Source organism: Sphingobium sp. Leaf26, assembly GCF_001421665.1.
Lineage (GTDB): Bacteria > Pseudomonadota > Alphaproteobacteria > Sphingomonadales > Sphingomonadaceae > Sphingobium.
Genome location: NZ_LMKV01000010.1, coordinates 1 through 52,787, shown reverse-complemented (window position 1 = coordinate 52,787; position 52,787 = coordinate 1). Strand labels below are relative to the sequence as shown.

36 protein-coding genes and 2 pseudogenes are annotated in these 52,787 nt (G+C 61.3%); 11 read left to right on the top strand and 27 right to left on the bottom strand.

Annotated features, from left to right (window positions below; genetic code table 11):
- Window positions 1-687: 687 nt before the first annotated feature.
- The 6 genes from ASE85_RS08825 to ASE85_RS08800 form a co-directional block, all read right to left on the bottom strand.
- The gene (locus ASE85_RS08825) at window positions 688-1,644 is read right to left on the bottom strand and encodes a fumarylacetoacetate hydrolase family protein (protein ID WP_056686804.1); all 957 of its coding nucleotides are present in this window, start codon (window positions 1,642-1,644) and stop codon (window positions 688-690) included.
- Between the two features lie 4 nt (window positions 1,645-1,648).
- On the bottom strand, window positions 1,649-2,440 hold the full coding sequence (locus ASE85_RS08820) for a cyclase family protein (RefSeq protein WP_056686801.1): 792 nt from the start codon (window positions 2,438-2,440) through the stop codon (window positions 1,649-1,651).
- Window positions 2,437-3,594: an alpha/beta hydrolase family protein gene (locus ASE85_RS08815; protein ID WP_056686798.1), complete on the bottom strand. Its 1,158-nt coding sequence runs from the start codon at window positions 3,592-3,594 to the stop codon at window positions 2,437-2,439. Before ASE85_RS08815 ends, ASE85_RS08820 begins: the two co-directional genes overlap by 4 nt.
- A gap of 15 nt (window positions 3,595-3,609) precedes the next feature.
- Window positions 3,610-4,512 (bottom strand): VOC family protein, encoded by a 903-nt coding sequence (locus ASE85_RS08810; RefSeq protein WP_056686795.1) that lies wholly within the window; start codon window positions 4,510-4,512, stop codon window positions 3,610-3,612.
- Window positions 4,513-4,543: 31 nt separating this feature from the next.
- Complete coding sequence (locus tag ASE85_RS08805) at window positions 4,544-5,659, bottom strand: FAD-dependent oxidoreductase (RefSeq protein WP_056686793.1); 1,116 nt, start codon at window positions 5,657-5,659, stop codon at window positions 4,544-4,546.
- Window positions 5,660-5,740: 81 nt separating this feature from the next.
- Window positions 5,741-6,655 (bottom strand): LysR family transcriptional regulator, encoded by a 915-nt coding sequence (locus ASE85_RS08800; RefSeq protein WP_056686790.1) that lies wholly within the window; start codon window positions 6,653-6,655, stop codon window positions 5,741-5,743.
- Between the two features lie 123 nt (window positions 6,656-6,778).
- On the opposite strand from ASE85_RS08800, the gene ASE85_RS08795 reads away from it, so the two are divergent.
- Window positions 6,779-9,055 carry a TonB-dependent receptor gene (locus tag ASE85_RS08795; protein WP_056686787.1) on the top strand — a complete coding sequence of 759 codons (2,277 nt, stop codon included), beginning with the start codon at window positions 6,779-6,781 and terminating at the stop codon, window positions 9,053-9,055.
- 56 nt (window positions 9,056-9,111) lie between these two features.
- Here ASE85_RS08795 and ASE85_RS08790 read toward each other — a convergent pair whose 3' ends face one another.
- Entirely contained in the window at window positions 9,112-10,056 is a 945-nt protein-coding gene (locus ASE85_RS08790; RefSeq protein ID WP_056686784.1) for a LysR family transcriptional regulator, read from the bottom strand.
- 88 nt (window positions 10,057-10,144) lie between these two features.
- On the opposite strand from ASE85_RS08790, the gene ASE85_RS08785 reads away from it, so the two are divergent.
- Complete coding sequence (locus ASE85_RS08785; RefSeq protein ID WP_056686781.1) at window positions 10,145-11,212, top strand: aromatic ring-hydroxylating dioxygenase subunit alpha; 1,068 nt, start codon at window positions 10,145-10,147, stop codon at window positions 11,210-11,212.
- 15 nt (window positions 11,213-11,227) lie between these two features.
- On the opposite strand, the gene ASE85_RS08780 is transcribed toward ASE85_RS08785, so the two are convergent.
- Window positions 11,228-11,869 carry a TetR/AcrR family transcriptional regulator gene (locus ASE85_RS08780; RefSeq protein ID WP_056686778.1) on the bottom strand — a complete coding sequence of 214 codons (642 nt, stop codon included), beginning with the start codon at window positions 11,867-11,869 and terminating at the stop codon, window positions 11,228-11,230.
- A 188-nt stretch (window positions 11,870-12,057) separates the two neighbouring features.
- Here ASE85_RS08780 and ASE85_RS08775 point away from each other — a divergent pair, with 188 nt between their 5' ends.
- The 4 genes from ASE85_RS08775 to ASE85_RS08760 all read left to right on the top strand — a co-directional run bounded on the left by ASE85_RS08775 (window position 12,058) and on the right by ASE85_RS08760 (window position 19,894).
- Window positions 12,058-14,385: a TonB-dependent receptor gene (locus ASE85_RS08775; protein WP_056686776.1), complete on the top strand. Its 2,328-nt coding sequence runs from the start codon at window positions 12,058-12,060 to the stop codon at window positions 14,383-14,385.
- Window positions 14,386-14,396: 11 nt separating this feature from the next.
- Window positions 14,397-15,701, top strand: a complete 1,305-nt coding sequence (locus ASE85_RS08770; protein WP_056686810.1) for a glycoside hydrolase family 1 protein — start codon at window positions 14,397-14,399, stop codon at window positions 15,699-15,701.
- 43 nt (window positions 15,702-15,744) lie between these two features.
- On the top strand, window positions 15,745-18,825 hold the full coding sequence (locus ASE85_RS08765) for an alpha-L-rhamnosidase (protein ID WP_056686773.1): 3,081 nt from the start codon (window positions 15,745-15,747) through the stop codon (window positions 18,823-18,825).
- Between the two features lie 145 nt (window positions 18,826-18,970).
- Window positions 18,971-19,894 (top strand): alpha/beta hydrolase, encoded by a 924-nt coding sequence (locus ASE85_RS08760; RefSeq protein WP_056686771.1) that lies wholly within the window; start codon window positions 18,971-18,973, stop codon window positions 19,892-19,894.
- A gap of 231 nt (window positions 19,895-20,125) precedes the next feature.
- Here the strand turns inward: ASE85_RS08760 and ASE85_RS08755 are convergent, their stop codons facing one another.
- The 5 genes from ASE85_RS08755 to ASE85_RS08735 all read right to left on the bottom strand — a co-directional run bounded on the left by ASE85_RS08755 (window position 20,126) and on the right by ASE85_RS08735 (window position 32,198).
- Complete coding sequence (locus ASE85_RS08755) at window positions 20,126-27,091, bottom strand: autotransporter outer membrane beta-barrel domain-containing protein (protein WP_156358264.1); 6,966 nt, start codon at window positions 27,089-27,091, stop codon at window positions 20,126-20,128.
- A gap of 477 nt (window positions 27,092-27,568) precedes the next feature.
- The gene (gene asd, locus ASE85_RS08750; protein WP_056686766.1) at window positions 27,569-28,420 is read right to left on the bottom strand and encodes an archaetidylserine decarboxylase; all 852 of its coding nucleotides are present in this window, start codon (window positions 28,418-28,420) and stop codon (window positions 27,569-27,571) included.
- Between the two features lie 354 nt (window positions 28,421-28,774).
- Entirely contained in the window at window positions 28,775-30,025 is a 1,251-nt protein-coding gene (locus ASE85_RS08745; RefSeq protein ID WP_056686762.1) for an ABC transporter permease, read from the bottom strand.
- The gene (locus ASE85_RS08740; protein ID WP_056686759.1) at window positions 30,022-31,464 is read right to left on the bottom strand and encodes an ABC transporter permease; all 1,443 of its coding nucleotides are present in this window, start codon (window positions 31,462-31,464) and stop codon (window positions 30,022-30,024) included. Before ASE85_RS08740 ends, ASE85_RS08745 begins: the two co-directional genes overlap by 4 nt.
- Window positions 31,461-32,198 (bottom strand): ABC transporter ATP-binding protein, encoded by a 738-nt coding sequence (locus ASE85_RS08735; protein ID WP_056686757.1) that lies wholly within the window; start codon window positions 32,196-32,198, stop codon window positions 31,461-31,463. Before ASE85_RS08735 ends, ASE85_RS08740 begins: the two co-directional genes overlap by 4 nt.
- Window positions 32,199-32,350: 152 nt before the next feature.
- Between ASE85_RS08735 and ASE85_RS08730 the strand changes: the two genes are divergently transcribed.
- The 3 genes from ASE85_RS08730 (at window position 32,351) to ASE85_RS08720 (ending at window position 36,951) form a co-directional block, all read left to right on the top strand.
- The gene (locus ASE85_RS08730) at window positions 32,351-34,441 is read left to right on the top strand and encodes a TonB-dependent siderophore receptor (RefSeq protein ID WP_056686754.1); all 2,091 of its coding nucleotides are present in this window, start codon (window positions 32,351-32,353) and stop codon (window positions 34,439-34,441) included.
- A complete protein-coding gene (locus ASE85_RS08725; protein ID WP_156358263.1) occupies window positions 34,438-36,243 on the top strand; it encodes a TonB-dependent receptor in 1,806 nt (601 codons plus the stop codon). Before ASE85_RS08730 ends, ASE85_RS08725 begins: the two co-directional genes overlap by 4 nt.
- Window positions 36,244-36,615: 372 nt before the next feature.
- A complete protein-coding gene (locus ASE85_RS08720; RefSeq protein ID WP_056686748.1) occupies window positions 36,616-36,951 on the top strand; it encodes a TfoX/Sxy family protein in 336 nt (111 codons plus the stop codon).
- Window positions 36,952-37,213: 262 nt separating this feature from the next.
- On the opposite strand, the gene htpG is transcribed toward ASE85_RS08720, so the two are convergent.
- The 9 genes from htpG to ASE85_RS08675 form a co-directional block, all read right to left on the bottom strand.
- On the bottom strand, window positions 37,214-39,100 hold the full coding sequence (gene htpG, locus ASE85_RS08715) for a molecular chaperone HtpG (RefSeq protein ID WP_056686745.1): 1,887 nt from the start codon (window positions 39,098-39,100) through the stop codon (window positions 37,214-37,216).
- Between the two features lie 263 nt (window positions 39,101-39,363).
- A complete protein-coding gene (locus ASE85_RS08710) occupies window positions 39,364-39,549 on the bottom strand; it encodes a hypothetical protein (protein ID WP_056686742.1) in 186 nt (61 codons plus the stop codon).
- A gap of 122 nt (window positions 39,550-39,671) precedes the next feature.
- Window positions 39,672-40,307, bottom strand: coding sequence for a glutathione S-transferase (locus tag ASE85_RS08705; RefSeq protein WP_056686739.1), 636 nt, complete (start codon window positions 40,305-40,307; stop codon window positions 39,672-39,674).
- 164 nt (window positions 40,308-40,471) lie between these two features.
- On the bottom strand, window positions 40,472-40,960 hold the full coding sequence (locus ASE85_RS08700; protein ID WP_235523441.1) for a DUF3237 domain-containing protein: 489 nt from the start codon (window positions 40,958-40,960) through the stop codon (window positions 40,472-40,474).
- Window positions 40,950-41,846, bottom strand: a complete 897-nt coding sequence (locus ASE85_RS08695; RefSeq protein WP_156358262.1) for a kinase — start codon at window positions 41,844-41,846, stop codon at window positions 40,950-40,952. The genes ASE85_RS08700 and ASE85_RS08695 overlap by 11 nt, the downstream gene beginning before the upstream one ends.
- Window positions 41,846-42,817 (bottom strand): 2-hydroxyacid dehydrogenase, encoded by a 972-nt coding sequence (locus ASE85_RS08690; protein WP_056686733.1) that lies wholly within the window; start codon window positions 42,815-42,817, stop codon window positions 41,846-41,848. Before ASE85_RS08690 ends, ASE85_RS08695 begins: the two co-directional genes overlap by 1 nt.
- A gap of 9 nt (window positions 42,818-42,826) precedes the next feature.
- Window positions 42,827-43,741 (bottom strand): TauD/TfdA dioxygenase family protein, encoded by a 915-nt coding sequence (locus ASE85_RS08685; RefSeq protein ID WP_235523434.1) that lies wholly within the window; start codon window positions 43,739-43,741, stop codon window positions 42,827-42,829.
- Window positions 43,742-43,755: 14 nt separating this feature from the next.
- Window positions 43,756-45,174: an MFS transporter gene (locus ASE85_RS08680; protein WP_056686727.1), complete on the bottom strand. Its 1,419-nt coding sequence runs from the start codon at window positions 45,172-45,174 to the stop codon at window positions 43,756-43,758.
- Between the two features lie 24 nt (window positions 45,175-45,198).
- Complete coding sequence (locus ASE85_RS08675; RefSeq protein ID WP_056686725.1) at window positions 45,199-48,126, bottom strand: TonB-dependent receptor domain-containing protein; 2,928 nt, start codon at window positions 48,124-48,126, stop codon at window positions 45,199-45,201.
- A 185-nt stretch (window positions 48,127-48,311) separates the two neighbouring features.
- On the opposite strand from ASE85_RS08675, the gene ASE85_RS08670 reads away from it, so the two are divergent.
- The gene (locus ASE85_RS08670; protein WP_056686722.1) at window positions 48,312-48,845 is read left to right on the top strand and encodes a MarR family winged helix-turn-helix transcriptional regulator; all 534 of its coding nucleotides are present in this window, start codon (window positions 48,312-48,314) and stop codon (window positions 48,843-48,845) included.
- Window positions 48,846-49,512: 667 nt separating this feature from the next.
- Here ASE85_RS08670 and ASE85_RS08665 read toward each other — a convergent pair.
- From ASE85_RS08665 to ASE85_RS08650, 4 genes are all read right to left on the bottom strand, one after another.
- The gene (locus ASE85_RS08665; protein ID WP_056686719.1) at window positions 49,513-49,869 is read right to left on the bottom strand and encodes a hypothetical protein; all 357 of its coding nucleotides are present in this window, start codon (window positions 49,867-49,869) and stop codon (window positions 49,513-49,515) included.
- A 128-nt stretch (window positions 49,870-49,997) separates the two neighbouring features.
- Window positions 49,998-50,228, bottom strand: coding sequence for a hypothetical protein (locus ASE85_RS08660; RefSeq protein ID WP_056686716.1), 231 nt, complete (start codon window positions 50,226-50,228; stop codon window positions 49,998-50,000).
- Between the two features lie 7 nt (window positions 50,229-50,235).
- Window positions 50,236-50,544 (bottom strand): hypothetical protein, encoded by a 309-nt coding sequence (locus ASE85_RS23340; RefSeq protein ID WP_056686713.1) that lies wholly within the window; start codon window positions 50,542-50,544, stop codon window positions 50,236-50,238.
- 5 nt (window positions 50,545-50,549) lie between these two features.
- Window positions 50,550-50,765, bottom strand: coding sequence for a helix-turn-helix transcriptional regulator (locus ASE85_RS08650; protein ID WP_056686710.1), 216 nt, complete (start codon window positions 50,763-50,765; stop codon window positions 50,550-50,552).
- A gap of 1,127 nt (window positions 50,766-51,892) precedes the next feature.
- On the opposite strand from ASE85_RS08650, the pseudogene ASE85_RS24390 reads away from it, so the two are divergent.
- Window positions 51,893-52,147: pseudogene (locus tag ASE85_RS24390) on the top strand (aspartyl protease family protein); the annotation flags it as partial.
- 533 nt (window positions 52,148-52,680) lie between these two features.
- Here the strand turns inward: ASE85_RS24390 and ASE85_RS23840 are convergent.
- Window positions 52,681-52,787 (bottom strand): annotated as a pseudogene (locus ASE85_RS23840) (IS5-like element IS711 family transposase); the annotation flags it as partial.

The window sequence follows — 52,787 nt, the reverse complement described above, 5'->3', positions numbered from 1 at the left end:
TGGGCCTTCATCTTCGTTCCTTCGTCACTACGACCAAGCCCCAACCCTCCTTAAATCAAAACCTCAAATCTGTGCCATTGGTGCTGACGGCGAACAGCCGATCAACTGATCGCGAACAGTGATTACATCTGATTCGTACGATTTGACATGAGAACATAGAGAGAACAATAGGTCGGCACACGAAACTACGATCGGCGATAAGCAGTGTGGCAATTTCCACCATCAGCACGCCTGTTCCAATGTCCCTAAGCCAGCGCCTTATACCAATCGGTCGCTTTGACCGGCGCGATCGTCAGCTTCCGTTGGCACCAGACGCTCCTCGGCCATGGAGTGGACGCTTGGCTTTTGGTCAATAGCAGCCGGAAAAGCGGACCGTCAGCACTTGTAGATCAGATGCTCGCCGCTGAGCGTCTACAAAGGGTCGATGTGCGCAGGAGGAACTTGGCTTATGGATAATCTCACTGCCATTTTTGTAGCGGTGCGCGGGAGGCTCGGCATCGCATTCGAAGCTCAAGCAGTGGAAACTGGGTAGAGCCAACCGCGCGCGCGCTGGATCGATGGCGCGACACTAGCGCGTCATCAGGCAGAAAATTCGGGAAAATCTGGTCACTGATGCAAAACATGTCGATCCAAAGGAGGGCGGACAGCACTCTCCGTAATTCTGCCCAAGTCGTCCTGCCACCAAGGTCATCCAGCTAACACTACCCTTTGGTCAATGTGCCCGAAATGGTTGCCGGGGACCTCCATACGGACACGATCGCCGAACTTCAGGAACGGTATTTGTGATGCATGATCGCGGATCATCTCTATGGCGCGTCGTTCGGACAGGCAGCAGGAACCGACCTCGTCATAGGCAGCGTTCGACACCGTGCCCGATCCGATGATCGTCCCCGCGACCAGATCACGGGTGCGCGCGGCGTGGGCGACAAGATCGTGAAAGCCGAACGCCATTTCCCCGCCATGGGGATGCCCAAACCAGACGCCGTCGAGCGTGACGTGCAGCGGCAGATGGACCCGGCCGTCCGCCCAGGCCTCGCCCAGTTCGTCCGGTGTTACGGCAAAGGGTGCGACCGAGCAGGCGGGCTTTGCCTGAACCCAGCCGAATCCCGTCTTCATCTCGATGGGCGCGATCGCGCGCAGCGACCAGTCGTTGATGAGGAGGACGAGCTTGATGTGGCTCAGGGCATCCTGCGGCGTCGTTCCCATCGGCACGGCACCGGTGATGATGCCGAACTCCCCCTCGAAATCGATGCCGTCATCCTCGCTGGGCAGCGGCACGTCCTGCGTGCCCGACAGGAAGCGATCTGACAGCCCCTGATACATGAGCGGCCATTCCGTTTCGATCGGGGGCAGGTTGAACGCCTTTTGCATCAGTTCGCCATGCTGGGGAAAGGCCGACCCATCCAGCCATTGCCAGGCACGCGGCAGCGGCGCGAGCAGAAGCGCATGGTCGAGCAGCGCCCCCTCCCCGCGATCCAGCCGATCGGCGATCGCCCGCAGGTGCGGCTCGGCCACCGTCCATTGCTCGATCGCCTGCTGCAACGTATCGGCGACGGGCGCGCCGGGAAGGCAGCGCGTCGCATCCCGTGACACGATGACCAGCGCGCCGTCGGGGGCGCCATTGTCCAAAGTCGCGAGGCGCATGGCCTTAATCCTCGATGATGGCGACGGCGCGGGTCCACCCGGCCGAAGCGCCCTTGATCTTGTGCGGGAAGCAGCTGACGGTGAAACCGTGGGACGGCAGCGCTTCCAGATTGTGCAGCTTTTCCAAGTGGCAATAGCCGATGTCCCGGCCCGCCTTATGCCCTTCCCAGATCAGCGACGTGTCGCCGGTTTCCTTCACCTTTTGCGCTGTATAGCTGAACGGCGCGTCCCAACTCCAGGCATCGGTGCCGGTGACGCGCACGCCGCGGGTGGTGAGATACATGGTCGCCTCATAGCCCATGCCGCAACCGACATCGACGAAGTCGGGCCGCCCCAGCGCCTTGCCCGCCGCCGTGTTGACAAGGACGATATCAAGCGGCTGGAGGTCGTGGCCGACGCGGGCCAATTCAGCCTCGACGTCCGCGGCCGTGACCACATAGCCGTCGGGAAAATGGCGGAAGTCGAGCTTCACACCCGGACGAAAACACCAGTCGAGCGGCACTTCATCGATCGTGATCGCCCGCTCAGCTTTACCGTCTTTGGCATCCATGGTGGGATGATAATGATAGGGCGCGTCGAGATGCGTGCCGTTATGCGTCGTCAGCGTCACCCATTCCGCAGCCGCAAAACCCGCCCCGTCCGGCGTCTGGTCGGCCGTGACGCCGGGGAAGAAATGCTGGAGTTCGGCCACCGTCTCGCCATGCGTCTGATAGGTGATTTTGGGACGCAGGAACGGTGGATCGGACACCACATCATTGTCGAGCGTGATCGACAGATCGATGAAACAGCGGCTCATTCTGTCCGGCCGCCCAGCGTTTCGGCGAACCAGTCGGCGATGACATCGCGGCCATAGGCCATATTGTCCGCACCGACATGTTCCACCCCGCCTTCGCGGTCGGTGAAGATCACCTTCTCGCGGCGCGGGCTGTTGACGAGCTGGTCGTAGAGATCGTCGGCATAGGACAGGCTGATCTGCCGATCCTTCGCGCCGTGCGTCACCAGGAAAGGCACGGTGATCCGGTCCATATGGCCGTTAAGGTTCATGTCCGCGCTCTTCGCGTGGAAATCCTCCATGTCGCTCGCGCCGAACGCCCACATGACATGCGCCCAATAATGGGGCACCGGGTTCTCGCCTTCGCGGTTGAGCCGCTTCTGCTGCACCTCCGCCCAGTTATGGTTGGCGCCCCATACCGCACCGCTGGCGAAACGCGGTTCATAGGCCACGGCGCGCGGCGCGAAATGGCCGCCCAGCGAAATGCCGGTCATGCCGATGCGGGCGGGATCGACATCAACCTGCGTTTCCAGCCAGTCCGCCGCCTTGCTGGCCCAGCTTTCGCTGTGCGGATCGACGGGCAGTTCCTGCAAACGCAGCGCTTCCCCGCTGCCGGGCTGATCGACGCACAGCGTCGATATACCGCGCCGCGCAAGGGCTTGCGGCAGGCGCGACCAGTAGAGCAGTTCCTTGCAGCTATCGAGGCCGTTGCAATAGACGACGACAGGCTTGCGGCCTGCACCAGGCGCGCGGGTGTAGAGGGCGGGCATGGTGCCGGTCGCAAGTGGGATGTCCACCCGCTCGCGATCAAGGCCGCCCAGCTTAGTCGACTTTTCGAACGCAGCCAGCGCCTTGGCATAGGTGTCCTTGCGCCCCGGATGGCCATGGCCCTGCATCCGTTCGGCGGTGATAAGATAGAGGGCAGCCCGCTCCAGCTTGTTGGAAGCCGAAAAGGCCCGGTCGCGCGCTTCATCCTCCTGCGCCAGCCCGATCAACTTGTCGCCCATCGCCGCCCACTGCGCCATGAATTGCGGGGTGCCGGCATCTGCGCCGGTGGCCGCCGCGTCGCGGATCGGCTGGCACATATCAATGATTTCACCCATCTGCGCGCCGCTTTCCATCGCGATCGCAACCGACAGGTTCCAGATATAGTTTGGGAAATATTCAAACAGGGCCATGACTTCTACTCCCCTTCAAACTTCTACGGCCTGGAACAGGCCTGTATCGGCCTCTGGGTGCGGCATGGTCTGCGGACCGCCTACGCCAATGCCCCACTGGTCCATCGTCTTGGGGCCAGGGACATGCACCTTGGCCTCATGGCTTTCGAAATCCACGTTCTCCAACTCCGACGTATATTCGACCGCAAAGCCCGCGGGCGTGGTGAAATAGCTGAAGGTATTGTTGCCCGCCGTGTGCCGGCCCGGACCCCAACGAATGTCGGTGCCCTTGTGCTTGAGACGGTTGATGCCCACCATCATGTCATCGACGCTCAGCATGTCATAAGCGACATGATTGAGGCAGGGCGGTCCAGGCAGGATCGCCATGCGGTGATGCGCCGCATGGCAGCGCAGGAAGCACATGAAGTCGCCCAGCCAGTCGCTGATCTTGAACCCCAGCACGTCGCAGAACCACTGCGCCATCGCCTTGTGATCGGGCGAATGGAGTACGATATGGCTGATCTTCTGCGGGATACCCTCCCAGCGGCTTAGCGCGCGTGGCGCGCGCGCGGTGACGTCGCTGGAAATCTCGAAAGGCAGGCCATCGGGCGAGAAGAAGCGAAAGCCATAGCCGCCGCCCAGCGTATCAAGATCCTTCGGTGCGAAGATGATGCGCGCACCAGATGCCGCCACCTTGTCGTGCAGCGCATCCACATCCGCCCGGCTGTCGGCCGCCAGCGCGATCACGTCGATGCGCTTCTCGTCGGCGGCGCGCAGGCGCACGACATAGCCCTCTTCGCCGCCGTCCGCGGCGAAATAGACCATGCCGTCCTTCTCTCCGGCATCGACCAGCTTCCACTGGTCGGCATAGAACGCGCGTTCGGCCTCCAGGTCGGGAACGGCATAGCCGACATAACGAATTTCAGTGACACGGCTCATGATGGAAACTCCAGGAAAAATGGTGCGCGCCTCAGATCGGCTGCGCGACGATTGCGAACATGGCGTGGGTGGCCTTGGCGTTGTCGACCGGCGGACCCCGGCCGATCTGGCCATGGCAGATCGCCAGACTTTCACGCACGATGTAGGCGCAGCGATCGAAACGACGATTGCGATAGGCGGTGAGGGCGACTTCCAGATCGTCATGGCGCGACAATTCTTCCGCTAGCACCAGGCTGTCTTCGATCGCCATGCCGGCGCCCTGCCCCAGGTGCGGCGTGGTCGCGTGGACGGCGTCGCCCAGCAGAACAACCCGGCCCTTATGCCATGGCCCCTCGACCAGAAGCCCTTCAAGCGGTCGATAGACCACACCCTCATCATCTGTAATCTGCTCGGCAAGCGTGCGGATGGCCGGCGCCGTCTGCATCAACTTGTCGCGCATGGCGGCGGCCAGACCGTCCCTTGGATAGCGCGGATTTTCCGGCTCCGGCGTGGTTACGTACATGTACATGAGGGTGCTGGAGATCGGGACCAGCCCCACCCCGGTTGGCCCATTATAGACCTGCAAGGCATCCAGCCCAGCCGGTCGCGCGAAATTATAGCGCCATACCGCTTGCCCGGTGAACTGAGGCTCTGGTCCGTGCGGGAACAAGGCAGACCGGGTCTGCGAATAGACCCCGTCGGCGCCGATCACGAGGTCATAATATCCAGAGCTGCCGTCCGAAAAACCAACATGAACGCCAGCGCCATCATCTTCGATCGACGCGATTGTGACACCGAGTTGGACAGTTGCTCCGTTGGCCAGCGTGCGATCGCCCAGCACCTTGTGCAGCGCGCGGCGACCGATCCCGACATTGGCGGGCTTGCCCTCGACGAGCCGGGGTGACGGAACCCGCGCGATCATCGTGCCGTCCGGCAGGAATATTTCCACCGCGTCGAAGCCCACGCCTGCCGAGAGATAATCGTCCAGCAGCCCCAGTTCGCTCATCGCGCGAACCACGTTCGACTGCTGGATGATGCCGACACCATAGACCGACCAGTCCGGGTCACGTTCGATGACATGGACATCATGCCCTTTCGCGCGGAGCGCGATCGCGGCGGTCAGCCCGCCGATGCCACCACCGATGACGAGGATACGCTGCGCGTCCAAACTTCGCTCTCCACTCTTATCTTGAGGGGGTAAGTCTAGCGTGGAAAAAAAATATCAAAATTCGATTGTTTGGATGATTATCTATCCATCGGATTTATGGATTGCGGCGGTGCGCAATTGTGATCGTAGCCAGCGCAGGCCTTCGTCTGCGGCGCGGGTCTGATGAAACTGCACCAGTTCTTCCATGACGGGGAAGGGGAAAGGCAGGGGTTGATAGACGATCGGGAACATCTGGGCCGCAGCGCGCGCCAGCCGTTCGTGCATGATCGCGAGCCGCTGCGTCCCGACCAGCAGCCAAGGTACGGTCGTGAAGGACGAGGCAGATACCTCGATCCGCCGATGCTTGCCCATGAGGGCCAATTGTCGGTCCGCGAAAGCCGCGTTGGATAGCGTGCCGATTGCGATCGCGACATGGCCTGCCGCCAGAAAGCGCTTTTCGTTCAGGGGTGCAGACAGCAGATCGTTACCGCTCCACCCGGCCACCACATGCTGCTCTTCAAACAGCAATTCCGTCGGATGATCCTGGGACAGAAATTCACGCGGGCTGATCATCAGGTCAGCCTTGCCCGCCGTGATCAGCGGCGTGCTTTGTTCGCTTGGGGACATGAGTTGGACAGTGATCGCCGGTGCTTCGACGACAAGGCGCGTCAGCAAGGGTGCGATGACGGCGGCGACGACATAGTCGGACGCGATGACCCTGAACAGCCGCTGGGACGATTGCGGATCGAACGATGCCGATGTTGCGAGCAGCGATTCAATCCCTCCCAGACATTCGTGCACCAAGGGCGAGAGGCTTTCGGCAAAAGCGGTCGGATACATGCGCTTGCCATGACTGACGAGCAGAGGATCACCGAAATAATCCCGCAGCCGCGATAACGCAGCGCTCATGGCGGGCTGGCTCAGATGCATCTGACGCGCTGTTTCCGACACCGAGTGGGTTTGCATCAACCCTTCAAACACAGCGAGCAGGTTGAGGTCGAGGCCGCGAAAACGCATGATCCATCCATTCCATGATTGGATAACGATAAGATCAAATGATTTAACCTATGCGCCCTTCCTGTCTAGGCTTTCCTGACAGACGCGCCGGATCAGGCGCGCGCATTTGGAGAGGAGACGACCATGAAGGCAGCCCTGCTAGCGACCGCCGCCGTTTTTCTAGCACCGATCTCACCCGTTCACGCTCAGGCAGGAGCGGGCAATGATCAGGCGAATGGGGGCGGCATCGCGGACATCATCGTCACGGCGCAGCGCCGCAGCGAAAATCTCCAGAAAGCCGCCATCGCCGTCAGCGCCGTGACCGGCGACACGCTGGTGCAGCAGAGCATAACCCAGGCCAATGACCTCACGCGCGTCGTGCCCGCCCTACAGGTCGCGCCTGCGGCATCCTTCACCCAAATCTATCTGCGCGGCGTCGGCACCTTCGGCGCGAATGCCTTTGCCGAACAGGGCGTGGCCTTCAACCTCGACGGCGTGTACCTCTCCCGCCCGGCCGCGCCTGCGGGCCTTTTCTATGACCTTGAACGGGTCGAAGTGCTCAAGGGGCCGCAGGGTACGCTCTACGGCCGCAACGCCACCGGTGGCGCCGTGAACGTCATCACCGCCAAGCCCAAGCTGGGCGAGACCAGCGGCTATATCAATGCGGAATATGGCAATTACGACGCGATGAAGGGTTCGGCAGCGCTCAACCTACCTTTAGGCGATAAAGTCGCGTTCCGGATCGCTGGCCAATATGTGAAGCGCGACGGCTATTATAGCGATGGTTATGACGATGAAGACACGCAGGCGGTGCGCGCGCAATTGCGCGGGGAAACCGGCACGGGCCTGGATGCCACGCTGTCGGTCGATTATGCTCATGTCGGCGGCATGGGATCGGGCGGCACGATCATGCCGCTGCTGGACGGCAAGAAGCGATTGGGGCCGAGCGATCCGCGCGTCATCGCGGCCTATGTCGCCCGCTCTCCCACCCGCCCCGTGCCGCAGGCGATCGCGAGCGACGATGGCTATCAGGATAATGGCTTCTTTGGCACGGCGCTTACGGTCAATGCCGATCTGGGTTTCGCGACCCTGACTGTCGTTCCGGCCTATCGCAAGACGGACCTCGATTTCCGATCCTATGCGTCGAGCTTCCTGATCGACATTCAGGAGGAGTCCAGCCAGATGTCGCTGGAAACGCGCCTGGCAAGCCAATCAGGCCCGTTGCAGTGGGTGGTAGGCGGCTATTATTTTGCCGAAGACGTCAGCGCGCGGCAATTGTTCGACCAGGCGAGCAATGGCACGCGGATCAATTCGCAGCTTGATACCGAAAGCCTTGCCGCCTTCGGTCAGGCGACGCTGTCGCTGTCGGACAGCTTGCGCGTCACTGGCGGCCTGCGTTACACGACCGACCACAAGCGCCAGGCGACCGAGGCCCATACGTTGCCATTTGTAGGCTTCGTCAATCCCGCGCAGGGTAATTTCACGCCGATCATCCTAGATATCGTCAGCAACCCGCGCACCGATATCGACTTCAACAAGCTGACCTGGAAGGCGGGCGTGGAATTCGACGTCGGGCCACGATCGCTTCTTTACGCTTCGGCCGCGACGGGCTTCAAATCGGGCGCGCTGTTCGCGGCGACAGGTCGCAACTATTCCGCGCCCGAAAATATGATGGCCTATACGGTCGGGTCGAAGAACCGCTTCTTCGACAACAAGGTGCAGCTCAACGCCGAAGCCTTCTACTGGAAATATAAGGACCAGCAGATTTCGCATCTCGGCCCGGTGCAGGTCGCCAGCACACCAGGCGGCCCGATCTTCGGCCCGGTCTTCACCACCGAAAATGCGGGCAAATCGACCATCTACGGCCTTGAACTGGAAGCGCTGTTCCAGCCGTCCGCCAACGCCCAATTCTCCGCCAACATCCAGTATCTGCAAACCAAATATGACGAGCTGATCTATCAGGCCTATTCGACAACCGGCACGGCCCCGGTCATCGGCTGCGCGGTCACGCCAACGGCCCTGACCGGCGCATCGCCGGCCGCGCGCATATTCGACGTCAACTGTTCGGGGCGACCGCTGGTCAATGCGCCCAAATGGGTGTTCAACCTGGGCTATGAGCATGGCATCCAGCTGGGCGATCATGGCCGGATCACGGCCGCTATGGACACGCGGATCGAGACATCGCGCTATCTCTCGCTCGATTTCCTCGATCTGGGCCGGCAGGGCAGCTATATGATGTCGAACGCGCGTCTGACCTACGAGACGCCATCGGGCAATTTTTCGCTCACCGGCTTTGTCAACAATATCGAAAATGAACTGGTGTTCGCCAACTCGCTGCAAAGCCCGGCAAAGCCTGGTGTGATCTACAACCAGCTTCGCCCGCCCCGCACCTATGGCGTGCGCGCAGGCTTTCGTTTCTGATCGGACATATGGGGACCACGCATAGCATGGGCAGGTAGGCGGAAGGAAAATCCCGCCTACCGCTTTGTCGCGTTATCCGTCGACATGGACGGGTCGCGGCCCAGAAACAGTTGCGCGATCAGCGTGCGAAACCAGAGGATCGCCGGATCGCCGTCGACCCGTCGATGCCAGAATTGCTGAAGGCTGATCAGCGGCGTTTCGAACGGGGGCGGCAACAGCTTGAGCGGCGCCATGGTGGCCAGGATGGCCGCGACGGCGTGGGGCACTGTGGAGATGAGGTCGGACCCGGCGACCAACAGCGGCACGCTCATGAAATGGGGCGACTGCAACTGGATGCGGCGCGACAGGCCCAGTTGTTGCATCCGCGTTTCGACCAATTCCTGGCTGCGCCCCTTTTGCGACACCAGAATATGACCCAGGCCCAGAAACTGGTCGAGCGACAGGCTGTCGCCGATGGTCGGGTGATCACGCCGCACGATGCAGCTGAAGGGGTGATCGAACAGGGTCTGGCACAGGAAGCTGCTGCCCTGAAGGTCCGGGAAATAGCCAAGCGCCAGATCGACCACGCCGTCCGCCATCGCCCTTTCCAGTTCCTGGGGCGGCATGGAATGACAGCGCAGGGTGGCGCCCGGCGCGCGATCCTTCAGCACCTCCAGTAGGGTCGGCAGAAAAACCAGTTCGCCGATGTCCGACGTGCTGATCGCAAAGCAGCGTTCCGAACGGAGCGGATCGAAGACCGGCAGCCCCATCAATTCCGCGTCGACCGTCTCCAATATCCGCCGGACCGGTTCGCGCAGCCGATCGCCCATGGGCGTGGGCTGCATGGCGTTGCCGATGCGCACCAGCAATGCGTCATTGAAAAACTGGCGCAGCTTGCCGAGCGCGAAACTGACATTGGGCTGGCTCATGTTCAACCGCCGTGCGGTGGCATGCACCCCGCGCTCCTCCAGCAGGATGTCGAGCACCACCAGCAGGTTCAGGTCCAGTCTGCGGTAATCCATCCAGCTGATCTAGCATATCAGCATAACTAGTTACATCGATCAGTTCGAACCGCGCTAAGTCATTTGGGAGATAAGACAGGAGAGCGCATTGACCCAGCAGCCCGCATCCGCCGGCGAATCATCCTTCCTTACCGATATCTGGTATGTCGCGGGGTGGGGCCATGAACTGACGCCTGGCACGCGCACCGCCCGCACGATCATGGATCAACCGCTGGTGCTGTTCCGCACCGAAGCCGGGGCGGTCGCCGCGCTGGAGGATCGCTGCTGCCACCGCGCCATGCCGCTGAGCGAGGGGATGGTAGTCGGGGAGAATATCCGTTGCACCTATCATGGCCTGGAATTCGCGGCCGACGGCGCCTGCGTCCGTATTCCAGCGCAAGACAAGATCCCGGCCACCGCGCGTGTCCGCCGCTATCCGCTTGTCGAAAAGGACGCCTTGTTGTGGATCTGGATGGGCGACGCGGCGAAGGCCGACCCTGCCGCCATTCCCAATCATCCCTGGCATAATGATCCGGGCTGGGCCTGGCGCAGCGCCCATTATGACGTGCAGGGCAACTGGCAATTGCTGGTCGATAACCTCATGGACCTGTCCCACCTGCCCTATATCCACCCGCGCACGATCGGCGGCGATCCTGAATTGCATTTCAAGACGCCGACGCAGGCGACCCGGCTGGCAGACGGCGTCCGCGTCGAACGGCGGATGCCTTCCTCGGTCCCGCCGCCGACCTATGTCGCCGCAGCCGGCTTTGCCGGGCTGGTCGATCGCTGGCAGGAAATCGAATTCCATCCGATGTTCATCCGCATCCACACCGGCGCCTGCGACGAAGGCACGGGCGCCTATGATGGCGATCGATCGCATGGCCTGTCGATGCTGGGTTTCCACGGCATCACCCCGGAAACCGAAGGCACCACCCATTATTTCTGGTCGATGGCGACCAACATCACCCAGGGTGACATTCCCGACCTCGTCTTTGAACAGACGGCGCGCACCTTCAAGGAAGACCAGATCGTCCTGGAGATGCAGCAGCGGCGGATCGCGCGGGAACCGGGGCGGCCGATGCTGGACATCGCCAGCGACGTGGGCGGGCGACAGACGCGCCAGTTCATCCAGCGCCTGTTCCGGGCGCAGCGGGGGGAAGACACCGCCGCTGCGTGACCGGGCGCAGCGACATCATCTTGCCAGCAACGGCCCCAGTTCCGCTATCCGCCCGCCGGGCGCCGCCTGTTGCAACAGGCGGCCGAGCAACTCTATGGCGTCCGCGGTTTCTGCACGGTGGGGCAGATAGCGCTCCGCGATGGACAGCCCGCGAACCGACCACACCATCAGGCGCATGACCGCCAGGGCCTGCGCCTCGTCTCCGCCAAAGGCGCCCCGCATCACGGCCAGCGCCGATCGTTCGACCGCCTCCTGCATCGGCACGACCAGCGCCGCCAGTTCGGGATCGCTGCGCGTCGCCTGCAATATCTCCAGCACGGCCATGCCCGACGGCCGGCCCAGCACGGCCCACAGCAGGCGAGGCCAGTCGTAGAGATGATTGCCAAGTCCCGTCCGGGCGCGGACATCCTCATATTCCGCCATTTCATGATCGAAGACATGCCGCACGACATCGGCCATCAATGCCGCCCGCGTCGCGAAATGATGCAGCATGGCACCGCGGCTGACGCCCGCTTTCTGCGCGATGAGCGTGGTGCTGGCCCCGGCATAGCCCCATTCCCCGATCGCGGCGATCGTGGCGTCGATCAGCGCCATCCGGGTCGTGGCGGTGCGCTCCTCCTGGGTCCGGCGAAGTTTGGGTACGGTTTGGTCCTGCATCTGGTCTTCCTCCCCGGTGCACGGCTTATGCCGCCCTCACCGATCCTGCTCTATCCAACGGCCCGTTGCCCGGCATGTATAACGAAAATCGATCGATATCCATAACAACAATCAGGATTGACTGTTTGTATGGCAAAGACCTAAGCGGGGGGCAAGTGCAGAGGATCTGCACATCCAGGGAGGATAGGATGCGGAAAGCAATATTGTTCGCGGGCGCTAGCCTGATCTCGGTGGTCCAGCCGGTGCAGGCGCAAACCGCGCAACCCAGCGAAGGCGTCGCCGAAATCGTCGTCACGGCCCAGCGCCGGGCCGAACGGTTGCAGGATGTCCCCGTCAGCGTGACCGCGCTTGGCGGCGATACGCTCAAGTCCCGCAACCTCAATGACCTCACCCAGGTCGCGCTCGCCGCCCCCAGCCTGCAGGTTGGCAGCGACAATAGTTTCGCGATCCGCGGCGTGGGCACCCAGGCCTTTGCCACGACGATCGATTCGAGCGTCGCAACCGCGCTGGACGACGTCAATCTGGGTCGACCGTTCCTGACCCAGGGGCTGTTCAACGATGTCGAGCGCGTCGAAGTGCTCAACGGGCCGCAAGGGCTGTTGTTCGGCAAGAATGCGTCGGCCGGTCTGCTCAACGTCGTGTCGACCCGCCCAAAGATCGGCACGTTCGCCAGCGAGACGAACATCGAACTGAACAATCGCGACACGCCGGGTAGCAGCGATCAGTCATGGTCCGCCATTGCACGCCAGACGGTCAATATCCCGATCGGCGACACCGGCGCGCTGCGCGTCAACGGCACCTATTCGATCGAAGAGCCAGGCACCCATTTTGTCGGCGCCAGCGGCGTGCGCAACGATCTGGATCGCAAGCAATATGGCATCCGTGCCAAATATTTGCAGGAGATCACGCCCGCGCTGGAACTCTATGTGATCGGTGAATATGCCGAATCCCATGGCGTTGCGGGTATTTTCGACCGCACCTATCGGCAGCTGGGCGCAGGTAGCGTCAATGCCGACCCCCTCGCCGCTTCGGGCATCGTCGCAGGCGACCGCAATTTCGCCGTTGCAGGCGATGGCGGCTTCTGGCGCGATCTGAAACTGGGCGGGGCGCAGGCTGCGCTGACCTATACGGCCGACAGCGGGCTGGTCGTCAGCAACATCGCCGCGTGGAAATTCTATAATTTCGATTCGCAGCTGGATGTCGATTTCACCAACAGCAATGGTGCGAACATCAATCGGTCCAATGCCGATTACGACCAGTTTTCCAACGAACTGCGCGTCGCCCTGCCGGCGGACAATCGGCTGTCCGGCCAGGCCGGCCTCTATTATTTCCATTCCACCATCAAGCAGAGCAGCCAGATTGCGGGCAATAATTACCTGCCCGATTTCCTGCTGCCCAGCTTCCCCTTCTGCGTCGGCGCGGCCGCCGTGCCTGGTGCATTCCCCCCCACCTGTTCGACCAGCAACAGCTATTTTCTGGGCCGCGACAATGTCTATAGCATGAAGACCGACAGCTATGCCGCCTTTGGCCAGCTGACATTTGCCGTCACCGACCAGTTCAAGCTGTTCGCCGGCGGTCGCGTAACCCGCGACGAAATCAGCATCGACCTGGACCAGAATCGGGGCGCTTATTTCGTCACCCTGGGCGTCCCCGGTGCCATATCGGAAAGCTACGGCAATACCGATTTCAGCTGGCGCGCAGGCGGCCAGTATCAGGTGACCCGCGATGCCATGATCTACGGCTCCTACGGCCGTGGTTACAAGGGGCCAGGCTTCAACGATACCGGTGCGACCGCCAACGCGCCGTTGGTGGTGCAACCGGAAAAGTCGAACACCGCGGAAATCGGGTTCAAGACAAGCTGGTTCAATCGCCGCCTGATCGTCAATGCGTCGGCCTTCCACACCAAGTTCGACAATTATCAGACCCAGTCGCTCGATACACAGCTGCAAAGCTTCATCGTCCAGAATGCTGCGTCGGTGACGAGCAAGGGCGTCGAACTGACGGTGAACACCAACCCGCTGCGGGGGCTGTCGATCAACGGGTCGGCGACGTTCCTCAATTCCAAGTTCGGCGATTTTGCAGGCGCAGAATGTTATCCGGGTCAAGCGACACCCAGTTGCGCGACCACGGGATCGTTCAATGCGCGCGGCCGCCGCACGCCGACAGCGCCGAAATTCACGTCGTCCGTGCAGGCCATGTATGAAGTGCAGACGTCAGGGACGGTTCATCCCTTTATCGAGGGTAACTGGTATCATCGCACCGCGATCAACTATCTGATCAACGGCGCGCCCGGCGCGACCGTGCCGACGCTCGACCTGATCGGGGCCAGCGCGGGCGTGCGGCTGGACAACGGGATGCGCCTTTCGATCTTCTGCAAGAATTGCACGAACGAATATAACCCCAATTTCATCGGACTGGACGCGGGCGACGCTATCGCGGGCGTCGCCTCCTATCAGCAGCAGTTCGGGTTGGATTCCGTGCGCACGATCGGCGCCAACATCCAGTTCCGTTTCTAAGGATGGACCCGATGCTTTCCATGTCTCGTCGGACGATGATCCACTTGGCTGGCGGCAGCCTGGCTGCAACGCTGGCGGGACCGGCGCTGGCCGCCCGCCGAAAGCTGCGCCCCGATTTTCTTTGGGGCGCGGCGACCGCCGGTCATCAGGTAGAGGGCGGCAACGTCAATAGCGACAGCTGGGTCATGGAGCATCTCCAGCCCAATGCCTTCGCTGCGCCTTCGGGCGACGCCTGCGACAGCTATCATCGCTGGCGTGAGGACATGGCGCTGGTCAAGCAGATGGGCCTCAATTGCTACCGCTTCGGCATCGAATGGTCGCGGATCGAACCTGCGCCGGGAGAATTTTCGATCGCGGCGCTCGATCATTATCGGCGCATGGTGGAAGGGTGCGCGGATTTGGGGCTAAAGCCGTTCGTCACCTATTCCCATTTCACCGTACCGCGCTGGTTCGCGGCTAAAGGCGGATGGGAAGAAACCGCCAATATCGACCATTTCCTGCGTTTCTGCGAGCGGGCCGCCAAGGCGCTGGGGACCAATTACAGCCATGGCCTGACATTCAACGAGCCTAATCTGGCGGCACAATTGTCCTGGCAACCCGCTTTCCGCGCAACCATGCCCTATTTCGCGCAGGGTAATGCCGCCGCCGCCAAGGCGGTCGGCAGCGACCGTTTCGTCTCCACCCCGGTCTTCGATGCTGCGCGTGCCGCCCCGATCCAGGCCGAAGCGCATCGTCGCGCGATAGACGCGATCAAGGCGGTGCGACCGGACCTGCAACTAGGCCTCAGCCTGGCCGTGGCCGACGAGCAGGCCGGGCCTGATCCGAGCGGCCTTCAGCGCAAGATCGCCCATGTCTATACCCCTTGGTTCGAGGCGGTGGCGAAGGATGATTTCGTCGGCGTCCAGACCTATGGCCGGGCCATCGTCGGCAAGGATATGGACCTGCCCCCGCCAAAGGGCGTGGAATTGACCCAGACCGATACGGAATTCTACCCGCAAGCGCTCGAAGCGACCGTCCGTTGGGTCGCGAAGGCGACGGGCCGCCCGGTGATCGTGTCGGAAAATGGCGTGGCGACCACCGACGATAGTCGCCGCGTCGCGTTCATCGACGGCAGCCTTGCCGGTCTTGGCCGCGCGATCGCCGATGGCGTCGATGTCCGCGGCTATATTCACTGGTCCCTGCTCGACAATTTCGAATGGAACCGCGCCTATACCGCGCAATTCGGACTGGTCGCGGTCGATCGAACGACCTTCCGCCGCACCATGAAGCCGAGTGGCTTGCATCTGGGCCGTTACGCGCGCGACAACAGTCTCTAGCCCGCGCGCTCCACTTCCTCTCGTCTGGCCAAGGACTTCTCCCATGCCCGCTCTTAATCGCCGCTCCTTCCTGGCCACAGGCGCCATCGTTGGATGGGGCGCGCCGCACGCCATGGCGGCCGACGCGGCGACGTCTGCGGCGGTCACTGGCCTGCGCACCGCAATGCGTGACGCGCCGATCGGAATCGGCGACCGGCAACCGGCGCTGTCCTGGCGCATCGAGGGTGGGAAAGGGACGATGCAGGCGGGCTATCGCGTGCTGGTCGCCTCCAGCGCAGCGACATTGGCGCAGGACCGCGGCGACCTGTGGGATAGCGGGCGGACGGAAAGCGCCGATTGCAACGGCATCCTCTACGCCGGATCGCCATTGCGTTCGGGCCAGACCTGCCATTGGAAGGTCCAGATATGGGATCAGGCCGGCAAGCCCTGCTGGAGCGCACCCGCCACTTGGGACATGGGCCTGCTGGAGCCGGGCGACTGGTTGGGCGACTGGCTGGCGGTCGAGGACGCAACCGAACGCGACGATCGCGTCGCAGGGGCGCAATGGGTCGGCGGCGCAGCCCCCTCTCCCGCTGCGCCACGGTCGTTCCGCCTCGCCTTTCGCAGCGGCACCGGTGAAGCGCTGCTGACGATCCACGGTGATGGCGTGATGTCGCGGCTGATGCTGGATGGCGCGCCTATCGCTTTGCCGACACGCGATCCCAACGCCTTTGGCGGCGCACCGGCGACGCGCGTGTCGCTGCGGCTCAGCGCCGGCGACCATGTTCTACGCGTCGATATGGCGCCGACACCGGGCTTTTTCGTCAAACCCTTCGTGTCGCTTGCCGCGCAGATCCGGTTTGACAGAGCAGCGGGCGCGACCAGGCGGATCACCAGCGGCTGGGAAACCCGAATGGGGGACGAGGGCGACTGGGTGCCCGCCAAACCCCTCGATAAACAACCGGTCTTTCCGTGGCCGCCCACGCCAGCGCGGTTGCTGCGACGCGCCTTTGCCAGCAAGGGCGCCATCACCCGCGCGCGCATCTATGTCGCGGCTCTGGGCGGCTATCGGCTGTGGCTCAACGGCCGCCGGGTCGATGAGGATGAATTGCAGGGCGAACCGGCCAATTACGCCGCCCACATCCCCTATCGCGTGCATGACGTCACGTCGCTGGTGCAGGAGGACGACAATGTCATCGGGGCGATGGTGGGCGACGGCTATTATGCCAGCTATCAGGCTCCCAATGGCCGCTATGCCTTTGGCGATGCACCGCGCCGCCTGCGATTGATGCTGGAAATCACGCGGCGCGACGGGCGGATCGAGCATGTCACGACCGATGAAGACTGGCGCCACTTCCGCGCGCCCGTGTTGATGTCCGAAATCTATGCCGGCGAGGATCAGGATCTGCGCCTGTGGCCGACAGGCTGGAACCAGCCGGGGTTCGACGATGCGCGCTGGGATCGCGTCTGGCATGCCCCCGCGCCGACCGCACCGTGCGTCGCCGCGCTCGCAGACCCTGTCCGCGCGACCAGGTCATTGGCCCCCCTATCCATTCGCAGGATGGGCACGTCGCGCCATATCGTGGATTTCGGCCAGAATTTCGCTGGCCGCGTCCTGTTGCGGATCAAGGGCGAAGCCGGGCAACTGGTCCGTGTCCGACATGCGGAAATCCTGTCTCCAGCGGGCGAACTGGACCGCAGCAACCTGCGCGCTGCGCGCGCCGAGGATCGATACCAGCTCAGCGGAACGGCCGATGTCGAAACGCTCGAACCGGTATTCAGCTATCAGGGCTTTCGCTATGCGGAAGTGGATGGCGTCCCCGCCCTGACGAACGATATGATCGCGGGCATCCAGCTTTCCAGCGCGATGCCGGAAACCGGCATGTTCCGAATTGACGCCCCGACCGTCCAGAAACTGTGGCTCAACACGCTATGGAGCCAGCGCTCCAACTTCATGGGCATCCCCACCGATTGCCCCCAGCGCGACGAGCGGCTGGGCTGGTCCGGCGACGCGCAGATATTCTGGGACGCGGCGAGCTTCAATATGGATGTCGGCGCCTTCACGCGGTCCTACAGCCGCATCCTGCGCGCGGCGCAGGGCGCGAACGGCGCCTATCCCCTCTGGGCGCCTTCGCCAGAGGGGCTGGGTTGGGGGACCGACAGTGCCACGCCGGGTTGGGCCGATGCCGGCGTGATGCTGCCCTATACCGCCTATCTTCACAGCGGCGATCGCACGGTGGTCGATGAGAATTGGGATGCGATGACGGCCTATGTCGGAGGCATAGTGTCGGCCAATCCCGACGGGCTGTGGAATAACAAGCGGGGTGCAGACCTTGGCGATTGGCTGGCGCTCGATGCCAAGTCACCGATGGACGAGACGACACCCAAAGCGTTGATCGCTACGGCCATGCTTGCGCGGTCGCTGGATCAAGTCGCACAGATGGCGGCATGGACAGGCCGTACCGCCGACGCCGCCCGATGGCACGCGCAACACGCCCGCGTGCGCGACGCCTTCGCCAAAGCCTTCGTCAAGGCCGACGGCGCCGTCGGCAACGGCAGCCATTGCAGCTATATCCTGGCATTGCGCCTGGGCCTCGTTCCCGACGCCTTACGCGCCAAGGCGGGCGCTCTGCTCGCGGCGGACATCCGCCGGCGCGGCACTTTGCTATCGACCGGCTTTCTTGGCACTCCCCTGGCGCTGGACGCGCTGGCCGATGTCGGCGAAACCGGGCTTGCCTGGGATCTGTTGTTGCGCACCGATTTCCCCTCATGGGGCTATATGGTCAAGCGCGGCGCGACGACGATCTGGGAGCGATGGAACGGCGACACGGGCGACGTGGCGATGAACTCGTTCAACCATTATGCGCTCGGCGCGGTCTGCGGATTTCTTTACCGCCGTGTCGCCGGCATCGATCCGATCGAACCGGGCTTTGCGAAATTCCGCATCGCCCCGGTGCTCGACAGTCGCATCGCCCAATTCGGCGCCCGCGTGGACAGCGTCAGGGGGCGCATCGAGACGCAATGGTCCTATCGAGACGGGCGCGCGCAACTGGCATTGACCGTTCCACCCAATTCTTCCGCGGAAGTTATCTTCGCCCAGGATAGCCGAACGGTCGGTCCCGGCAAGCACAGGCTCAGCTTCTGAGAATAGCCTTCCCGGTTTATGAAAAGACAAGTGGACCATCCCGCCAATCGGCTCTCATCCATCAGGGACGCGTGAGCGCGGCGTTCGACTTTTAAGGTCTGACTTTCCATTATTTCGAACTGGCTTGCAGCCGAGGAGAACAAAAATGACGACATACAGACTTGCAGCTTTGCTACTGACGCTTGCGATCATCGAAAGCGAAGCAGAACTGGCGGCGCAGCCCACTAGCATGCCCCCGGCAGTGTCTGCGGTGGCGCCGAGCGAACCTGATGCTATCCTTCTTGACTCTGCGCGCGGCAAGGCATCGTCTGAGGTCTGGGCCAAGATCATGGGCAATTATGTCGTCAGGAACGTGACGCAGCCGACGATCACGCCGGTTCTGCCCGACCCCGCCAAAGCCAACGGCAAGGCGATCATCGTGACGCCGGGCGGCGCCTTCATGATGCTATCCCTGGGGTGGGAAGGCTGGAATGTCGCAAAGACTCTTGCCGACCAGGGCTATGCCGCGTTCGTGCTCAAATATCGGCTGCTGCCCACCCCCAAAGCGGAGCATGAGGCTGGGCCCTATATACTTGCGAAAATGAACGCCGGCCTTTTGGGTGATGGCAAGATGCCGACGCTCCAGAACCAGGACGCGACCCAGGACGGTCTGGCCGCCCTGCGCTTCGTGCGCGCCCATGCGCGCGACTATCATATCGATCCCAAAAAAGTCGGGATGCTGGGCTTTTCCGCTGGTGCGATGCTGTCCCTGAATACGGTGCTCTCCGCACCGCCGGGCGAGGGGCCTGACTATCTTGCTTATGTCTATGGTCCCCAGGCCGCTATCGACGTGCCGGCCGATGCGCCGCCGATGTTCGCCGCGATCGCCTTTGACGACCCTCTCTTTCCGACGGGGGGCTTTCCGCTCACCCAGGCGTGGCATCGCGCGGGCAAGGCGGTTGAACTGCACGCCTATCAGGCGGGCGGTCATGGCTTCGGCATGGGCTTTCCGGGCTCCACCACGTCGCTCATCATGAGCGAGCTTCTTACTTGGCTCGACATGCAGGACCGGCCCTCACCCACGCCTTGATCTGCGATAACGGGTAGCAACGATCCTGCCACCGGTAGGCTGACGCGCAAGCGAGAACGCGGGTTGTAGGCCAACGGCAGCTTTCGTCAGAAGCAGACTTTGACGTCACGGCTCCAGAACGACTTAAAATGGTCGCAAGCCAACCCTGCTCTTCTCACCCGAGATGCATCTGGTTAGGATGACGCATTAAACTGATAAACTCCCAGAGCCGTAATGCGAAAACATTATATCCTAAAAAACGAACTTTACCCCGACATTGGCAGAGGCGCGGCGATCATCTTGGTTAAAGGTCTGTGAGGCATTGGCGAAGAGCGAGAGGGCGGAACCTAAACGCATTTCCGCGCCGCCGCTTACGCTGCCAACCAATCTGCCGCGACGCGCGCCGAGCGCCAGAAGGTTCTGATCCGCGCCCACGAAGCCAGCCATTGCCTCGACGCTTCGGCCTTGCAGCTGATATTGTACCCCCAGTCGCACGAACGGGCGGAAGCTGGCATGGGAAGCGCGGCTGCGCTCAAAGGCGACGCCGCCGTCGATCAACAGGGCGTCATGCTTGTCCTTGGCGACATCAAGCGCCCAGACGATGCTTGCGTCTTCGTCAACGCCCGTGCGGGTGGTCGCAACATAGGTCAAGCCGATGTCCGGGCGCGCCGCCCAGTCGCGGCCCAGCGCCGCCTCATAGGAAAGCGACGCATCGCCGATCCAGTTCTTGAGGCGGAAGCGGCCATGGGCCTTGCCGCCATCGGGCGTCAGGCGATCGGTGTCGGCATCGATCTGGTGATAGGCCAGCGTGCCATCGAACCTCAGCGCGCCCAGCGCGTGGCTGACGGCGACCCCTGCAAACCAACCATCGGCATCGGTCTGCGACCCCAGCTTATGCAACGTCTGCCGCGAGTCGAGATAGCCGCCGAAGCCAGCGATCGACCAGCGGTCGGTGCCGATGCCGAGGCCACCGAGCAATCCGTAGCTGCGCGAACGGCTTGCTGAAAGGCCGGCGCGGTCGTCGGCCGCGATCCGCCCAAGCCCGCCAAGATACTGCCCGATGCTGAAAGCTTGCGGAGCGTCTTGGGCCGAGAGACGGGCGATGCTGCGCGTAGCGTTGGCAATCGCCAGGCCGTTTTCGACACCCATCTGTGTCGCAGAGGCATAAGGTTCTGCGGTCAGGCGCGCGAAAGCTGCGGTGTTGGATGCGCCCGATACGGTCGCCAACGCAGGCAGAGCATCGATCAGGCCGTCGCTGGCGGTGCCAGCCGCGATCAACGCGTTGGTATAATCGATAGCGCGCTGCACCTGCGACGAGAAGCTGACATTGTTGAAGAATTGGCCGAGCAGGCGAATGCGATCTTCATCCTGGACAATGAAGCCGAACAGATTGTCCGGCTTTACGACGCTGCCATAGCTGCCCGAGATGCCGCCATATGCAACGATGAGGTCAAGTGTGGTGCCGGGTTTCACCTGCTGGTCGGCGGTGAGCACCAGATTGGCCCCCTGGGCGATCGTCAGCGTGCCGGAGACAACGAGTTGATCGGACAGGGTCGGCGTGATCTCCATCAAAGTGGTCGATCCGCCTGAGAGCGCGACATTGCCAGTGACCGTCATCACAGCGGACGAAGCGCCGGGGCTCAGCGTGCCGGCTACGTTGATGTCGCCGACCACGGTGCCGGCTGATCCGAAGGTCGCGCCCTGACGCACCATGATGCTCTCACTATGAATGATCGAACCGGCGAGACCGACCAGACGCCCACCGTCCATATCGATCCGGCCGAAAGCAGCATTGCCGGAGACAGTCGCATAACCGCTGCTGATATCCAGCCCGGCGATGTTGCTGACCGCAGCAAAGCGGACCGGCGCAGCGGCGCTGCCGGCATTGAGCAGGATATGGTTGCTGCCTGCGCCGCCATCCACCGCACCTGCAAACAGGCCATTGATGGTGAAGCGATTGTCACCGCTACCCAACGTCAGGCTTTCTGTCGTCAGCGAGGAGCCGTTCGCCAACGTCAGGTCGCCCTGCGCGCTCAGGCTCTGCAAGGTGAAGCCATTGACCAGAGTCAGCGTAGCGGTGCCCTGCGCCACGAGCGACTCGAAGCCATTAAGACTATTGCCGTCCAGCTTTTGCGCGTTGGTCAGTGCGAGCGACAGGCTATCATGACCCGCGCCACCCGACACGATGCCCTGCCACAAGGCGCCATCGGCGAGGCGCACGACATCGTCGCCGTCGCCCATGTCGACCCGGCCCAGCAGGCGACCGCCTGATGCGATGTCGAGATGTTCGCCCATGTCGCCAAAGCGCAGCGCGCCATCGACGCTGCCGAGCTGACCAGTTACGTTCAGGCTGCCGCCTGCCAGCGATACGGTCTCGAAACCCTTTACGGTGCCAGCCAGCGTAACCGCCCCCTGCGCCGTGAAGGCCAGGCTGTCGCTGCCAGCGCCGCCATCATAGGTGCCCGCTGCGCGCGTCAGGCCGAAGCGCAGCGCGTCAGCGCCGTCGCCCAGTTGCACGCTGCTGGCGTCGCCGGTTAGGCGCAACTGCCGCGACCCGTCGTCGCCTAGGATCTGACCGACAAACTGGCCGTTGGTGGTGAGATTGAGGTTCGTGCCGACAAGACTGATCAATTCATAGCCCTGACCAAGGCCCAAGGTCAGCGTGCCCTGGCCTTCCACTGACAGCTGTTCAAAGCCGGTCTGCGCGCCAACACCACTGCGGTCGCCCGCCAATATGACGCGATAGAGGTCGGTTCCGCTGCCGCCATCAACTAGCCCGGCGACGCTGCTGCCGGCCTGCTCGGTAAAACCGTCATCATCTGCGCCGAGCGAAACCGGACCTCCGATAGTGCCGCCGTTGACGATAGTGTCACCGCCGCCGGCCAGGGCGATGCCCCCACCTATCGTGCCCGCGTTGAGGACAGTGTCATTGCCTGCCCCCCCGGTAATGGTGATGGCGCCGTCGCTGCTCAACGTCTCCCCCATCGCCACGGTGATGGTCCCGCCATCCAGGCCGATCGTGTCGAAGCTGAAGTCGCCCGAATAGCTAACATTGCCCTCGCCGATCTGGAAGAAGCGCTCGAAATTGACGAACTGGTCGCCGTTCACAGCCCCGCCGCCGGTTGCGTCGACGATAAAGCTGTCGATCCCCGCTCCGCCATCGGCCGTGCCCTGAAAGATCGCACTGGCCAATTGGGTAAAGCTGTCATCGCCATCGCGCAGATAGACATCGCCGATGATCGTGCCGCGATTGACGATCGCGTCATCGCCAAAGCCAAGGTCGATCGATCCGATGATGGTGCCGCTGTTGGTGATGCTGTCAGTCGCACTGCCAACGGTCTGGATCGCCCCGGCAAGATAGGGATTGCCAAGTGATAGGGCCCGTTGGTCGGTGTCGGCCAGGACGGTGCCCGCGCCGCCGCTGATCGTGCCGACATTGTCCAGCGTCAGTGCGGCATTGGTCACCATTATCGCTGTGGACAGGTCGCCGGTCGCCTCGATCGTTCCACTGGCCGCGTTCGTCAATGTCAGCGCGGTCGTGCCATTGCCATGGAGCAGGATTGTGGATGCGGCATGGGTCAGTGCTACATCTTCTCCGCTCCAATAATCATAATAGAATTCGCGGCTGCCTGAGCCGCTGTTGCGGATGGTGCCGTCATTGTTGATGACCGCAGCGACATCCGCTCCCACATAGTCGAACGAGAATTGGACAGCAGCACCCGCCTGAGCATCGGCTTCGATCAGGCCGCTGTTGATCAGGCTGTATCGGCCGCCGCTGAAGGTCGTGAAATTGATATTGTCGACGGCCAGCGCCGATTCCAGGCCGGCGCGTATCGTGCCGCTGTTGAGAATGGCCACTTCGCCGTTCGCCGTCGCATCGAGCACAGCGGTTATGTCCATGCCGCCATCAATCAGGCCGCTATTATCGACGTAAAAGTCTGAAACGCCTGAACCGGTCAGGCTAACGGCATTGCCATAAGGGGATTGCAGCACGCGGCCATGATTGACGAAACTAAACGCGCCCTCATAGGCATATTGGCTGAAGCTGGAGCCGTATCCCGCAGTCTTTACCCTGATCGTACCATCGTTGACGATCATGTTCGCATTCAGTCCAAGCCCGTCGTTGAGCACGCCGCGATTGATGAAGCTGTTGATGGTACGCGGCAGTTCCGGCACCAGCGCCCCGTAGAAATAGTAGGAGACGTCGTTGGTCACTGCTCCGTCAAGCGTGGCGAGATTGACGACGCTCCCCTCGCCGCCAACGAAGGTTGGCTTGGACGCAGTGGCACCCGCTTCGATCGTGACGGTCACGTCCTTTGCCGCGCCGATATAATCCCGTTCGAAGCCGAGAGCCGGACGACCGCCAAGCGCAACGGTCGTATCGGTCTGATAGAGGATGGCATAGAGGTCGTCGCCGTCTCCGCCGTCTATCCGCCCGGTCACGCCGTTGTCATCGCCCATTTGCAGGAAAATGTCGTTTCCTGCACCGAACATTATATCGCCATCGACCGTCCCGCTACCGACATAGCTGCTGGACCAGCCGGAATAATATTGCCCGGCGAAGATGATGTCGCCAACGATGACGCCGGCATTGTTCACGGCGCCGCCAGAGCCATAGCTGAGGTCGATTGCAACCCCGCTCGCTCCGGTTTCTATACGTCCGCCTACCCGGTTTTCGATCGAGGCATAGGCATAGCCCATGATCGTAGGGTCGGTCGCACTGCGCAACAGGCCGGAATTGTCGAGGCTTCCCGAGGAGTCGCCCAGCATGATCGCCGTCCCGTCGGTATCGACAGTGCCGCTGTTGACGACATGTCCCGACGCATAGATTCCGCGCGAGCCGCTGCCCCCCGCCAGTTGCTGGATGACGCCACTGTTGCGGACGTCACCTTGGCGGCTGTAGATTGCGATTGCCTGATCGACCGCAATCCTACCGCTGTTTGTGATATCGCCCCAGCCGGAGATGGCGGTCGTGCCGACCGTATTGATCGTTCCGGCATTTTCAAACCGCACATCGCGATCGTCTGGCCAGTAGGAATAGCCGGTCGACCCGGACAGGACCACCCCCGCCTGAATGGACGGATTGGCCGCCAGGGTGAGGGTGCCGCGACTGACGAGCGATAACAGCCCTGTCACGGGCGTCGTGGGATCAAGCAACCTGGCCAGCGCGGGCGTACCGATGGTCAATACGGCATCAGCATCAGGCGCCGCCATAAGGTCAGCATCGAGCGTGACCGTGCCCGTTCCTGCGAAACCCAAGCTCGTGGCGCCAATGCCGCTGAGCGACAAGGCGACACCATTTTCCAGTTCGTACTCCAGAACCTCGAATGTCCCGGCTGACCCCAGGCTGGCTGTGCCATCTGAACCGACCATGAAGCGCAGTGTGTCGCGGCCCTCGCCTGGGTTCACCAGGCCGTTCACGCCCGCCAGTCCCCGCGCCAGATCGGCCACATAATAACCGTCGCCGTCGCCCAACCATAGGTTGCCGTTCACGATGCCGCCCCGATCGACGAACAGGTTGGCTTCTCCATAAGGTTGGCGCAGGTCGACATCCCCATGGATCGTGCCGGCGTTGAGCACATGGGCGTCATAGCTGCCCGCGATGGCGGTCCCGTTGCCGCTGATCACGCCGCCTGCTCTATTGTCGAGCGTTGTGGTCCCGCTAAGCCAGACGCCGTAGCTTTCGCTCCCGCTTATGGTCCCGCTGTTGACCAGAATGATGGACGATATCACAGCCCCATTGGTCCGGCCCTCTATCAAGCCGCTGTTGATCGATGTCTTGCCACGAACGACACCCCCGCCCAGATCGTTGACCAGGCCGATATCGCCGAGCGATCTTATCGTGCCGCTGTTGATCAGGCTACCGGACAGGCTGAGGCCTTGATCGTCCCCCTCGATCGTCCCGCTATTGGTCACGGATCCCTCGCCCTGCAACACAAAGTTCGCGCCGCGACCGCCAACGCCTTTGATCAGCCCGGAATTGACGACCGAATTGAGGCCAGACAGGCTAACCGCCGCTTCATAATTGACAGTAAGGCTGCCCTGAAGCGCATGACTATTGATAAAGGTCAGGCCCTCTTCGCCATAATTGCGCTGAATAGCGGATCCGGTGATGACCGGACCGTCTTGGGTCAGGTCGGTGCCCATCACGAGCGTCCCTACACCTCGGACGGCATAGCCGCCAGCCGGCGCCCGATTGGCGCCAAGCGTCAGGACGGCGTCGTTCGCCAGGTTCAACTGGATGCGCTCAAATCCGGCGGGAAGGTTCGTTTGGGTAACGCTATTGTCATCGAGTACCGCCAGAGCGAGGATGTCCATCCCAGCGCCTCCATCGGCCGTACCGCTGATATTCCCTGTCCAGCGACCGATGCCCAGTGCTGCGGTCAAAATGTCGTCGCCGTCGTTCAGCAGGACATCGCCGTCGATCGTGCCTAGGCTGGTATCGATTTCATCCCCAAATCCGTTACCCCCGATGATCGACCCCTTGATGATGCCTGCGTTGCGAATGCTCACTTGAAAATCGCTGCGCAGCGCGACGGGGCCAGTCGTGCTGACAAGTCCACCCGCCGCATTGTTCAGACTCAGCGTTTCCCCTTTGGCATCATATACCAAACCGCTGCCCATGTTGATGATCTGGCCGCTATTGGCGATGCCGAAACTGCCAAAACCAGGGTTCAGTGTTGCGACACCGCTGTTGTTGCGGATCACACCACTGTTGATGATCGTGGATGGGAAGATATAGGTGCCCTCTGTCGGGGCGAAACCATAGGCGCTGCCACTGCCGCCATCGATCAGTCCGGCGTTTTGCAATTGATCGACCACCACACCGATCGCGCCGTTGGCGCCGATGATCCGGCCGGTCGCATCATTGACCAGCGCGCCAAAGCCGATCAGGCCGGACGTCTGCAACCCTACGATCGCGCCACCACGATCGGAAATGATCGAACCTGCGTTGAACAGCGATGCCAATGCGCGCGCATCGCCATTCTGAAAGACGATGCTGCCAACGCCATCGGGGCGGTCAGCGATTAGGGCGTCGGCGGCTACCCGGATGGTGACCAGATCGGCTGCAATAGTCAGGCCGTCGTCATCTTGGTCGGTACAATGGACCTGTACTCCATATGTCGATGCGTCCGGTGCGCATGCTGCCCACGCCCCTGCGGAGGTGGAAAGTGCGAGCAACGAGGCGCCAATCCGCAATGTTTGTCGACCTATCATGCGAACTCCCCCATCCATAACGTCGCGCAAATATAGCATTGAAATTTAATCCACATAAGCGCTATCGCTGGCCTATTCTTGTTTGTCGAGACGTGAATTCCAAAATTGTCAAAGATAACGGAAGGAGTTTTCGAGCAGAATCTGATGATGTGGACGATGATGGCAAAAATGATGCAGAAATACGATCGACATCTATAAATTCCATCAGTCCACTTCCCAATTACGAATCCTTTGTTACGGGATCTGGTGTCGGGCAAGGCACGGATCGGCGGCAATAGCTGCGGTTCGGTTGGTTATCGAGGCCATGCAGGAACAGGGAAAGCAGGAAGCATGGTCCTGATTAAAATCGATGCGAAATCGCCGACGGAAAATATCATCGTCCTGCGAAAGGATCGAAACGTCCGGTTGTGAGAATCAGTACCTACCCTTTGAAGACCGATATGGGTCGAAATCGACGCGATGCGATCGACAAGCGCTTCATTTTTCCTGGTTCCCCATCATCTCGCCGAGCCGCACAGGTCGTTCCGGTGCCCACTCTTCATTGAAGGCAATGCCGCTTTGTCTGAAAAGCATCACGATGGTCGAGCCGAGCAGGAAGCGACCCATTTCTTCACCCTGCTTGAAGCGGATACGCTGGTCAGGATACGTCCACTCGGACGGCCTTTTAATATGTTTCGGATTAACCACGCCGTGCCATGTCGTTGCAATGCTACCAACGATGGTAGCTCCAACCAGTACCATTACGAACGGGCCATGTTCCGACGATTCAAAGACGCAAACCACTCGCTCATTGCGCGCAAACAGATTGGGCACGCCCCGTGCGGTGACCGGATTGACCGAGAAAAGAGCACCCGGCACATAGATCATGCGCGTCAATATGCCATCACAGGGCATGTGCAGACGGTGGTAGTCCCTTGGCGAGAGATACAGGTTAGCGAAACTGCCGTGGCGGAACTTGGCCGCCAGCTCGCAATCGCCGCCGACCAATTCCGCAGTGGTAAAGCTATGCCCTTTGGCCTGGAGGATGTGATGGTCGTCGATGGCACCGAATTGACTGATCGCGCCGTCCACCGGGCATATGAAATCGGCACGGGCCAACGGGCGTGCGCCGATCCTGAGCGGACGGGTGAAAAAGTCATTGAAGTTTTTATAGCTCGCTATGTCCGGATTGTCGGCTTCGGACATGTCCACGCCATATCTTTTGACGAACCAGCGGATCAATCGGGTGGTGACCGAACCGGCGTTTGCGCCTGCGATGCTGCCAGCGAGACTGGTTAGGGCTTGCTTGGGAAGGAGATGTTGCAGCAGAACTTGCAAGCGTTCGGACAAGGTGAACCTCGAAATAGCGACCGCAGTTCATTTTTCGGTCTCAAAGTGCTCCGACACCTCGCGGTTAACCGGCGATACGCTCTACCACCTACGCGGAACGTCTGCACTTGGCGACAGAATTTTGACCGATGAACGTCTCTGACGGGTCGGTACCGGAGATAGCCGCTTCGCGTTCCGTTCAAGACTTTCGAGTGGCGCCGGACTTTTTCTGAAATCCGCCGTTCCCGTATCGTTTGGTTTTAGTGCGCACATTGCCAAAGTTTCGAAGCGGATAACTATCCCACTACGGCCGTGAGTTCCAAAGCTGCCGATAATGGATGTGCGATCCGCGTAAGGCTTGGCGGATCGCGACTATCAGCCCGCAAACATGGGCGCCTTGTCGAAGTCCACCTTGCCGAAGGGCTTGTCGGTGAAAAGATAGCCATAATAGAAGTTGCGCAATTGCTTGTGGAAGGCGCGGATGCGGTCCTGATAGGCAAGCTGGGCCTGCATGTCCGTGTTGGCCAGGCGGGCGAGGACCGATTGCACGCCAACGGACGGCAAAAGCCAGCCGATATCGTGAGCGGCCGCATCACGCGTCTCTATGCCATGGCGGTAGGCCGCGACCTTGCCCGCGACGCTTTCGTCACCGAGCTGGTGGAAGGCGAGATACCATTTATAGTGGAAGGCGGCGTTCAGCGGCGGACTGTCCTTCCATTCGGGATGGTTCGCGTAGAAGGCGCGCATCGTGTCCTCGCGCGGAATGTCCCAGGCGCGGTTCACAGCTTCGCGCTGGGCGAGCGTCAGTTCGACGCCCTGGCCGACCGGGATCGCCTGATTGATCGCGACATGGGCGACCGTGGGCAGGATCAGCGTCAGCACCAGCCACAGGCCCGCCAGCGTTGCCGCATTGGCGACCGAAGTCCAACGCAGACGCCCGATCAGCAACGTCAAGCTGATCCAGAAGGCAAGATACAAGGCGATAAGGCTCAGCACCGCCAACAAGGCCAGGCCCGTCACATGCGACAGAATCGCCCCGATCGCCAGTGGCACAGCCAGCGCCGCGAACAGCAGTCCCCCGCGCAGCAGCACCCGGCGCGCCCACAGATGGCGCCCCGATCCGGCGATCGCGTCCAGCATTCGCAGGCGGCCCGCTTCCCGCTCGCCCGACACCAGATCGTGGAACAGGGCGATCACGAATAGCGGGGTCAGATAGACCAGCACGAAGGCGAAATCGAAACGCCCGGGGAGGGCCAGTTCGGGATTGAAGGCTTCTCCGTCATAGAGCTGCGCCTCCAGCCCCAGCGAGCGAACCCGCAATATATAGGGCGCGACATCGCGCAGGCCGAGCGCGGCGAAGGCCAGTGGCGCGGGCGCATCCCATGTCGCATGGAAGCTGTAATAGGCGGCGCTGCCTGCGTCCTTCGATTTGTCCACCCATGCCGCGATGCTGGCAATATCCTGCGCCTGTTTGGGCTGGATACGGGCGATGACATCGCGCTGGCGGGCGACTTCGGCCATGCCTGCCACCACTGCAGCGATGGAGAGCAAAGCGACCAGCAGCAGCGTCAGTACTGCCATGCGGACACGCAGCAGCAGGCGCAGTTCGTGGGCGATCAGGGTCATGGACGGGCTTTCTGAAGATGGCGGGCGACGGGCAGAAGCGCCAGCGCGGCGATGATCAGCCAGGCGAGCAGCAGGCTAAGGCCGGGTAGGCTGGCCTTCACCAGATCGGCGGCGCTGGCAGGCTGGAAACGGAATTGCGGGATGTCGTGCCAATGGCCGGCGGAAATACGCTTGCGCTGGTCGGCGCCTACATCGCCCGCGGTGTCATTGGCATAGCTGACTGAATCGGCCTGCAACCTGTTCAGCCGCTGCACCATGTCGTAACGATAGGCTTCGGCCTGCGTCATGAAACGGCGATGGCCCGCAAGGTCGGTGCCTGCCGCCGCCATCGACAATTGTCGGAGCGAAATGGCGGGGCTGACGATGCCGAATCCGTCGGTCATGCGGCTTTGCGCCGCCTGTATCGCGAAGCTGCGGTCGGCATAATCGTCGAACAGGCCGGACGTCAGCTTTTCGCCCTCCATCCCCAGCAGGCCCTTATAATTGACCGGCAGATCCTCGACGCGGGTGACGCCATATTGGCGCAGCGTCTTTTCCTTGAACGCCTTGAAGAAGGGGTCGTCGGGATTGTGGCTGTCGCCCAGTTTGTGAAGGTCGTGCGCGATTGCGATGTCGGTTTCCAGACGGGTGGGCAGTGCATGGGCCTGCGTTGCGACATCTGGCGCGACGCGGGGCAGCAGGATGACCAGCGCGGTCCAGAGCGCGAGCAGCGCGAGCAGCGCATCACGCCCGCGCCGCACCAGCGCGGACACAAGGATGACGATGATCGCCCACAAAGTCAGATAGGCGGCATAGCCCAGTGCGATAACCAACATCGGTCCGGCCAGCGCGCCCGGTTGCCCGGCGATCAGAAGGAAAGCGATCATGGTGGGCAGGCCGACCAGCGCCGCGACTACGCCCAGCGCCAGCAGCTTGCCCATCACCAACGCGCGGCCCGATACGCCCTGCGCCAGCATCTGACGCAGAGAGCCGAGCTCCCGCTCCCGCGCCACCGCGCCATAGCCAAGGAAGATCAGCAGCAGCGGGGCGATCACCTGCAACACGAAGGCCGGGGTCAACTGGCCGAAGCGGACCAGCAGCGATGATTGGCGGACATCGCCGAAATTTGCACTGTTCTGCCGATGTCCCTCAAGGAACATGCTGTTGCCTGTAAAGGCATCGACGCCGGAGTCGAATGTGGCCAGCGGCCCCAGCGGGCGAAAGATGAAATTGCCGAAATGCACCATCCGGTGCGGGTGCCGGTCAGGCTGCGCCTCAAATTCCTCGGCCGCCTGCGACTGGAAACGCGCGCGGGTTTCGGTAATGGACTGCTGGTGGGCCCAGCTGATGAGCGCAGCGGCCAATGTCAGCAGCACCAGCAGCGCAAAGGCGACGACGGCGACGCGGTTGCGCCGCATCAGGCGCAACTCATCGCTCGCGATCAAGGTGACGGTGCTCATGCGGCGGCAACCTCACGCGCGAATTTGCGGTGCAGTTCGCGCACGTCGAACCGGTCGTCACCCTGTGCCGATGCTTCATCGACGATGCGGCCGGCTTCCAGAAAGCCGATACGGTCGGCAATGTCGGCCGCCGACAGCAGGTCGTGCGTTACCATCAGCACCGCCGCGCCCTTGCGCGCGACATCATGGACGAGCCGGTTAAAATCCGCCGTGGCGCGCGGGTCGAGGCCGGAGGATGGTTCGTCCAGCAACAGCGCCGGCACTTCGCGCAGCAGGGCGATAGCGATCGCGACCTTTTGCCGCATCCCCTTGGAAAAGCCGCCCAACCGCTTGTCCCAGGCGGCTGCCTGCAATCCCGTCGCCTCGAACGCGCCGTCGATGGCGTCGGGGGCAGGGTGCCGCCCCGCCAGCGCTAGTAGATAGACCGTATTTTCCCGCGCCGTCAGATGATCATACAGCGCAACATTTTCCGGTACATAAGCGATCTGTTCCCGCGCCCTGTCCGGTTCCGCCGTCGGATTATAGCCCGCAATCTGAACGATCCCGCTGTCGGGCCGGGCGAAACCCAGCAGCGTCGACATGGTGGTTGATTTACCCGCTCCATTGCCGCCCAGCAGCGCGTAAATCTCCCCCGCATCGACGTGCAGGGTCAGCCCGCGCAGCACCTGATGGCTACCATAGGATAGGTTGACGTCGGACAGGATGATGCGCTGGCCGGTGGTGGTCGGGGACATGGATATGGGCTCCTTGGCTGTTGGCGTGGAGCATTTCGGCGGCACAGCAATTTGTCAATGGTATGTTATAACATTTATGTTGACGAGGCAGTCACGGTCATAATAGACGGCTCGCGAATGATATGTAGTATCATTCGCGATTTAGGGGCATCATGAATTTCCACACCGTCTTGCGGACCGCATTGCTCGCGTCCGCCATATCCGTCTCCGTGTCGCCTGCGCTGGCGCAGCACCCTGTAGCTGGTGATGCCGACGACAATATCGTCATCACCGGATCGCGGGAAGCGAGCGCAAGTATCAATGGCCTGGTGGTCGATCCCTTGTTGCTGCCGCAAAATGTGCGCATTCTGGGCAGCAGCCTGATCGATGAAACGGGTTTCACCGACCTTTCGCAAATGTTCGATTTGGCCGGCGGCATGGCGCGGCAGAACAGCTTTGGCGGGGCGTGGGACGCCTATGCCATTCGCGGCTTTTCCGGCGACATCAATCAGGGGCCGGACCTGCTGCTCAATCGCTTCAACGCCAATCGTGGCTTCAACGCACGGCGTGACGTGGCCACGGTGGAAAGCTTTCAGGTACTCAAGGGACCAGCCTCCGCCCTGTCGGGCAAGGGCGAACCGGGCGGATCGATCAACATCGTGACGAAGGCGCCGCTGGACCATTTCCACGCGTCGACCGAACTTTCCTATGCCAGTTTTGATACCGTACGCGCCAGCGCCGATTTCGGCGGCCCGGTATCAGGCACGGTCGGCGCCCGCATGATCACGGTCTATCAGCAGGGAGACAGTTTCCGCAACTATAACAAGAGCGACCGGCTGCTGCTGGCGCCCTCCATCAGCTGGCAGCCGAGCGAAAGCGTGCGTTTCCTCTATCAGCTCGAATATAATCTGGTGCATTTCACCCATGATCGCGGCCTTGTCGCGGTGAATGGCGATGGCAAGGCACTGCCGCGCAGCCGCTTCCTTGGGGAACCCAATGATGGTCAGATGCTCCAGCGCACCAGCCAGCATCAGGGCAGTGTGACGATCGGCCTGGCCGACGGCGTCGCGCTGGAGGCGGGCGTGCAATATCGAGACGGCGTGATGCAGGGGCAATCGACGCATAACAGCGCGCTGGTCGGCACGCGCCTGCGGCGGCAATTGCGCGTGCATGATTATGACTGGCAGGATATGTCGGGCCGGGTGGAACTGAGCGCCAACGGGACGCTAGGGGGCGTCGCCCATCAGGTTCGGATCGGCGCTGACGGTTATCGCTACGACCAGCGCCGTGTTTTTTATCGGTTCAGCCCGACTGCGGCTAACCCCTATGACATCGACATCTTCAATCCCGTCTACGGACAGCCCAAGCCGGTGGCGACGCTCAACCAGAATCTGCTGGAGCAACAGCGGGGGCAGAGCCTCTATGCGCAGGATCTGCTCACCCTGGGCGACCGCTTCAGCCTGCTTCTGGGCGTTCGGCGCAACTGGATACAGCAGCGCGTTCACAATTACCGGAACGGCGCGGTCAATCGGCAAAGTCCGTCGGTCACGTCGCCGCGCGCTGCCTTCACCTTCGCACCAAGTCAGTCCGTGTCCGCCTATTTGAGTTGGGGGCGTTCTTTCCGCTTCAATCAGGGCGTCGATGCCAATTCCGACCCCTATGCGCCGGAACGGGGCGATGCATGGGAAGGCGGCATCAAATATGCGCTGCTCGACAAGCGACTGACCGGCACGCTGTCGCTGTTTCGCATTACCAAGGAGAATGTGCTTGTCAGCGACGGCACCAGCAGCGGCTTTTCAATCGCGGCGGGCCAAGCGCACAGCAAGGGCGTCGAAGCCGACATCAATTACGCGCTGGATGACAGGTTCAACCTGACCGCGGTCTACGCCTATACCGACGCCGAAGTGATTAAGGACACCCGGCCGACCGTGGTTGGATCAGGCCTTAGCAATGTCCCCCATCATTCTGGGGCCATTTACGGCCACTGGCAGTCCGACGCGACGAATGCCGAATCGATTGGTCTGGGCGCTGGACTGACCTATGTCGGGGAACGCCCCGGCGACGACATCAACAGCGGTTTCGAGCTGCAGGATTATGTCACTACGCGGATGAACCTGTCCTATCAGATCAACCGCCATGTCGCCGTGCATCTGGACGCGGAAAATCTGTTCGACGCCTATTATCTGGAAAGCAGCTACAGCAATATCTGGATCACGCCCGGCGCGCCGCGCACCGTTCGCGGAAGGCTGGTGTTGTCGCTGTGATGCTTAAATATGGTGGCCTGTTTGTCCTCTCCGCCCTGTTGATCATCCATCCGGCCGTCGCCCAGCGCACCGATGAAAATGCGGTGCGAGAGGCGGAGGATGGTTTCGGAAAAAGTGTCGGCAGCGATTCCGTCGGCATCTATGCCAGCGGCAATGTCCGGGGCTTTTCCGCCAGCGATGCCGGCAACAATCGGATCGAGGGGCTGTATTTCGACAAGGCAGGGCAGATCAGCAATGTCATCGTGCGCGGCACGACGGTCCGGGTCGGCCTTACATCCTTCGGCTATCCCTTCCCAGCGCCGACCGGCATCGTCGATTCCGACCTGCGCCGGGTCGGCGACAAGCCGGTGGTGAGCGTCCAGTTAAACAGCGGTGACTATCTGGGCACCGATCTCGTGGTCGACGCCGCCCTTCCAGTGAGCGAAAAGCTGGACCTCAATCTCGACCTTGGCCTGTATGACGATGAATATGTCAGCGGCGCGAGCGGATGGTTCGTCAGCTATGGCGGAGTGCTGCGCTATCGCCCGGTGCAGGGAGTGGAAGCGACTGCCTTCTTCGCGGGCTATCAATATGGCGACGAGGAACAGGCGCCGGTCATCTACACCGCTGATGGCGCGCCGCCGCCACGCATCAAGCGCCGCCGCTATTTCGGTCAGCACTGGGCGGACTGGGCGGGCGACAATCGCAATGTCGGCGGCACGATCAAGGCGAACGTTGGTCGGTGGCAGATTGCGGTGGGCCTGTTCGAGAGCCATTTCACCAAAAACGACTATGCATCGGCCTATTATTCCAGCGTCGAGGCGCAGGGTTCGGGGCGATCGACCCTGCTGATCGGCCGGGACCAGAACAATGCGTCAACATCGGGCGAGGCACGGATCAGCCGCAGCTTCGGCAACGGCGCGCTGGTTCACCGCGTGCTGTTGTCGGCGCGCGGGCGACGGGCGGAGGCGCGCTATGGCGGCTTCGATACCCTCGATCTGGGGCAGGCGACGATTGGCGTGCCCGATCCACAGCCGCGTCCCGACTTCGATTTCAGCGCGCTGACCCGCGACCGGGTGAGGCAGATGAATTACTCGGTCGGTTATGAGGCACGCTGGCGCGATTTTGGCGAACTTAATCTGGGCATAACCAGCGCCGACTATCGCAAGACGGTCGCGCAGCCCGGCCGGCCTGCCGAGGTGGTGAACGACCAACCCTGGTTCTGGAACGCCGCGATCGCCGTCACCCCGACCCGCTCGACAACGCTCTATGGCGCTATGACGCGGGGGCTGGAGGAAAGCGGGATTGCGCCCGCCAACGCCGCAAACCGCAACCTTGCCCTGCCAGCGCTGCATACGCGGCAAAAGGAAATCGGCTTGCGCCAGTTGCTGCCGGGTGGGATGAAACTGGTCGCGGCGCTTTTTGACCTGCGCAAACCCTATTTCGATATAGACAGCCGCGATGGCTTTTACCGGGTGCTGGGCGAAGTGAAGCATCAGGGGCTGGAGGCATCGCTCGCCGGTCAGCCGCTCGCTGGGCTCAACATGGTGATCGGCGCGGTCTATCTGCGTCCACGCGTCACCGGGCAGGCGGTCGATGAAGGGCGGTTGGGCAGCAAGCCGATCGGCCGCACCAACCTTACGATCGATGCCAATTTGGACTATCGCCTGCCGTGCATGCCCGCGCTCTCATTTGACGTGCATATGCTCTACGAGGGCGAGAAGGTCGCCAATGCCGCGAACAGCGCAACTTTGCCCGCGCAGGCGGTGATAGATCTGGGCGCGCGTTATCGCACCAGCATAGCCGGTATACCGACCTTTTGAGGCTGCAGGCCAAAAATATAACGGATGTCTTTGGCTGGAAGGTGTCGGGCGGCGGCGGTTATACGCTATTGACGGGAAGAAGGCTGGCTGCGGTGCTTACAATGGATATTTGATGGGGCCAGGCCCAGTAGGACAGGCGTCGCGCCTCAGTGGTCGATGCATGATATAGTGTCCTCATGTCGCACCCATCGTACGTCATTGGCAGCTATTCCAAAATAAAATCTTGAACCTGCCGATCTCCTACGGCCAGTCTTGGGCATTCGGAATGGGAAAGCAGACCAACAGCAGCTGAGAACGAGAAATTGGCCGCTGAATGGCGTTAAAGGGGCGATTGACCCTCGACCTTTTCATCAGGACCGGCGATATCGGCTTATGGCGTCCGATCGTAAAACCGTTGAATTCCTTGTCGAGCAGATGGCAGGCGGCGGCACCGTTTCAGCCAAGGCAATGTTTGGCGAATTCGGCATTTATTGCGATGGGAAAATGGTCGCATTGGTCTGCCACGACCACCTATTCGTAAAGCCCACGGTTGGAGGGCGGGCATTCGCTGCCGGTGCGGAAGAAGCCCCTCCATATCCAGGTGCAAAGCCCTGTCTCCTGATCGACGCGGAAAAGTGGGATGACCGTGAGTGGCTTGCCGAGATCGTTCGTATCACATCCCAGGAATTGCCTGCTCCCAAGGTCAGGACCAAGCGCAAATCCGGTTGATGCAACGCCTGGCAGAAGCCCGTGTCCGTTAACCTAATGTCCGCCTTTGGAATGTGCAGGTGGATTGTTGAATGTCCGGGAAGGGTCGTCACAGGAAGGCAGCTTAATGGGTCAGGTCTGGCATTTCACGCTGCCATGACTGCCGGCGCCGACCGTTCCCATTACTGGGCCAAACGATCGGTATCGTTATTTCCGCCTTCGGCCGAGCCTTTCACAGCCCGGCCTTGGACAGAGGCCGACAGCGCTGTCGGGCAATGATGCGTCAGTTCAGCGATTTCGCCATCAACCGTTCCAGCCGCTCAGCAAAAGCGCGAGGATCGGCGGGTGGCTGACCTTCGGCGATGCGCGCCTCGTCGAGGAGCAGGAAGGCAAGGTCGCTCCGCTCTTCGTCGCTGGCCCCGGTCTGGCCGAGCTTGGCGATCAGCGTATGTCCGGCATTGATTTCCAGCACCGGCTTCGCCCGCTCCGGCGCCTGTCCAGCCGCTGCCAGCATCCGTTCGAGTTGCAGATCCATCGCGCTTTCTGAAGCGACAATGCAGACGGCGCTGGTCGTCAATCGGTCGGACACCCGGACGTCGGACACCTGGTCGGCCAAAGCTTCCTTGGCAAAGCTGATGAAGCTGCTCACATCCTCGTTCGGAGCATCCGCCGCTGCGCTGCCTTCTGCCAGCGGGATCAGGCTGAGGTCGGTCGCGCCTTGGGTCACCGACTTGAAGGGCTTGCCGTCATAATCTACACCAACGGTCGTCCAGAAGCTGTCGACCTGGTCGGGGAGCAACAGAACCTCGATCCCACGCGCCTTGAAACCCTCGAGCTGCGGTGATTGGGCGATCCGATCGAGATCGGTTCCGGTCGCATAATAGATAGCGGTCTGGTTATCCTTGAGCGAGCCCGCATAGTCCTTGAGCGAGCGCCACTCGCCGTCCGACGTGCTGGTCTTGAACCGGGCAAGGTCCAGCAACTGCCCGCGCCGCTCGAAATCCTCATAAAGGCCTTCCTTGAGCACCGCCCCGAAATTCTCCCAGATCGCGCCATAGCGGTCGGCATCGCTGGTTGCGATCTTGTCCAGTTCCGACAGGATGCGGTTGCTCACGCCCTTCTGGATCGCTGACAAGACGGGGCTGTCCTGGATCATTTCGCGCGACATGTTGAGCGGCAGGTCGGCGGAGTCCACAAGACCCCGCACAAAGCGCAGGTAGCGAGGCAAGATTTCCGCCTCATCGGTGATGAAGACGCGGCGCACATAGAGCTTGATCCGACCCTTGCGGTCGGGATCGAACAGGTCGAACGGCTTGGTTTCGGGAATGAAAGTCAGCACGGAATATTCGTGCCGCCCCTCCGCGCGATAGTGGACCGTCAGTGCGGGCTTGTCGAATTGTCCCGCGACGCTGCGGTAGAAGTCTGCATAATCCTCTTCGCTGATGTCCGACTTCGCCTTGGTCCAAAGTGCCGCCCCATCAGCGACCTGGCGCTCTTCCTCTTCGCTGCCCAGTTCCTTGATGAAGATGGGCACGGGGACATGGCCCGACTGCGCCTTCACGATCCGCTCGACCGTGTAACGCTCGGCATAGGTCTTTGCATCGTCCAGCAGATGCAGGGTCACGCGCGTGCCGCGCGCTGGCGCCTCTGCAGTGTCCACTGGCGCGATCGTGTATGTTCCCATGCCATCCGACGACCAGCTGGCGGCCTCATCAGTTCCTGCACGCCGCGACACGACATCGACATGCCCCGCCACCATGAAAGCGGAATAGAAGCCGACGCCGAACTGGCCGATCAACTGCTGGCCCTCGCCATTCTTGTCAGCGGTCAGCCTGTCCATGAAGGCCTTGGTCCCCGACCGCGCGATCGTGCCCAGCGTTTCCCCCATGTCAGCGGCGCTCATGCCGATACCGTTGTCCTCGACGACGATTATCCCGGCTTCCTTGTCAAGTGCCAGTGTGATGCGCGGCTGCGGATCGTCGCCGAACAGGGCTGGATCAGAAATGGCCTCATAGCGCAGTTTCTCGCACGCGTCGGCCGCGTTGGAGATCAATTCGCGCAGGAATACGTCCTTGTCGGAATAGACCGAGTGCACCATCATGTGCAGCAACTTGGAAACATCCGCCTCGAAGGCATGCGTTTCAGGGGCACCTACGGTGTCGATCGTCATTGGTCTTCGCTCTCTCATATGGCAGACTATGCGACGGTCAGATGGATCGAATGCGATTTCCATTCAAGAGGTGGGCTTGAAAGTACCGCTCTTCTTGGTCTTGCCTGTTAAAAGCGGTGCCCGTCCGCATTTCCTCGCTACCTTTGTTTTAGAGCGACCCCGCGCAGGGATTTTTCGCTCTCATCGCCACATTAGGCATCGCCATATTCCCTGATTGACGCTTTGTTCAGTTGCGCCAGGACCGGCTGATTTTGCAACCGCCTCTACATGGACGCGACGTGCGGCACTGCCTCGTCCAAGGTGTTGACGACAATGAAAAAGCGATCCGCCATCGTGGTCCATAAGGTAAAAATTACGATCTCGGCCTCGCCTGTGCTGTCCGTTCCAATCGGATATCCCGTCTCTTTCCTCAAACCATGGCGTGCGCCACTCGCTTCCCAGATCGCCATCTGCCGTGTTGCGCCATCTCATGGAGGTAAACGCAGAAAAACCGGACCGACCGCAACTGGGGATCAAAAACTTCTGGCTGAACGGCCGATAAGGGTCGTTTCAGCATCTTGAAAAACGGGGGCTATCCACTTTCCGAAGGGAGGTAGATCGGAGCGTCTTCGGGCACCCAAGGCGCCGATCGCACCATTACCATGGCAAATAGTCTCGATGCCAAGCATTCGCATAGCCAAGCTTTGAGGAAGGGGAGCGGGAGAGTATCGAACCAACTCTGGTCGACCGCAGCAAATTGGCGAACGAACGGCATTATCGCCGCGTCCGTCAGTCCCCATGTGTCACCGCACACAGAAGGATTCCCCGCCAGCCTGCGTTCCAGCTTTTCCAGAAATGCCAAAGCGGCGCTTCGATGGGATAAGGCGTCCGATCCATGACGCTCAGGATATTTGTATCGATCGAGGTTATATTTGAAAGACCCATCGTTCATCGCGATTAACTCCGGGTCATCACCATTCAACCAGCCGTCTGGATCATTCCGAGCCAATGCATGGTGCATAATGTCGATGCTTTGGTCGATAACTCTGTCGTCAGGCAGGACAAGCACGGGGACAGTGCCTTTGGGCGAGGCTGCGAGCATCGCCTCCGGCTTGGCGGATAACTTGACCTCGCGCAGTTCCACGCGAGTCCGGCTGCCAACCAGGGCCAGACGCGCGCGCATTGCGTAAGGGCAACGGCGGAAGCTGTAGAGAATCCCGTGGGTCATCTGGTCTTTGATACACCGCTTTCTTATCGATCGACATGGGCCCTCTGGCCGCGCCGCTTGATCTCGTGAGATATCGCTGGCCGGATGAAAAGCCGGTCTTATCCCGATGATCTACTCGCTAAGTTCCAAGGCACTACCAAGAGATCATTGGTGCTTTGCTCCGATCAGGTGACACTCCAAACCCATAGCCTGATGGAATCGGCATAGCGTGCGCCCGAACAGAGGAAGATGCTGCTATTGAGCCATGCATAAGGGCCAAGCGGCGCGATGAATTCGGGTATGGTGCGGAAATAATAGGCCGACGGGTCGACGGTGTCACCGGCCGCCAGGCGCGCCATGACCTCGGCAGGCCCATGGCGCAGGCCGCGATTGCGGATCTGGATGATGGTGCCGTCATCGGTTTCGATTCCATAGGTTGCGTCCGCGACGGTGACGCCATCGGACCGAAGAAGTTGCCAATCGCTGCCCCCGCCAAGGATGCGGCCACGGATATTCGGTCCCTCGACGGTGCCGGACAGGATCGGGATGATCCGCCGGATGCCATCGGGCGTTTCCCCGATAGGAATGGGCGCAGCCAGTTCGGCGCTGGCCACATAGACGAACGCCAACCGTGGCCGAATGGCGTCGGCGGGCACGGTATCTTCAGGAGACATGACCATCCTCTTTTCCAAGGCCCGTGCAGGATATCACGTCCTGCCCGGCGCTTAGCTGGTACAACAGGTCGACATGATCCGGCAGGTCGGCGACCATGTGGCGGGTCACACGCTCATAATGGCTGACGAACCGCGCGACTGCAGCGTCGTCCATGATCCCCGGCGCATCCGGTGCGGTCGCCCGCAGCTTATGTTCCTGGAGCAGCCGGTTTTTCAGGACATGGTCGAAAGACGGCGGCTTCAACATGACCAGATGATCGATCAGCGAAAACCACTGCGCGTAGGATGTCTCAAGGGCGCTGTTCACATGACGCCGCCAGATGCCGTCCGGGTCATACTGCGCCTCCAGCGCATTGAGCGGCTGTTGCAGGGCTGCGGCATCCTGCGGTCGCGCACCCACGCACCAGCCTTCAAACAGCAGGATATCGACCTTGCCTACATGGTGCGTCCAGTCGGCCTGCGGCAAGCGGTCGTCCAATGCCTTGCTGAATCGCGGGATCAGCGTGTCTCGACCGGCGATTATATCCTCCAGCAAAGTGATGCCCGCATCGACATCATGCGTGCCCGGCACTCCGCGCGTGCGGAACAAGGGGTAGATGTCCCTCGCCATCTGTTCCCGCGCCTGCAACGGCAGGTAAAGATCGTCCAGGGAAACGACCGCCGCCGACAGCCCCTGTTCGGGCAGCAACGAGGCCTGGAGAAAGCGGCAGACCGTGGATTTCCCGCTGCCCTGCGCACCGTTGATCCCGATGATGAGGGGCCGTCCGGCCGACGCATGCCAATGTGCGATCTGTCGTGCGAGCGGCCGCCACCAGCAATCGACCATCGCCGTATAGGAAGGCGGCAATCGCTCGGCGGCGATCAAATCGTCGATGGCGGTCGCCACTACAGGCTGTCCTGGGGCATACGCCCATCCCTCCAGTCGTCGAGATTGGCAAGCGCGCGCAGGCCCATCGCCTCCCGCGTCTCCCGCGTCGCGCTGCCCAGATGGGGGAGGAGAACCGTGTTCGGCGCGTCACGCAGGCGTTGGGAAAGATGCGGTTCGCCGACGAATACATCGAGACCCGCGCCACCAATCCGCCCGATTTCCAGCGCATCGACCAGCGCGTCTTCATCGACCACGTCGCCGCGCGCGGTGTTGATCAGGATCGCATGGGGCGCCATCTGCGCGAAGATGGCCGCATCGATGATGTTGCGGGTTTCCGCGCCGCCCGGAATATGCAGCGAAACGACATCGCATTGGGCGACCATCTCGGCCAGCGACGACACATAGCGGGCACCCAGGCGCTGCACCGCGTCCTGCGCGCCGGGACGCCGCGAAAAATAGACGATGTCCATGCCAAAGCCGAAACGGGCGCGTTCTGCCATCGCCTGGGCGATGCGGCCGAAACCGACCAGCCCCAGAGTCTTGCCGCGCAGGCTGGTGCCAAGCAGATGGGTCGGCCGCCAGCCTGCCCATTGCCCGGCGCGCAATTCCCGCTCGCCTTCGCCCGCACGCCGGGAGGCCATCAGCATCAGGGTGACGGCGATATCGGCGGTCGCATCCGTCAGGACGCCCGGCGTATTGGTCACGACGATGCCTGCGCCGCGCGCCGCGTCCACATCGATATGATCGACGCCGGCGCCGTAATTGGCGATGATCTTCGTGCGTCGCCCCGCCGCGCCGACGATGCCGGCATGCAGCCTGTCGGTGATGGTGGGGCAGATGGCGTCATAGTCCTGCATCGCCGCGGCCAGTGCCGCTTCCGTCAACGGGATGTCATCCTGACTGAACGTCGCATCATAGCGTTCCGCGATCAGCGCCTCGACCCGTTCGGGCCATTTGCGCGTCACCAATAGCCGGGGCTTGTCAGGCATCGTCACGGATCAGCTCTGCTGTATCGAAGCGGCGAAATAGGCCGTGAAGGGATCGTCGGCATGCTCGGGTGGTTCGCCTTCGCGCACGGTCGTCCGACGCATGTCGCGCCTTTCCTTGTAGATGTCGAAATCGCCGCCCCTGTGCATGGTCGCCAGATTGTCCCAGATGACGATGTCGCCCGGTTGGTAGGAGACCCCGAATACATATTGTGGCTGGGTGGCGAATTCGATCAGATATTTGATGAGCGCGCGCCCTTCCTCACGCGGCAGGCCAACGACATCCATCGCATGGCTACCGATATAGATGGCAGTGCGTCCGGTTGCTTCCTGATGCATGACCATGGGCTGGCGGGCTTTGGGACGGCCGTCAATCTCTTCCTCGGTGATCGGGAAACCGGCGAGCAGGCGCGAATACCAGAGCGAATGTTCGGCCTGCAGCGTATCGACCTTTTCCTTAATGTCGGCCGGCAGGTCTTCATAGGCCGAACGCATGTCGGCGAAATAGGTGAGGCCGCCTTCCTTGGGCACTTCATAGGCCAGCAGCAGCGAATAGGCGGAGCGCAGGTCCATGAAGGAGGAATCCGTGTGCCACAGCCGGTCGCCCTTTTTGTGCAGCACCATATTTTGATCGACCAATATCTCGCCCAACGGCGTCAGGTTGCTGGCGTCGAATATTTCCGGCGTGTCCGGGTGGCGGCGTGGCCGGTTCTTGACCGATGGCGCCGTTTCCAGATGGCCGAAATGGCGACTGAAGGCGACATGGGCTGCATTGTCGAAACCGGTGTCGCGAATGACACACACGCCCCACTGGTTCATCGCATCCTTGATCGCAGCGAAATCGGCATCGCTCAACGGCGCGCTGACGTCGATGCCGGAAAGCTCGGCGCCGAAGCGCGGGGTGAAGGGGGTCGCAGTCAAAGCCATGATCATGTTTCCTGTTAAGGCTTGGTCGCCACGGCTTGCGCCGGAAGGACGATGTTGTCGGTGGGAAGGAGATTGCGGGCAGCCCGACGCTTGCCGACACGGGCGAGCAGCAGGAGCGAAATAGCAGAGAGCAGCGGCGTGACCGCCAGCAGGACGAACAGCAGGCGCGGCGGCATGTTCGTCGCCAGCAGATAACCGCCCAGCAACGGCGCGAAGATCGAACCGATCTTCGCCACCGATGTCGCCCATCCCGCGCCATTGGCGCGGATCGCGCTAGGGTAGAAAATGCCCGCGATGGAATGCATACCAAAATGCGTGCCGCTGATCATCGCCATGCTGAGCAGGGAAAAGATCGCCAGTCCCTGCAACGAAACGGGTGCCAGTCCCATGAGCAGCAGCAGGGGTGCCGCCAGCATCGGATAGAAAGCGATCGCGATCGGGCCGAGCCGATCGGTGAAGCGCATCAGCGCCAGGCCCGCGAGCGACCCGCCGACCGAGCTGACCGACATGATCATGGCCGCCTGCGTCCGGGTGAAACCGACATCCTCGAAGATGATCGGACCCCAGTTGGACTTGAAATAGACCGCCATAGAACTGCCGATATAGGCGAGCCAGAGCAGGCTGGTGATCGGCCGTAGATCGCCCTTGAACAGGGTGGCGATACGAAAGCCCTGCCCGGCGGCGGCCGACGTTTCGTCGGTAACCAGGAAGCGATCCTGCGGCCGCGCACCAAGTCCCGGTTCCAGCGCGTTCAGCGCCTTTGCGATTTTTTCGGGCGATCGCCCTTTCACCGCCAGATAGCGGGCGGATTCAGGCAGCAGCGCAAAGAGGAGCGGGACGAGCAGCAGCGTGGCCACCCCCGACACCATGAAGACCGATTGCCAGCCATAGAGCGGCGCAAGCCACACCGTCATCGGCCCTGCGACAACACCGCCCAGCGTATAGCCCATCATGATGACCGTCACGACGGTCGCCCGATAGCGACGCGGCACATATTCGATGTTGAGCGCCCAGGCGAGCGGCATCAGCCCGCCCAGCGCCACGCCATTGAAGAAACGCAGCAGCAGCAATGCCTGCATCCCCGGCGCGAACGCCATGGCGAGACTGGTGGCGCCGAACGCCGCGACCGATGCGATGATGATCGGCCGTCGCCCATAACGATCGCCCAGCCAGCCAAAGGCGATCCCGCCCAGCATAGCGCCGAACACGCCCGTGGCGAAAAGTTCGCCCAGCGAAATCACGTCGGCGCCGAACCCGTCGCGCAGGTAAGGCGCGACGAAGGAGATGACGAGCATGTCGAAGCCATCGAGAAAGGTGACCGCCCAGGATATCGCGACGAGGCGGATGACGAACGCATTGATCCGCTGACGTTCTATCACGTCCGTCACCTCGATGACGACGGGGGGCGATGGATCGGTTGCGGTCATGCTCATCTTGGCTCGTCCCTCTCCTGCGTCTTATGCACCGAAATGGAAGCGCGCGCCGACCTTGAACGCGCGACCGACCGGATCGAACAGTATCTGGTTGGTGCCGCCCGATGGTCCGGGCATGGCGGGCGGATCGCGATCGAGCAGATTGTTCACCGTGGCGAACAATTGGAAGGTCCGCCCGTTGCCGGCATCGACATTCACACGCGCCGTCATGTCGAGATAGAAGCGGCTGGGCACATTATTATTGTCGACGCTGTTTGGTGCAGTGACGGCATAGCCATCCTGGTCCGGTCCGACGAAATTCGTCCAGTAGATGCCAGAAGGAATATAACGGCCGTGGCCGGTCAGCTGAAATTTCCCGATCGTCCAGGTGAGCACGCCATCCAGGACATAATCGGGCACGCCGGGGATCGTCCCGGTGCGCACGCCGGTCTGACCAGCACGATCGACAGCGCCCAAGGCATCGACGGTGGTCAGTTCCTTGGTGATGTTCGCGATAAATTGCGCATTCAACTCGCCCCAGTTACCCAGCGGCTGACGATATTGCAGCTCGATGTCATAGCCGCTGGTCTTGAGCGCGTTGGAATTGAGGATGACGTCGCGCACCTGCAATATCTGGTTATTGGCGTCGCGCGTGATCTGGCTGCAGAAATTGGTGGCCCCTTGCGCGCACCGGTTGACCAATGTCTGCGCGCCAAGCGCACCGATCGCGTCTTCCACCTTGATGTCATAATAATCGACCGACAGGCGCATCCGCTGCAACAGGCCGCTGCGCGGCGCGATGACGAAGCCCGCCGTCCAGCTGTCCGCCTTTTCCACGGACAGATCGGGATTGGCCCCGGTGATGACGAAAGGGTTGGTCTGCAATCCGCCATTGAGCGGGTCCGACAGGCCAATCGAGCGCAACGTCTGCGGGCCGAACAGTTCGAAAATGTTGGGCGCACGAATATCGCGCGACCGGGTGGCGCGCAACCGAACGCCTTCGACCGGCTCATAAACAAGGCCCGCCTTCCAGGTCGTGACCGATCCCGTCGTGCTATAATGGGTACGCCGGACCGCGCCGTTGAGGTCGAGGGCGTAGCCGACCGAAGAGTCTCGCAGCACCGGGACGGCAATCTCGCCGAACAATTCCTTCACCGTCACGCCACCCGACAGAGCGGACCCGTTGAGCGAGTAGAAGCCGTTCGCCGCAGAGATCGGATCAGCGGTGCCATCCACCGTATCCCGGCGATATTCTGCGCCCACCGCGACCGTCACCGGGCCGGCAGGCAGGTCGAATAGTTCACCGCGCAGGTCCACGCCCGCGACATGCTGTTCGTTGACCGTATGTTGCAGGCCGTTACCGGTGATATAGCCGACCGATGCCTGGCTGTAGCGTCCCTCCCCGAACGGATTGAAGGGGACGCACGCAGGATCATCATTGCTGGCAATGCCATCGGCATTGACCCGGCACACGGTCTGTCCACCGGACTGCACCGCATCCACGGCTTTGAGAAGATTGGCCTGATTGACCAGGTTCGTCGCGCGTTGCGTGAAATTGGTGCGGCCATATTGGTAGAAGCCGTTCACCGTCCATCTGTCGCTCAGCTTCGCCTCAAGGCCCAATACGCCGCGATAGGTTTCGGTCGTCGATGTCGCCCGGCCGGGACCAAGGTCGAACGCGGCTTTGCCCAGGATGAAGGAGGCGACGCCATTGGCGTCCATCGTCGATGCGACGGCGGCAGGGATGAAGGGATTGTCGCGCTTAATGCGGCCTAGCAAAGTCCCGTTGAAGTCGCGGAAGATCGCGCCGTCGACGGTCCCCTTGACCCGCCCATAGGAGACATCGGCGGTCAGCGTCACATCGTCGGTTAGTTCGGCAGTGAGCGCGCCATAGGTGGATACGCGCTCCAGCGGCACCTTGAGCCGCAGGGCGGAGATGAAGCCATTACGCCCCTGCCCCTCACCGCCGAGCATGAACAGCGGACCGACCAGCGTGCCATATTGAAACTGGCCCGGCGTTCCGTCGGCCAGGAATTTGGTGCCACGCAGCGGATCGGTTCCCGTCGTGCCGATCACCTGACCGGCCGCATTATAGGAGCGGTTGATGAGGCCGCCCGGCGACATGGTCGACGTATTGACCCCGCCGACGATCAGGTTGGCAGGCAGGCCGCCAGCACCCGGCGTATTGCCCAGGATCAAGGTCTGACTGTCACACCAGCTACGGCTCGTGCAGGTGCCCAATCCTTCGAGTTTTTCATATTCCACCGCGCCGATCACATGGACCCGATCGCCAAAGCTCATGCCGCCCGACAGGCTGGAGAACAGATTGCCGTCATCGCCGCGCTGCGACATGCCGGCGGCAAATTCGCCGTCCAGACCTTCCTTCTTCCGGTCTAGGATGAAGTTCACGACGCCCGCGACGGCATCCGAACCATAGGCCGCCGACGCACCGCCGGTCACGACGTCGACCGTGCGCAGCAGCGATGACGGGATGAGGTTGGTGTCCACAGACCCTTGCGTCGTGCTGGGCACGAACCGCTTGCCATCGACCAGAACGAGCGTGCGCTGCGGATCAAGACCACGCAGGTCGAGCAGACGCGCGCCGATATTGCCGCCCAGATTGGCCTGTGCCGCCGGACCGCTGGATGCGCGGAAACTGGGCAATTGATTCAATGCTTCGCCGACATTGGTAATGCCGAGCGCATCGAGCCGTTCTGCACCGATCGAGGTAACGGGCGTGGGGGCATTGAAATTGGAACCCAGGCGGGTGCCCGTCACGACGATGTCGGTTACAGGCAAGGGGCCGGACGGGGTTTCGGTCGCCTGGGTAACGACGGATTGCGGGGCAGTGGGCGGATCGGCCGGGGCAGACTCCTGTGCGGCGACACCGGTCGGCAGCGCCATCGCTACCCCGATCATGGCCAAAACACTCGCGTTTGCGCGCAGGCGCTGGGTGCTCAATCGCATCTTCATTTCCCTCTCCTGGCCTTCTGCTGCGGCCTCTGCACAATTTATGTACCGTGATACATAGATTGTCAACGTCCTCCCTTCACGGAAAAAATGAGCGGAAAACCTGATATTTTGCAGTTGTTTATCAGCGCCGCTAAGAACGGCTTGCGGACTGAAATCCACTGTTCCGCCTTTGCGATGGGAATGACATGGCCTCCGACGATCCGAATCCAGCCGATCCGTTCGATAGCACTACGCCGCAATATCGCGCCTATTTTCCCGAAGGATCGCGCGATGACGTCGAATTCCGGCTGACCCGGATATTGTCGCTGTCGGCCCGTCGTTGGGGAACGCATGTCGAAAATCGCATGTTGGCGGCCACGGGCCAGTCCCGATCCCGATGGCAGACCCTCTTCGTCCTGAGCGTTGCACCGCCGCCGGTCACCACGTCGCTCTTGTCGGCCCGCCTCGCCATTCAATGGCCACCGCTGATCCGAACATTGAATTCTCTGGAGGCCGACGGTCTGATCCGCCGGACGGAAAACCCGAACGACAAACGATCACGCTACATCGAGATCACGCCGGCGGGCATGGCGGTCGTCGAGCAAGTTCAGCCCGTTCTGTCAGAGATTCGAACCACGGTATTTGCCAAACTGAGCAAAGAAGAGATGGAACTCGCGACGCGCGTGCTGGAGATAGTGGTTATCGGCGTGAGTGAAGCCCAAGAAGCTGGTATCGAGTGATTGTGCTTGCTCTGTCAAAGCAATTTCACCAGCTTTAAGAAGTTGGTGATTGGGCGGACCAATGGCCGTCCTCACAAGCCCGAAAACCCGTTATGGCACTTCAATTCATCAATTGAAGGTTTCATACTTGGTGGCAGTGAATTAATGGGTGCATTCGTTTGGAGTGAAGCGCGACCGGGGCGTATTGCATCCTATAGGCCACGGTCAAGGAAACTGAAACGCGCTAACCGGCCGGTATGACCGAGTCCGCTGCCAGCCCGTTTCGTTATTTCAACTCATTCTCGGAGGTGATCAGCCGCGTCGTGATGATGTGCATCGCTTCTTCCCATCGCCGCGAAACGTCGAAGATCTTCCGTGCGAACGTGGCATCGACATTTGCCATGAGACGGTGCGATAGCTGACGGTCTGCACCTAGGGCGTGAACAATGACCGCTGAGCGACCGGGAAGGGTCGATTGCTACCGCAAGCGAACACGGAGTCGTGGGACAAATCTGCCGTTCCTGCGCACGACGGTGAGTGCCGGGTTTCGGATAAACCTGCCGGTTGCCATGCCGGATGGCCAGCGGCGCCGTGATAATCATTGCGGCTGCCGCGCTGTCGACAAAATCCCGGTAGCGGAGGCCTCTGAAAAACACCTGATTTCCGTGTAACAGCGACGGCTCGAACGCTATTCCGCGCCGTGCAAAGTTTTCTCAATCAGCCGAAGGTGCAAAATTTGAGCTCCGAGGAAGATGCCCCCAATGAATATCAGGGATGGGATCACCATCCCTTCCTGCCCGGGTCTCGGTGTTAAAATCATGGAGCCAATTGCGAACAGCGCCAGGACGACGATCGCCAGAGCAGGAATGAGACTGAGAGCAAGAATGCGGGGGGCGGACCAGATCACCGTGTTGGAAAGGGGTCGTGATCGCGAAAGCATCCACTGCATGGGAAGCTTCTGCTCTTGCCGAAACCGGGAGTTGGTGCGAACGGCCAGCACGATCATTGTCAGCCCTATGACAGTGGTCAAGATGGTAACGATCATGCGTCGGTCCTTTCGACCCGACAGATAGCATGGTGCCAGAAGGTCGCAAGCTGACGACGGGTAATGCCTGATTTTCGCGCATTCGTAAATGCTGAGGATGCGGTGGACTGCCTAGAACGCGGTTAGGCTTACAGCCCGCTTTGGTGGTCACGATCCGCATCGTCGCTTTCCCGCTTGGCGATGTTCTCGATTACCTCTTGCTTGCGCGGGTCGTGGAGAAACGAGAACGCAAGCCCAATCGAAAGCGCCACCCCCGCCATTCTGCGATTACCCCTGACGGACTTCTTGGCTGCAACGATTGCGCGTGGCAACGCGGCAGCTAGGACAATGGTCAGCCCAATTGCAATGACCCATTCCACGAGCGGATCAGCGCATGAGCGGGAGCAGGCTCCCGGCCAGTCCAAGTAGGACAAGCAGCGTGATTGCCAGCGGAAGTCGGTTGTCTCCCCGCAGCTTCGATACGTATCGCGAGATAATTGCGTCGTTCCGCTGGCCGGTAAAGGCCCAGGCAACGAGGACCAGCCACAGAATGAGCGACAGCAGGCACAGGGGGCTTAGCTTGTAGATTAACCTCCGCTCAGGGTGCTGTCGGGTAAAGGCCACGAGTGGCGGAATAGCGATATAGATGACCAACCCAAGGAGCAGAGCTGTCAAGATCAGGGCGGCATCTGACATGATAATTATCTCGAACCCGTCTCTGGTTTAAAGGGATTGAGGAACAGAGCCTCGACCTGCATCTCGAAAAATGCCGCCAGTTTGTACGCAAGTGGCAAGGACGGGTCGTATTTGTCCGCCTCAACGGCGTTTATTGTCTGGCGAGACACATCCATACGCTCGGCCAACTCGCCTTGGCTCAAGCCGCGTGCAGTCCGCTCCTCGCGCAGCCGGTTCCTCATCCTGCTTCTGATCGGTGAGCGAGCCACCACCGGAGGCGTGCCAAGGCATAGCCCGTAAACTGGAGCAACCAGATCAACGCCGCGCCAGCGAAAAGTGGACTGCGGAACCCGGCGAACATTAGCGCCAGCACCAGGCCAAGACCCCCGCCAAAGCCTCCGCCCCAATACCAGCTCACGAGACGGCTATCCCGCTGCATATGATCCAGCCTATGCCAGCGCGGCAACGAAGCCAGAAACACGCCGATTAGTACCGTTGTTGCCAGTACACCGCCCCACGTTGGGGTCAGATATCGTGGGATGACGCCGATCAGAAATCCGCCAATAGTGGCGGCAGATATCGCCCCAATCGCAGCAATTCCGATTTTCCACTGCCTTGCCGTAATAGCCATGCGACCCTCTAACATGTAAAAAGAATTATACAGGCAACATGGCCTGTCAAATTCTTTTTACAGGCATGTCTCCGCTATATGCGGGCTTCCCTGACTGGAACGGGCAATGGGGGAAGGCACAATTGGTTTGAACGGCCTGTTTAGGGCGCGTGTACCGAGGGGCATACGATCGGCAGTTTTGCGCTGTCCGAAAATCACATGAATCTCAGCCAGTCGCCACGCGGCTCCGCCGAAAATCCGGCGTGCACGGAATTGCGCGGTCCTGTGATCCCGTGGAATGTCCGAAAATCACCGTCGGATTGAGAAAGTGTCCGACAACGCCGGTGGCAGGGTTTTCCTTCAGGGGGCATCGGCGCTGATCTGGCACCTGGCCGCGACCGCCAGCACGGACCGGCGCGTTTCATGTGATTTTCGGCAGGGAAAAGCGGGCGGGCGCCCATCGACCACTTATGGCTGTTCAAGCTCCTGTCGAACGTTCCAATGGCGGACACTTACGGAACACCTGCTGACAGCCGTGACGGCATGCGCCACTTTATGTGCCACAGATCGCCTTATATTGGCTGACGCGTTTTTAGTTCCACTTGGAGCCGAGCCATCATCTACGCCGATGATTGCTTGAAGAGCCATAGCTACCGAAGCAAGGTCAGTTACTTATGGTCATGGGCGTCTCATACTCTATGGTCAGCACGGCTGATGGATCATTAGGCTGTGGAGGACATTGCTGTGAACAGACGGGACATGCTGGTGGCGATGGCGGGCGCAGGCGTAGCAGGCGTGGCACCGCGATGTTTTTCGCAGGATTCCGGTGCACCTGGCAACCGTGTCATTGTCAGCCGCATCGGATTGGTGGACGGACGCGTTGTGATGCCGATTACCATCGGCGGCAAAGGACCGTATCTTTTCCTGATCGATACCGGCGGGGCCACCAGCATGATCGAGGACGAGCTGGCACGCGAACTAAAGTTGCAGGTTACGGGCACGGTGAGCGCGCGAGGTATTGGTGGCCGCGCAATACTTGGCACCTATATGGCGCGCGACGTGGTCTTTGGCGGTGGCGCGCGACAGGCGACGGTATCGATGGCGGGGATGACGGGCGGTTTTGGCGCGCGGGTTCGCGGCGCGTTGGCTGCGGGTATGTTAACCGCTGTGGATGGCGATTTGGACATTGAGGCAGGTCAATGGCGTGTTTACCCCGACGGACGGCCCGAACGCAGCGGCTTTGTGAAGATAGAAAAAGCCATTCGCAGTAATATGAACGATAGAAACCGTGCATCGCCACGCCTGTATGGCGAGGTCGCAGTGAATGGTCAGGCGTTCGATTGTCTGCTGGACACGGGCGCGCCGGGGGCGATTTCACTGTCTTATGATCATGGCCGACGTCTGAGATTGTGGGACGATGCACGCCCGTTCGCTCCACAAGGGTCGAGTGGTATCGGCGGCAGCGGAGGGATTGGCAGGATTGTTCGCGCCGACCATGCAGAGTTTGGTGGGGTGCGGTTCGAACGACCTCTAGGCTCTGTCTGCATTCACCGTACCCAGATCATGGCGCACGCGAGATGGACGAAGCCCATGAAGGCAGAGATGGTTTTCTCGCAGCGCAGGGCGATCCTTCGAAAGCGCTTGAGTTTGTTGA

Coding starts and splice junctions, on each gene's coding strand:
- ASE85_RS08795 (WP_056686787.1), top strand. CDS start 6,779: ATGAAGGCAGCCCTGCTAGCGACCGCCGCCGTTTTTCTAGCACCGATC.
- ASE85_RS08815 (WP_056686798.1), bottom strand. CDS start 3,594: ATGGCCCTGTTTGAATATTTCCCAAACTATATCTGGAACCTGTCGGTT.
- ASE85_RS08825 (WP_056686804.1), bottom strand. CDS start 1,644: ATGCGCCTCGCGACTTTGGACAATGGCGCCCCCGACGGCGCGCTGGTC.
- ASE85_RS08820 (WP_056686801.1), bottom strand. CDS start 2,440: ATGAGCCGCTGTTTCATCGATCTGTCGATCACGCTCGACAATGATGTG.
- ASE85_RS08690 (WP_056686733.1), bottom strand. CDS start 42,817: ATGCCTGACAAGCCCCGGCTATTGGTGACGCGCAAATGGCCCGAACGG.
- ASE85_RS08760 (WP_056686771.1), top strand. CDS start 18,971: ATGACGACATACAGACTTGCAGCTTTGCTACTGACGCTTGCGATCATC.
- ASE85_RS08650 (WP_056686710.1), bottom strand. CDS start 50,765: ATGAGGAACCGGCTGCGCGAGGAGCGGACTGCACGCGGCTTGAGCCAA.
- ASE85_RS08680 (WP_056686727.1), bottom strand. CDS start 45,174: ATGAGCATGACCGCAACCGATCCATCGCCCCCCGTCGTCATCGAGGTG.
- ASE85_RS08735 (WP_056686757.1), bottom strand. CDS start 32,198: ATGTCCCCGACCACCACCGGCCAGCGCATCATCCTGTCCGACGTCAAC.
- ASE85_RS08780 (WP_056686778.1), bottom strand. CDS start 11,869: ATGCAGGACCAAACCGTACCCAAACTTCGCCGGACCCAGGAGGAGCGC.
- ASE85_RS08685 (WP_235523434.1), bottom strand. CDS start 43,741: ATGGCTTTGACTGCGACCCCCTTCACCCCGCGCTTCGGCGCCGAGCTT.
- ASE85_RS08800 (WP_056686790.1), bottom strand. CDS start 6,655: ATGCGTTTTCGCGGCCTCGACCTCAACCTGCTCGCTGTGTTTGAAGGG.
- ASE85_RS08770 (WP_056686810.1), top strand. CDS start 14,397: ATGCTTTCCATGTCTCGTCGGACGATGATCCACTTGGCTGGCGGCAGC.
- ASE85_RS08675 (WP_056686725.1), bottom strand. CDS start 48,126: ATGAAGATGCGATTGAGCACCCAGCGCCTGCGCGCAAACGCGAGTGTT.
- htpG (WP_056686745.1), bottom strand. CDS start 39,100: ATGACGATCGACACCGTAGGTGCCCCTGAAACGCATGCCTTCGAGGCG.
- ASE85_RS08700 (WP_235523441.1), bottom strand. CDS start 40,960: ATGTCTCCTGAAGATACCGTGCCCGCCGACGCCATTCGGCCACGGTTG.
- ASE85_RS23340 (WP_056686713.1), bottom strand. CDS start 50,544: ATGTCAGATGCCGCCCTGATCTTGACAGCTCTGCTCCTTGGGTTGGTC.
- ASE85_RS08775 (WP_056686776.1), top strand. CDS start 12,058: ATGCGGAAAGCAATATTGTTCGCGGGCGCTAGCCTGATCTCGGTGGTC.
- ASE85_RS08730 (WP_056686754.1), top strand. CDS start 32,351: ATGAATTTCCACACCGTCTTGCGGACCGCATTGCTCGCGTCCGCCATA.
- ASE85_RS08740 (WP_056686759.1), bottom strand. CDS start 31,464: ATGAGCACCGTCACCTTGATCGCGAGCGATGAGTTGCGCCTGATGCGG.
- ASE85_RS08810 (WP_056686795.1), bottom strand. CDS start 4,512: ATGAGCCGTGTCACTGAAATTCGTTATGTCGGCTATGCCGTTCCCGAC.
- ASE85_RS08665 (WP_056686719.1), bottom strand. CDS start 49,869: ATGATCGTTACCATCTTGACCACTGTCATAGGGCTGACAATGATCGTG.
- ASE85_RS08765 (WP_056686773.1), top strand. CDS start 15,745: ATGCCCGCTCTTAATCGCCGCTCCTTCCTGGCCACAGGCGCCATCGTT.
- ASE85_RS08745 (WP_056686762.1), bottom strand. CDS start 30,025: ATGACCCTGATCGCCCACGAACTGCGCCTGCTGCTGCGTGTCCGCATG.
- ASE85_RS08755 (WP_156358264.1), bottom strand. CDS start 27,091: ATGATAGGTCGACAAACATTGCGGATTGGCGCCTCGTTGCTCGCACTT.
- ASE85_RS08720 (WP_056686748.1), top strand. CDS start 36,616: ATGGCGTCCGATCGTAAAACCGTTGAATTCCTTGTCGAGCAGATGGCA.
- ASE85_RS08790 (WP_056686784.1), bottom strand. CDS start 10,056: ATGGATTACCGCAGACTGGACCTGAACCTGCTGGTGGTGCTCGACATC.
- ASE85_RS08670 (WP_056686722.1), top strand. CDS start 48,312: ATGGCCTCCGACGATCCGAATCCAGCCGATCCGTTCGATAGCACTACG.
- ASE85_RS08710 (WP_056686742.1), bottom strand. CDS start 39,549: ATGGCGATCTGGGAAGCGAGTGGCGCACGCCATGGTTTGAGGAAAGAG.
- ASE85_RS08705 (WP_056686739.1), bottom strand. CDS start 40,307: ATGACCCACGGGATTCTCTACAGCTTCCGCCGTTGCCCTTACGCAATG.